The organism is Enterococcus sp. FR204 (genome assembly GCF_031143325.1).
Classification (GTDB): domain Bacteria; phylum Bacillota; class Bacilli; order Lactobacillales; family Enterococcaceae; genus Enterococcus_B; species Enterococcus_B faecium.
In genome coordinates this window covers 1-47,455 of the sequence record NZ_JAKZIW010000016.1, presented here as the reverse complement: position 1 = coordinate 47,455, position 47,455 = coordinate 1, and the positions used below count along the sequence as shown (strand labels likewise).

Annotated in this window: 44 protein-coding genes, 1 tRNA gene and 1 other annotated feature; of the genes, 8 read left to right on the top strand and 37 right to left on the bottom strand. The window is 38.6% G+C overall.

The genetic code is table 11. The features are described from left to right. Nucleotides 1-13 precede the first annotated feature (13 nt). The 7 genes from RG571_RS05895 to rpoN form a co-directional block, all read right to left on the bottom strand. Nucleotides 14-1,153: an ArgE/DapE family deacylase gene (locus RG571_RS05895; RefSeq protein ID WP_258430323.1), complete on the bottom strand. Its 1,140-nt coding sequence runs from the start codon at nt 1,151-1,153 to the stop codon at nt 14-16. 398 nt (nt 1,154-1,551) lie between these two features. Beyond that, nucleotides 1,552-2,850, bottom strand: a complete 1,299-nt coding sequence (gene eno / locus RG571_RS05890) for a phosphopyruvate hydratase (RefSeq protein WP_002292812.1) — start codon at nt 2,848-2,850, stop codon at nt 1,552-1,554. Nucleotides 2,851-2,965: 115 nt separating this feature from the next. Next, a complete protein-coding gene (gene tpiA / locus RG571_RS05885; RefSeq protein ID WP_002292815.1) occupies nt 2,966-3,721 on the bottom strand; it encodes a triose-phosphate isomerase in 756 nt (251 codons plus the stop codon). A 103-nt stretch (nt 3,722-3,824) separates the two neighbouring features. Next, complete coding sequence (locus tag RG571_RS05880; protein ID WP_002319589.1) at nt 3,825-5,015, bottom strand: phosphoglycerate kinase; 1,191 nt, start codon at nt 5,013-5,015, stop codon at nt 3,825-3,827. A gap of 109 nt (nt 5,016-5,124) precedes the next feature. Continuing rightward, on the bottom strand, nt 5,125-6,126 hold the full coding sequence (gene gap / locus RG571_RS05875) for a type I glyceraldehyde-3-phosphate dehydrogenase (RefSeq protein WP_002292818.1): 1,002 nt from the start codon (nt 6,124-6,126) through the stop codon (nt 5,125-5,127). A gap of 40 nt (nt 6,127-6,166) precedes the next feature. Continuing rightward, a complete protein-coding gene (locus RG571_RS05870) occupies nt 6,167-7,204 on the bottom strand; it encodes a sugar-binding transcriptional regulator (protein WP_002295134.1) in 1,038 nt (345 codons plus the stop codon). 202 nt (nt 7,205-7,406) lie between these two features. Continuing rightward, a complete protein-coding gene (rpoN, locus tag RG571_RS05865; protein WP_258430326.1) occupies nt 7,407-8,741 on the bottom strand; it encodes an RNA polymerase factor sigma-54 in 1,335 nt (444 codons plus the stop codon). A 59-nt stretch (nt 8,742-8,800) separates the two neighbouring features. Between rpoN and RG571_RS05860 the strand changes: the two genes are divergently transcribed. Beyond that, nucleotides 8,801-8,872 (top strand) — tRNA-Arg (locus tag RG571_RS05860). A 191-nt stretch (nt 8,873-9,063) separates the two neighbouring features. Here RG571_RS05860 and RG571_RS05855 read toward each other — a convergent pair. From RG571_RS05855 to RG571_RS05835, 5 genes are all read right to left on the bottom strand, one after another. Continuing rightward, entirely contained in the window at nt 9,064-9,948 is an 885-nt protein-coding gene (locus RG571_RS05855) for a polysaccharide deacetylase family protein (RefSeq protein ID WP_258430328.1), read from the bottom strand. 78 nt (nt 9,949-10,026) lie between these two features. Continuing rightward, on the bottom strand, nt 10,027-10,926 hold the full coding sequence (locus tag RG571_RS05850) for an RsiV family protein (RefSeq protein WP_002304565.1): 900 nt from the start codon (nt 10,924-10,926) through the stop codon (nt 10,027-10,029). Nucleotides 10,927-10,942: 16 nt separating this feature from the next. Next, nucleotides 10,943-11,449: an RNA polymerase sigma factor gene (locus tag RG571_RS05845; protein ID WP_002338997.1), complete on the bottom strand. Its 507-nt coding sequence runs from the start codon at nt 11,447-11,449 to the stop codon at nt 10,943-10,945. A 188-nt stretch (nt 11,450-11,637) separates the two neighbouring features. Beyond that, entirely contained in the window at nt 11,638-12,258 is a 621-nt protein-coding gene (rpoE, locus tag RG571_RS05840; RefSeq protein WP_002292825.1) for a DNA-directed RNA polymerase subunit delta, read from the bottom strand. Nucleotides 12,259-12,333: 75 nt separating this feature from the next. Then, on the bottom strand, nt 12,334-12,771 hold the full coding sequence (locus RG571_RS05835; RefSeq protein ID WP_002338998.1) for a DUF1934 domain-containing protein: 438 nt from the start codon (nt 12,769-12,771) through the stop codon (nt 12,334-12,336). Nucleotides 12,772-12,933: 162 nt separating this feature from the next. Between RG571_RS05835 and RG571_RS05830 the strand changes: the two genes are divergently transcribed. Genes RG571_RS05830 through yidA form a run of 3 tightly spaced genes read left to right on the top strand, consistent with a single transcriptional unit; the run spans nt 12,934 to nt 15,943 of the window. After that, nucleotides 12,934-13,764, top strand: a complete 831-nt coding sequence (locus RG571_RS05830) for a lipoate--protein ligase family protein (protein ID WP_308947536.1) — start codon at nt 12,934-12,936, stop codon at nt 13,762-13,764. Beyond that, entirely contained in the window at nt 13,748-15,115 is a 1,368-nt protein-coding gene (locus RG571_RS05825) for an HD domain-containing protein (RefSeq protein WP_002295121.1), read from the top strand. The genes RG571_RS05830 and RG571_RS05825 overlap by 17 nt, the downstream gene beginning before the upstream one ends. Nucleotides 15,116-15,133: 18 nt before the next feature. Next, a complete protein-coding gene (yidA, locus tag RG571_RS05820) occupies nt 15,134-15,943 on the top strand; it encodes a sugar-phosphatase (protein ID WP_002295119.1) in 810 nt (269 codons plus the stop codon). Between the two features lie 42 nt (nt 15,944-15,985). Here yidA and RG571_RS05815 read toward each other — a convergent pair whose 3' ends face one another. Further along, on the bottom strand, nt 15,986-16,429 hold the full coding sequence (locus RG571_RS05815) for an NUDIX domain-containing protein (RefSeq protein ID WP_002295117.1): 444 nt from the start codon (nt 16,427-16,429) through the stop codon (nt 15,986-15,988). 133 nt (nt 16,430-16,562) lie between these two features. On the opposite strand from RG571_RS05815, the gene RG571_RS05810 reads away from it, so the two are divergent. Continuing rightward, nucleotides 16,563-16,934: a VOC family protein gene (locus tag RG571_RS05810; protein WP_002295115.1), complete on the top strand. Its 372-nt coding sequence runs from the start codon at nt 16,563-16,565 to the stop codon at nt 16,932-16,934. Nucleotides 16,935-17,102: 168 nt separating this feature from the next. On the opposite strand, the gene RG571_RS05805 is transcribed toward RG571_RS05810, so the two are convergent. Both RG571_RS05805 and RG571_RS05800 read right to left on the bottom strand, forming a co-directional pair. Next, a complete protein-coding gene (locus tag RG571_RS05805; protein WP_258430329.1) occupies nt 17,103-17,885 on the bottom strand; it encodes a PhzF family phenazine biosynthesis protein in 783 nt (260 codons plus the stop codon). Then, entirely contained in the window at nt 17,882-18,853 is a 972-nt protein-coding gene (locus RG571_RS05800; protein WP_002338999.1) for an ornithine cyclodeaminase family protein, read from the bottom strand. The genes RG571_RS05805 and RG571_RS05800 overlap by 4 nt, the downstream gene beginning before the upstream one ends. A 91-nt stretch (nt 18,854-18,944) precedes the next feature. On the opposite strand from RG571_RS05800, the gene RG571_RS05795 reads away from it, so the two are divergent. Continuing rightward, the gene (locus tag RG571_RS05795; protein WP_002319821.1) at nt 18,945-20,339 is read left to right on the top strand and encodes a PLP-dependent aminotransferase family protein; all 1,395 of its coding nucleotides are present in this window, start codon (nt 18,945-18,947) and stop codon (nt 20,337-20,339) included. A gap of 191 nt (nt 20,340-20,530) precedes the next feature. Here the strand turns inward: RG571_RS05795 and RG571_RS05790 are convergent, their stop codons facing one another. From RG571_RS05790 to RG571_RS05745, 10 genes are read right to left on the bottom strand one after another with little or no spacing between them, the layout of a single operon-like run. Next, complete coding sequence (locus RG571_RS05790) at nt 20,531-21,886, bottom strand: TrkH family potassium uptake protein (protein WP_308947784.1); 1,356 nt, start codon at nt 21,884-21,886, stop codon at nt 20,531-20,533. Nucleotides 21,887-21,915: 29 nt separating this feature from the next. Next, nucleotides 21,916-22,551 (bottom strand): V-type ATP synthase subunit D, encoded by a 636-nt coding sequence (locus tag RG571_RS05785; protein ID WP_002339000.1) that lies wholly within the window; start codon nt 22,549-22,551, stop codon nt 21,916-21,918. A gap of 6 nt (nt 22,552-22,557) precedes the next feature. Continuing rightward, on the bottom strand, nt 22,558-23,934 hold the full coding sequence (locus RG571_RS05780; RefSeq protein WP_002292842.1) for a V-type ATP synthase subunit B: 1,377 nt from the start codon (nt 23,932-23,934) through the stop codon (nt 22,558-22,560). Continuing rightward, the gene (locus RG571_RS05775; protein WP_002339001.1) at nt 23,927-25,708 is read right to left on the bottom strand and encodes a V-type ATP synthase subunit A; all 1,782 of its coding nucleotides are present in this window, start codon (nt 25,706-25,708) and stop codon (nt 23,927-23,929) included. The genes RG571_RS05780 and RG571_RS05775 overlap by 8 nt, the downstream gene beginning before the upstream one ends. A 21-nt stretch (nt 25,709-25,729) precedes the next feature. Beyond that, complete coding sequence (locus RG571_RS05770; protein ID WP_002292844.1) at nt 25,730-26,041, bottom strand: V-type ATP synthase subunit F; 312 nt, start codon at nt 26,039-26,041, stop codon at nt 25,730-25,732. Beyond that, nucleotides 26,031-27,017, bottom strand: coding sequence for a V-type ATPase subunit (locus tag RG571_RS05765; RefSeq protein WP_002338502.1), 987 nt, complete (start codon nt 27,015-27,017; stop codon nt 26,031-26,033). Before RG571_RS05765 ends, RG571_RS05770 begins: the two co-directional genes overlap by 11 nt. Before the next feature lie 14 nt (nt 27,018-27,031). Then, nucleotides 27,032-27,616: a V-type proton ATPase subunit E gene (locus RG571_RS05760; RefSeq protein ID WP_258430330.1), complete on the bottom strand. Its 585-nt coding sequence runs from the start codon at nt 27,614-27,616 to the stop codon at nt 27,032-27,034. Nucleotides 27,617-27,636: 20 nt separating this feature from the next. Further along, nucleotides 27,637-28,107, bottom strand: a complete 471-nt coding sequence (locus RG571_RS05755; RefSeq protein ID WP_002292848.1) for a V-type ATP synthase subunit K — start codon at nt 28,105-28,107, stop codon at nt 27,637-27,639. 18 nt (nt 28,108-28,125) lie between these two features. Further along, the gene (locus RG571_RS05750; protein ID WP_002318568.1) at nt 28,126-30,129 is read right to left on the bottom strand and encodes a V-type ATP synthase subunit I; all 2,004 of its coding nucleotides are present in this window, start codon (nt 30,127-30,129) and stop codon (nt 28,126-28,128) included. Then, entirely contained in the window at nt 30,116-30,448 is a 333-nt protein-coding gene (locus RG571_RS05745) for a hypothetical protein (RefSeq protein ID WP_002349065.1), read from the bottom strand. Before RG571_RS05745 ends, RG571_RS05750 begins: the two co-directional genes overlap by 14 nt. Nucleotides 30,449-30,547: 99 nt before the next feature. Continuing rightward, nucleotides 30,548-30,595 (bottom strand) — a sequence feature (sodium ion sensor (DUF1646 type); this cis-regulatory element may regulate processes involved in with the transportation of sodium ions). 189 nt (nt 30,596-30,784) lie between these two features. Between RG571_RS05745 and RG571_RS05740 the strand changes: the two genes are divergently transcribed. Then, nucleotides 30,785-31,504 carry a gamma-glutamyl-gamma-aminobutyrate hydrolase family protein gene (locus RG571_RS05740; protein WP_002300438.1) on the top strand — a complete coding sequence of 240 codons (720 nt, stop codon included), beginning with the start codon at nt 30,785-30,787 and terminating at the stop codon, nt 31,502-31,504. A gap of 451 nt (nt 31,505-31,955) precedes the next feature. Here the strand turns inward: RG571_RS05740 and RG571_RS05735 are convergent, their stop codons facing one another. From RG571_RS05735 to zapA, 8 genes are all read right to left on the bottom strand, one after another. After that, nucleotides 31,956-33,854, bottom strand: a complete 1,899-nt coding sequence (locus RG571_RS05735) for a fructose-1,6-bisphosphatase (RefSeq protein WP_002327748.1) — start codon at nt 33,852-33,854, stop codon at nt 31,956-31,958. Between the two features lie 160 nt (nt 33,855-34,014). Beyond that, nucleotides 34,015-35,277, bottom strand: a complete 1,263-nt coding sequence (locus tag RG571_RS05730; protein ID WP_002339005.1) for an ABC transporter permease — start codon at nt 35,275-35,277, stop codon at nt 34,015-34,017. Beyond that, complete coding sequence (locus tag RG571_RS05725; RefSeq protein WP_002295091.1) at nt 35,270-36,169, bottom strand: ABC transporter ATP-binding protein; 900 nt, start codon at nt 36,167-36,169, stop codon at nt 35,270-35,272. Before RG571_RS05725 ends, RG571_RS05730 begins: the two co-directional genes overlap by 8 nt. 144 nt (nt 36,170-36,313) lie before the next feature. Beyond that, the gene (uvrC, locus tag RG571_RS05720) at nt 36,314-38,092 is read right to left on the bottom strand and encodes an excinuclease ABC subunit UvrC (RefSeq protein WP_002317903.1); all 1,779 of its coding nucleotides are present in this window, start codon (nt 38,090-38,092) and stop codon (nt 36,314-36,316) included. A 181-nt stretch (nt 38,093-38,273) separates the two neighbouring features. Further along, nucleotides 38,274-38,588: a thioredoxin gene (gene trxA, locus RG571_RS05715; RefSeq protein WP_002290803.1), complete on the bottom strand. Its 315-nt coding sequence runs from the start codon at nt 38,586-38,588 to the stop codon at nt 38,274-38,276. An 86-nt stretch (nt 38,589-38,674) separates the two neighbouring features. After that, nucleotides 38,675-41,035: an endonuclease MutS2 gene (locus tag RG571_RS05710; protein ID WP_308947535.1), complete on the bottom strand. Its 2,361-nt coding sequence runs from the start codon at nt 41,033-41,035 to the stop codon at nt 38,675-38,677. Nucleotides 41,036-41,149: 114 nt separating this feature from the next. After that, on the bottom strand, nt 41,150-41,698 hold the full coding sequence (locus RG571_RS05705; protein ID WP_002295088.1) for a CvpA family protein: 549 nt from the start codon (nt 41,696-41,698) through the stop codon (nt 41,150-41,152). Nucleotides 41,699-41,755: 57 nt separating this feature from the next. Continuing rightward, nucleotides 41,756-42,193, bottom strand: coding sequence for a cell division protein ZapA (zapA, locus tag RG571_RS05700; RefSeq protein WP_002295087.1), 438 nt, complete (start codon nt 42,191-42,193; stop codon nt 41,756-41,758). A 201-nt stretch (nt 42,194-42,394) separates the two neighbouring features. Here zapA and rnhC point away from each other — a divergent pair, with 201 nt between their 5' ends. Further along, nucleotides 42,395-43,312, top strand: a complete 918-nt coding sequence (rnhC, locus tag RG571_RS05695; protein ID WP_002317905.1) for a ribonuclease HIII — start codon at nt 42,395-42,397, stop codon at nt 43,310-43,312. 377 nt (nt 43,313-43,689) lie between these two features. Here rnhC and RG571_RS05690 read toward each other — a convergent pair whose 3' ends face one another. The 4 genes from RG571_RS05690 to RG571_RS05675 form a co-directional block, all read right to left on the bottom strand. After that, nucleotides 43,690-44,601, bottom strand: coding sequence for an N-acetylmuramoyl-L-alanine amidase (locus RG571_RS05690; RefSeq protein ID WP_002295084.1), 912 nt, complete (start codon nt 44,599-44,601; stop codon nt 43,690-43,692). A 401-nt stretch (nt 44,602-45,002) separates the two neighbouring features. After that, complete coding sequence (locus RG571_RS05685) at nt 45,003-45,581, bottom strand: TetR/AcrR family transcriptional regulator (protein WP_002306167.1); 579 nt, start codon at nt 45,579-45,581, stop codon at nt 45,003-45,005. Nucleotides 45,582-45,600: 19 nt separating this feature from the next. Next, nucleotides 45,601-46,269, bottom strand: coding sequence for an ABC transporter ATP-binding protein (locus RG571_RS05680; protein ID WP_258430332.1), 669 nt, complete (start codon nt 46,267-46,269; stop codon nt 45,601-45,603). Between the two features lie 14 nt (nt 46,270-46,283). Further along, nucleotides 46,284-47,354 (bottom strand): ABC transporter permease, encoded by a 1,071-nt coding sequence (locus RG571_RS05675; RefSeq protein WP_202765157.1) that lies wholly within the window; start codon nt 47,352-47,354, stop codon nt 46,284-46,286. Nucleotides 47,355-47,455: the final 101 nt, after the last annotated feature.

Sequence of the window (47,455 nt, the reverse complement as noted above, 5' to 3'; positions counted from 1 at the left end):
TATTAAAAAAATCTTACGCTAAGTAGGATAAAATAATTCCTTGATATTTTTCGATCATATCCAAATAATTATCGATTTCAACATACTCATCTACTTGATGAGGCAAAGTAACGACACCAGGCCCAAAGACGACAAAGTCGAAGGAATGGTTAGCTTTCGTAAATTCGGCTACATCCGTTGTTGCTGCCGCTCCAACTAAAGGTAATGGCTGGCTGAATTGTTGCTGAATGCAATGAATCAAAGGAGAATCTGGATCAGCTTTGACAGGTATTTTGTTGTAATCGATCATCAATTCCAAATGATAGTCTGTCTCTTGATTCAATTCATTGACGATTGATTGCAGCAATGCAATGATTTTATCATTTGGGTATTCTGGAATCGATCGAATGTTCCCTTGGAGCTGCGCATGGCTTGGGATGCTGTTGACTTGATTCCCGCCACTGATCAATGTAATATTATGGATTGTTTTTCCTAGGACAGGATTCTCGATTGTTTCAGCGAGGTGATTCATTTCAGCATTTGCTTTCGTAATGAATTCATTTAGGTGATTGATTGCATTATAACCTTGGTCTGGCATAGAGCTATGCGCTTCTTTTCCGTGCGAGGTGACTGTATAGTTGATTGATCCCATGTGCGTATACATCAAACTGTAATTGGTTGGCTCTCCGATGATCAAGGCATCTAAGTCATCTACATAGCCTGCTTTCGTGAGCTGTTCCCCACCTAGTTCACCCACTTCTTCTCCGACAGTGGCTAATAATTTGACTGTTCCGTTAAATGGTTTTCCTGACTCTTTCAATTCGATCATGGCAATCACCATTGCTGCCAAGCCACTCTTCATATCTGTAGCACCACGTCCGTACAAACGGTTCCCATGGATTTCTGCTGCAAAGGGTGCATAGGTCCAAGACGATTCATCACCAGCCGCCACGACATCCATATGCCCAGATAGGCCTAACACTTTTCCTGATTGGCCCTTTTGGTAACGAGCAATCAAATTATCTCTACCATCTCTGTAAGAAACAATCTCTCCTGTTATGTCATGCTTTGCCAAAAGCTTATTCAAATAGGCTGCTACTTCACCTTCGTTTCCATTCACTGATTTAATTCGGATGTTCTCTTGTAAAATCGCGATTTTTTCTTCTTTTTTCATCTAATCCTCTCCCTTGCCATTTCTTTTTATTGTATTTGAGTGTGCTCGAATTTTCAAATAGGAGCAACCAAAGTAAAAATGAAGAAAGAGAGCCACTTTATGAAAAATATGCTGCTACTTCCCTCCTATTTTATTTATACGAGAGGACTTGCTCATAGATTCCTATTCTACTGTTCTATCCTTAAAAGCTCTTATATGATGCTAGTTATTGTTAGCTTTCCTTTTTCAAGGATGATCTTTTCTTGTACCATTCTTTGTAAACATCATATACAGAAGCTAGTTGCAAAAAAACTCTCTACCTGCTGATATTTCAGCAAGTAGAGAGTTCGATTACTTAACTAAGTGATCATACTCGACTATCTTTCAATAGTCGATCATGTATCTTCATTAGAAAAGAATTATTTGTTTTTTAAGTTGTAGAAAGATTTCAAACCTTTGTATTCTGCAACTTCACCAAGTTGGTCTTCGATACGTAGTAATTGGTTGTATTTAGCAATACGGTCAGTACGTGATAGAGAACCAGTTTTGATTTGGCCAGCGTTTGTTGCAACAGCGATATCAGAGATTGTTGAATCTTCTGTTTCACCAGAACGGTGAGATACAACTGCTGTGTAGCCAGCTTCTTTAGCCATTTCGATAGCTTCGAAAGTTTCTGTTAATGTACCGATTTGGTTCACTTTGATAAGGATTGAGTTAGCAATTCCTTTTTCGATACCTTCAGATAATTTTTGAGTGTTTGTTACGAACAAGTCGTCACCAACTAATTGAACTTTGTCGCCTAATACGTCAGTTAATTTCTTGAATCCGTCCCAGTCGTTTTCGTCTAATCCGTCTTCGATTGAGATGATTGGATATTTAGAAACTAATTCTTCGTAGAATTTGATCATTTCGTCAGTTGTTTTTTCGCCTTCGCCTGAATCAGCTAGTACGTAAACACCTTTTTCTTTGTCGTAGAATTCTGAAGAAGCAGCATCCATAGCAAGAACAACGTCTTTACCAGGTACATAGCCAGCTTTTTCGATTGCTTCGATGATTACTTCAAAACCTTCTTCGTTTGAACCAAGGTTTGGAGCAAATCCACCTTCGTCACCAACAGAAGTTGCTAATCCGCGAGCTTTCAAGATTGAAGCTAATGCGTGGAATACTTCAGCACCCATACGTAGAGCTTCTTTGAATGTTGGAGCGCCAACAGGCATGATCATGAATTCTTGGAAGTCGATTGAGTTATCAGCATGTGATCCGCCGTTGATGATGTTCATCATTGGTGTTGGCAATACTTTTGTGTTGAATCCGCCTAGGTAGTGGTATAAAGGTACTTCTAGGTAGTCAGCAGCTGCACGTGCAACAGCGATAGAAACACCTAAAATAGCGTTCGCACCTAATTTACCTTTGTTAGGAGTTCCGTCTAAAGCGATCATAGCTTTGTCGATAGCCATTTGGTCACGAACATCGTAGCCAATGATTGCTTCAGCAATGATGTTGTTTACGTTGTCGACAGCTTTAGTTACACCTTTACCGCCATAACGAGCTTTGTCTCCGTCACGTAATTCAACTGCTTCGTATTCACCAGTTGAAGCACCTGAAGGAACCATTCCGCGGCCAAAAGCTCCGCTTTCTGTGTATACTTCTACTTCGATTGTTGGGTTACCACGTGAGTCTAAGATCTCGCGAGCGTAAACATCAGTAATAATTGACATGTTTTGTCTCTCCTTTGAGTTTGTTTTTTCCTAAGGGATTTCCCTCATATATGATTTTAGTTAATTTTGCTCATTAGTGCAAACATTTCTTGCATTTTTCGCAAATTTTCAACAATTATTTTACAGCGTCTAACAATGACAAGAATGAATCTGCTTGCAAGCTTGCGCCACCGACTAAAGCACCGTCAACATTTTCTTTTGCCATGTATTCAGCAATATTTTCTGGTTTTACAGAACCGCCGTATTGGATACGAACTGCTTCTGATACTTCTTTTCCATAAAGTTTTTCAACTGTTTGACGTACAACTCCACAAATTTCGTCAGCGATTTGTGCGTCAGCTGATTTACCAGTACCGATTGCCCAGATTGGTTCATAAGCAATAACCATGTTTGACACTTGTTCAGCTGAAAGATCAGCTAAACCAGCTGTAATTTGTCCTTCGATCCATTCAGCAGTTTTGCCTGCTTCATAGGTTTCTAAAGATTCGCCGCAGCATAGGATTGGTGTCATACCATTTGCAAAGATAGCTTTCGCTTTTTTATTGATGTCTTCGTCTGTTTCATGGAAATATTCACGACGTTCTGAATGTCCGATGATCACATAATGAACACCTAGATCAGCAAGAGCTGCTGGTGAAGTTTCACCAGTGAACGCACCTGAGTTTTCCCAGTAGCAGTTTTGTGCTGAGATTTTTAGTTCTGTACCTTCAGCTGATGTCATTAATTCTTGTAAGAATAATGCAGGAGATCCGATGACTGAATCAACTTTGTCATTTGAAGGGATTTTGTTTTTTACTGCTTCAGCAAATTCTTTTGCTTCTGATGCAGTTTTGTTCATTTTCCAGTTACCTGCGATAATAGGTTTACGCATTGAGGAACACACTCCTTAATTTATTGAAAAATGGCTAGGGAGTCATGAAAACTCCCTTCACCTTTTGATCGATTACTCGTCAGAATTGAGCAAACTTGGTCGTTTATTTATCGTTGATTGCTGCTAGTCCTGGTAATTCTTTACCTTCAAGCAATTCCAAGCTTGCGCCGCCACCTGTTGAGATGTGTGTGAATTTGTCAGCAAATCCTAATTGTTCTGCTGCTGCAGCTGAGTCTCCGCCACCGATGATTGTTGTTGCGCCTTCTAAGTTAGCGATTGCTTCACAAACACCGATTGTACCTTTAGCAAAGTTACTCATTTCAAATACACCCATAGGTCCGTTCCAAACAACTGTTTTTGCACCTTGTAATGTATCAGCAAATAATTTTACTGATGCTGGGCCGATGTCTAAAGCCATCAAACCATCAGGAATGTCTCCTTCGATTACTTGTGTTTCAACATCATTTGAAAATTCTGGTGCACAGACATTGTCGATTGGCAAGACAAGTTTGTCGCCTGCTTTTTCGATTAATTCTTTTGCTAGTTCTACTTTATCAGCTTCTACTAGAGAGTTACCGATCTTGATTCCTTTTGCTTCGTAGAATGTGTAAGTCATTCCGCCACCGATCAAGATTTTATCTGCTTTAGGAATCAAGTTTTCGATTACGCCGATTTTATCAGAAACTTTTGCGCCACCAAGGATTGCAATCATTGGGCGTTTTGGTTCTTCTACTGCTTCACCGATGAACTTGATTTCTTTTTCCATCAAGAATCCAGCAACTGTTGGGATACCAGTTGAAGCGATACCTACGTTAGAAGCATGCGCACGGTGAGCTGTACCGAAAGCATCGTTAACAAATACATCGCCTAATGAAGCCCAGTATTTACCTAGTTCTGCATCATTTTTGCTTTCTTTTTTACCGTCAATATCTTCAAAACGTGTATTTTCGAATACGACAACGTCGCCGTCATTCATGTTGCGGATTGCTTCTTCTAATTGTTCTCCGCGAGTTTCAGGTACGAATGTTACTTCTTTACCTAATAATTCGCCTAGACGTTTTGCAACTGGAGCTAAAGATTTTCCTTCTTTATCTTCTTCTGTTTTTACACGTCCAAGGTGAGAGAAAAGGATTGCTTTTCCGCCTTGTTCTAGAACGTAGTTGATTGTTGGCAATGCTGCTTTGATACGAGTGTCGTCAGTGATCACGCCATCTTTCAAAGGAACGTTGAAGTCAACACGGACAAGAACTTTTTTGTCTTTTAAATCGATATCTTTCACTGTTTTCTTAGCCATTTTATTTCCTCCTGAATAAACTTATTATCAAAAAAAGCGGAAGAAGCGCGATTGCTTCCCCGCTTTTAAATGTACATGTCTATAATTTACACTTGTACGTTTGTCTATCTTATAAGTTAGCGAAGTATTCTAAAGTACGTACTAATTGTGCAGTGTATGACATTTCGTTGTCGTACCAAGCAACAGTTTTAACTAATTGTTTGTCGCCAACTGTCATTACTTTAGTTTGTGTAGCATCAAATAATGAACCGTAAGTCATACCAACGATATCTGAAGAAACGATTTCGTCTGTGTTGTATCCGTAAGATTCGTTTGAAGCTTCTTTCATTGCTGCATTGATTTCGTCAACAGTTACTTCTTTTTCAAGAACTGTTACTAATTCTGTTAATGAACCTGTTGGTACAGGAACACGTTGAGCAGCTCCGTCTAATTTACCGTTCAATTCAGGAATTACTAAACCGATAGCTTTAGCAGCACCTGTTGAGTTAGGAACGATGTTTGCAGCAGCAGCGCGTGCACGGCGGAAGTCACCTTTAGGATGAGGTCCGTCTAGAGTCATTTGGTCACCTGTGTAAGCGTGGATAGTTGTCATTAATCCTTCAACAACACCAAATTTGTCGTTCAATGTTTTAGCCATAGGAGCTAAACAGTTAGTAGTACATGAAGCACCTGAGATAACTGTTTCTTTACCAGTTAATGTTTCGTGGTTTGTGTTATAAACGATTGTTGGAACATCGTTTCCGCCAGGAGCAGAGATAACAACGCGTTTAGCACCAGCTGTTAAATGTTTTTCAGCTGCTGATTTAGAAGTGAAGAAACCAGTACATTCTAGAACGATATCTACGCCTAGTTCGCCCCATGGTAATTCTTCTGGGTTGCGGTTAGCTAATACTTTAACTTCTTTTCCGTTTACGTTGAATGAACCTTCATGAACTTCAACTGTTCCGTTGAAACGTCCTTGAGTTGTGTCGTATTTTAACAAGTGTGCCAACATTTTAGCATCTGTCAAGTCGTTGATTGCTACTACTTCGATTCCATCTACATCTTGGATACGACGGAATGCTAGACGTCCAATACGTCCAAAACCATTAATACCTACTTTAACTGTCATTTAAGATTTCCTCCTTATGAAAATCAAAAAAATATTTATTTTAAAGGGTTACCCCTTTTAAAATCTCATTTGCAGCAGCTTCATCAGTGATGAGCCACGTTTGTTTTGGTGCATTTTTCATATAAGCTCGAATTGCTTTGGCTTTTGATTTTCCGCCCGCGATTGCCATGATGATCGGGACTTTTTCCAAATCTTGCAATTCTATGCCGATTCTAGGGACCTTATAAACGACTTCACCTTTTTCATTGAAAAAATAGCCAAAAGATTCCGCAACAGCATTTGCTTGTTTCAGCATGACTAATTCTTTTTCAGTCATCTTACGACGTGCTGCCATGTGTAATGCACGCCCAATACTATGAATAACACAATTCGCTTCACTAATCAAGTTTAAGACTTCTTGGATAGATGGCTCATTGAGTAAAGAATTGTAAGTTGCCAGACTTAATTGTTCCGGAACATAAAGTGCACGGTGGTTACCGTTTGCTTTAGCAGCCATTCTTGCACTGACAGAATTTGCCTGTACAGTTATCGCTTCACCAATCCCGCCTCTTGCAGGGACAAACAGGTTATGCCGTTTCTTATTTTCCAGATTAGACAATTGTTCGGCTACTACAGCCATAGTAGTTCCTCCCATCACAGCGATTATATTCTCGCCTTCTGGAAGTAGTCGGTCTAGGGCTTCGCTCAGCGCTTCGCCGAATGCATCAGCCACTTTGGTCTGCTCTTCGCTGTTTCCTGAAACAACGATACAGCGTTGGTTACCAAAATATTCTGCCAACTGTTGTTCGGTTTGATGCGTACCTAAAAGCTGATCCATGAAGTTTTCAAGGCTTTGATAAACTTCTTCGCCCTTAGTTGTCAGCGTCATACCGCTTTTTGAGGTGTCGATCAAATTCAGATTTTTCAAAAGGTCTGTTTCTGTTCGTAATACTCGTTCTGTGATCCCCATACTTTCCGATAAACTTCGACGTCCAATCGGCTGCATCCAATAGATATTTCGTAAAATTTTATAGCGTTCTTGTAACACTTCGATAATATCTGGTGCAACAGATTCAATCATTTTTATTTCATCCAGCATAGCGATCTCCTTAGTTGGACACTTTACGTCCAATGTAGACTTAAAACGACCCGTATACGATAAAAAAAGAAATTAACTATTCAAATTTCACATCAATAAAGGGAAATCTCAACCTCACGACTGTAAGTCTAACAGTTTTTCTCTCGTTTTTCAACTAAAAAGACTAGAAAAAGTGAAATACTTTTTCTAGTCTTTTGACTGATTAGTTATCATAACGTTTTCTTTTTGATGAACTCGGGATTCCTAATAAATCACGATATTTTGCTACTGTTCTTCTTGAGATTACTATCTCGTCTTTTTTCAGCAATTCAACCAATTTCTGGTCAGACAACGGCTTGTTTTTGTCTTCTTGATTGACTAATTCCTGCAACTTTTTCTTCGCTGTATCTGCTGAAAGGTCTTCTGTCTGTTCTGTACTATTCGTAGGAATTCGTGTAGTGAAAAATTTTTTTAATTCAAATACACCGAAATCTGTTTCCAAATATTTCCCGTTGACTGCACGACTGACCGTGGATTCATGCACATCTATCTCAGTTGCAACTTCCTTTAACGTAAGAGGCTTGATTGGACGTTCCTTGTCGATAAAGAAAGCTTTTTGCCGGGAAACAATGACTTGAGCAACCCGCAAAATTGTATCCCCACGTTGTAGGATCGTTTTCTTCAACCATTCGAATTCCTGTTTCCGTTCTTTTAAATAATTTTCAGTTTCTTTATCTGCTTGTTGTGACATTTGTTTGAAGTAACTCTCTTGAAAGCGTATATTTGGCTGATTTTTTCGGTTTGAGATAACTTGTACATTTTTATCGTCGTCCACTAATACCCGGACATCAGGAATAATGTACAATTCGCTGCTACGGTCGAAAATCCGGCCAGGGCTTGGACTCAACGTTTGTAAATAGTCGAATATCTGCTGAACAGCATGTAGATCAACAGAAAAACGTTGTGCGATTTCTTTCCATTTTCGCTCCACCAGTTCCTCAAAACATTCTTCCAACACGATATAAGCTAATTCCGGCGCATAATCATCTCGTTCTGTTTGAAGCATGAGACATTCTTGCAAACTACGTGCACCTACTCCAGCTGGTTCTAATTGCTGAATCAGAGTCAACGCATCGAGCATTTGGATAGGCGTAGCTCCAATCTCTTTTCCGGCTTCTTCTAAACTAATCGTCAAAAATCCGTTCAAATCGATGTATTCTACAAGATAAAGAACGATTTTCCTCAAAAAAGTATCTCGGTAATTCAAATGGACTTGTTCGATCAATGAATCAAATAAAGACCCTTTTGTATCAGGAATCTGATTTAGGTAATTTGTCTCTTCTCCTTCATAAGAAGATGAAGAAGCTTTTATGTAATCTGGCTGCCATTCCGGCTCAACAACTTCCACCAATGGATTTTCCATTGCTTGATTCTCAACGAATGCCAACAGCTCCTCAATGTTATATTGTAAAACTTGGATGGACTGTTGCAACTGTTGCGTCATGGCTAGTTTCTGTGTCTGCTGCTGTTTTTGTGAAAAATTTTGATCAAATTTCATTTTTTTGTCCAATCCCCTTGTAATTTTTTATCTGTTTAGTTACAATTATCCCAGTGCTTGCGTCCTTAGTGTAGTGGATATCACGTAAGATTCCGGTTCTTGAGACGGGGGTTCGATTCCCTCAGGACGCGTTCTACTGCTATTTTAGCATAATTTACGAATAGTTGCTTCTTTATTTTTAAGTGAAAACTGTCCGCCAAAGAAAATTGGTGGACAGTTTTTTGTTGTATCTGTATAGATATTGTTAAGCCTTTGCAAGTAAGGTAGTTATGTGTTCAACTACTTATTAAAATGTGTTATTTATTAAAGATACTTGTCTCACTTACTGAACTGGCCGATGATCGTTTCTGCCATAATAGTTCTCGACAGCCGTTGGATGCCCTAATAAATCGCCAACTGTCGTGATGCGATAGCCTTGCTCTTTCAGATAATCGATCACTTGAGGAACGGAACGAATCGTTTCAGGATAGATATCATGGAATAAAATAATTGCCCCATCGTATACTGTCGCTTGGATCTTCTGCAAAATCAAATCAGGATTTCTTGTCTTCCAATCTTCTGAATCAACAGACCATTCGATGATCGGTCGCTGGATGATCGTTGCCCCTACATTCGTGACAGAACCATAGGGCGAACGAACAAAAGCGGGGGTTTTGCCAGTGACTTTTTTGATCTCAGTGTCTGCTTTCGTCACTTCCTCCGTCATCGACTGGGCAGAAAGAGTGGCCAGATTCTGATGATCGTATGTGTGATTGCCAATCTCGTGCCCTGCTTCAGCTGTCTGCTTCACGATTTCAGGATGCTGCGCCGTATTTTCTCCTAAGACGAAAAAAGTGACATGCACGTTTTTTTCTTTTAAGATTCGCAGAAGCTGCGGCATTGTGGTCGCTCCTGGTCCATCATCAAAGCTGATTGCGACGCTTTTGACAGTCGGGTCTTGGATTGCTTCTGTACTGTCTTGTGTTGATTGTGATGACTGACTTTGTACCTTTTCCGCTGATTCTTGAATGGCTTCTTTGACGTTAGCTGTTTCAGTTGATTGGCTTTTAATGGTTGATTGTTCTGATTGTTTGAAAGATTGTGACGAATGCTCCGAAGAGTGTGTTTGTCCTTTTACTTCGGTGATCAAGGAGGCCACCGAAGTAATTTCGAAAAACAAAAGCACGGATAAAGCAATAATACTGATAACTAAATAATTTCTTTTCACTATATCTCTTCTTTCTCTTCTTATTATTTACTTGTACTTACTTGAAAATTGAAACTGCTAGTCGCAACTACTTCTCGTCTAATGATCCAAATAATCTTCCGATGCCAAAATCGTTTTTGTCACGGACTTAGGAATGACAAATTCTGGTGTACCCATATAACCAGGAGCAATTTCGTATTGAGAAAAAGTCAAAACTAATTGATGCTCTTTGTTCAAATAAAAACTTCGTGTAGGCGTAACAAGTGTTGGTTTTTCTATCGTCCCTTCTTGAATATCTTGCTCAGTCCAATAGTACTTAGATGGATCTTCCTTGACTTGTTCGGCCATCTGCCGTTTGACTTCTTTTGTCAAAACAGATAGATAGGTGTCATCTTTGAATAAAAGTGGAAGTGAGAGCTGGACACTGTTTTTCTTGTCGATTGTGTCGTATCTTTTTTCAACATGGCTATCTGCTGCTGTTTGGGTGATCTGCCTTTCAATCACGAGAAACCGGTTATCGTCTACGATTTTCTGATAATCTCCCAAAACTTGGTAATGATCCGTTTCAAAATTTCCATATTCTTTTTCAGCTTTTTCAAAATCTGCTTGTCCTTCGCGAAAGTATTTTTGATTTAATCCATGAATCGTTTTATTTTCTTTCTCATTTTGTGTATTGATCTTCGGTACCTGAATATCGATTTTTTCAGATCGATCAGTAAAGCGTTCGCCTAAGATCAATTCAATGACTGATCCTAAGATGGGTAAATCTTCTGCAAAGCTTCGAACTTGACTATTAAAAAGAAGGCTACTTGTTGTAATCATTACGATAGCCAAAGATACTCCGAACCCTTGGAGACGTCTCTTTCTCCGCCTTGCTTTTATAAATGATTGCTCTTCGATAATAAAACGCTGGCGGATCTCCTCTTTAAGCCCTTTGGGAATTGCTTGTTCTTTATAAGTTTTCTTTAGTTTTTTTAAATTTTCTTTTTGGGAATACATGGCACTCTTCTCTCCTTCATTCTAGGATTTGACGTAAAGCATTCAATGAGCGGTACATTTTCGTTTTAACTGTGTTTTCATTCATATCCAAGATAGTTGCAATTTCTTTCAAACGAAATCCTTCAAAAAAGTAGAGGATCAGAATCTCTTTTTCCGGACTGTCTATTTTATCTAAAATCATATGGAGCTCTGCAACGGAAATTTCTAAAGGTAACTGTTGGGGGATATCTTGAATTTCAAATAAGTCCACAGGCGTCCTTTTTTGTCTGCGCCAACTATCTAATGCCGTGCGGATCAATATCCGATAAAACCATGCACTAAAATGCTCGATCTCTTTTTCTTTTTCAAAATAGTTCAGGGCTTTATGAAAACTATCTTGCATCACATCTAAGGCCTCTTCTTTATCATGTACGTAATTCATCGTGATACGGAACATTTTTTGATAATCAGTTTCGATGAGTCCATTCAGCAGGTGACGGTATTTTTCGATCTGCCGTTTTTTCTTATATCCAGTAAAAATCATTCTCCACTCCTTTCTGCCTCACTTAATATGACGTACAAGGTGCGCTAAAAGTTTCAATTTTTTTATTTTTTATGTATTTACTTGGGATTTTTATATACAAAAAAGAAGGTGTGACAAAAATAGTGTCACACCTCCTTATTCTGATAGGCTGATCGTCTCTGTCACAACCGCTCGTAAGAAAATAATGTTTATTCTTTTTCAGAGTCAGAAAATTCTTCCTCTTCATAATCTTCATCATCATCGTCTTCGTCTATGATACTTAAATCTTCTTCGATATTTCCTGGCAAGTCTTCTTCATCATCTGTCGGGTCATCTGCTCCGATTTCTTGCAAGTCAGAATTATAAGCAGCGATTTCTTCATCTTCATCATCATCGTCATCAAACAGATCATCGTCATCTTCTTCTGTCAGATCTGTATCTTCTGGGTCATCGTCATTGTAATCGATCGCGTCTTCATCATCATTGATAAAGGCGTTGACTTTCTTGCGTTTACGGCGACGTGGAGTATCTTCATCCTCTTCGTCCATTCCATGGTTTACTTCTTCATCGATCGAATCGATAGCATACCATGAACGCAAGCCCCAACGATTATCCCCTAATGAGATAAAGCTGCCGTCAATATTCAAGTCAGTATAAAATTGTGCGAGTGAATCACGAATTTCACTGTCTGATTTCCCAAGATAGTTTTGGATCTGGTTAGCTAAATCAGAAAAATCCATGACATCGCCACGTTGTTCTAAGATCGCGTGTGCTACTTCGATCATTGATAATTCGCTTTTGTTTGCACCTTCAAATACACTAATTTCCAATCAGGACACGTCCTTTCACAGTCTACTCCTTATCATACAAAATCAGACACAAAAAATCAAACTTTTCTTTTATATTTACGCTGTAAAATCCAAGTTCAAATAATATTCGCCGATTTTTTCCGGTCCCATGAACAGATCATAATCGATTCGAACCTTCCCTGCTGTGGGACGGTCTTTCAAACTAACATGCAGTTCTTTCGTAAAAATAGCAATCTGGATCATACCGTATGGTGTTCGATAGGATGTTTCTAACCGTTCTTTATAGCCAAATTTCAAACGCATCCGCATTTCTCCTGCACGGATCAGCTGTACATGACCATCTGGAACTAATTTGATCGTTACAGGAATCTCATCGCCCGTCTCCTCCTGAATCTCTTTATAACGTATGTACAGCGTATCGCCAATTGTCACCATTTGCCCTTTCAAATCAAAATAAAAATCTTGCACTTCCCCTTGCTGTTTTACTTTTGTACGCAATTTGATTGAAATCGGTGTTCCTTGTGATAATTCCATTATTCATTCTCCTTTACTTCTCATAGCTACATTGTTCCTAGTTTCTTTTGTTTTGTCAACCAACTTGTCCATTTTTACAGAAAACCTTTTTTCCAAAACAACTCTTTGATTTTAGAGTATAATATTGTAGAAAATATGAATTTATACAAAGGAGCCGGTTGAATGAACCCTGCGATTCGACTAGATCAGCACATTTATCAAAAAAACGACTTTTCCCCTTTTGCATTAACAGATATATTAACGGAATATTCTAAAGAACACCAGCAAATCTTTTTACATTTCTGGCAATATGACTGCACAGTCATCTTAGGTATGAAGGATGTTCGAACTCCTTTTCTAAGTGACGGGATCCAAACACTGAAAGATGCAGGTTACGCTCCAGTGATCAGAAATTCAGGTGGATTAGGGATCGTATCAGATGAAGGAATTTTGAATATTTCTTTGATTTTCCCCCAAAGTGACACAAAAAAAATAACCATAGATGACGCTTACGAGCAAATGCTCCTATTGACTAAATACGCTTTTCCAAAGGCACCGATACAAGCATTCGAAATCACCCATTCTTATTGTCCTGGAACTTATGATTTAAGCATCCATGGCAAAAAATTTGCCGGTATCGCTCAGCGTCGGATCAAAAATGGGATTTCTGTTATGATGTACTTAAGTGTCAACGGTAATCAGGAAAAACGCGGGCAAGTCATGAATCGATTTTATCAATCTGCTTTAAAAGAAGACTTTGGTACAAATGGCTATCCTGCAGTGGATCCTGCTACAATGGCAACACTTGAAGAACTGCTTGACCAACCCCTTTTTGTAAAAGAAGTCAAAGAAGCATTTGCAAAAGCTTTTGAAAAGCTATATTCTGCAAGTGATTTACAGGATTCTACCGACTGGCTAAAAAAAGAAATCCAGCTGGAGCAATGGAACAACCAAATCCAGAGAATGGAACAACGTAATAACATAAAGGAGCTACATTATGACAACCCCTTATAAATATCAAATGCTGCCTATGGAAAAAGTTTTTCGTGATCCAGTCCATAACTATATCCATGTCCAGCATCAAGTAATCTTAGATTTGATCAATTCGAAAGAAGTCCAACGTCTACGACGCATTAAACAATTAGGCACTTCTTCTTTCACTTTTCACGGAGCAGAACATAGCCGTTTTACTCATTCATTAGGCGTTTATGAGATTTCAAGACGAATCTGCGATATCTTTTCTCGAAATTTTTCAAAAGAAAAAATAGGCAACGGAGGCTGGGATGATCAGGAACGGCTGGTGACTTTATGTGCGGCACTGTTGCATGATGTCGGTCATGGTCCTTACTCTCATACATTTGAACATATCTTCCATACGAATCATGAAGCCATCACTGTAGAGATCATCACTTCTCCAGAAACAGAAGTGTATCAGATTCTTAACCGAGTAGAAGAAGGTTTTCCTGAAAAGGTAGCTAGTGTGATCCAAAAAACTTACCCCAACCCACAAGTTGTCCAAATGATTTCTAGTCAGATCGATGCGGATCGAATGGACTATTTGCTTCGGGATGCTTATTTCACTGGAACAGAATATGGAACATTTGATCTTACCCGAATATTACGTGTGATTCGTCCTTATGAAGGCGGGATCGCTTTTTCCATGAGTGGCATGCATGCAGTGGAAGATTATATCGTTAGCCGATATCAAATGTATGTGCAAGTGTACTTCCATCCTGTTTCCCGCGGTATGGAAGTGATTTTGGAGCATCTGCTTCATCGCGCACACGAGTTGTATCAAGAAGATGCCAGCAGTTTTGAACTCCATTCTCAATTACTTCTGCCATTTCTTGACGGAAGCTTTACTTTAGAAGAATACCTCAAACTTGATGATGGGGTCTTGGGCACTTACTTTACTCAATGGTCTGAATCTGCTGATCCTATTTTAAATGATTTAGCTAAACGTTTTTTGAATCGTAAACCACTGAAATCTGCTACTTTTTCTGGCAACCGGGATTCAAAATTAGTCCAAGAACTCACTTTGTTAGTAGAAAAGGTCGGATATAATCCTGTTTATTACACTGCTGTGAATTCTAGCTACGATCTACCTTATGATTTTTATCGCCCAGAACAAGGCAGACATCGCACACAAATCGAGATTTTGCGAAATGACGGAACTTTGATAGAATTATCACAGGTTAGTCAGCTTGTTGCTGCATTAGCGGGACAAGAACAAGGAGATGAGCGATTTTTCTTTCCAAAAGAAATGGTTGATCCGTCCTTGCGTGATCATTATGATTTATTTGACGAAACTTATCAAGAATTTGCCAGCCATATCCGTAATGGCGCATTGATTGAAATAAATTAAAATATATTGGAGGAAATTATGTCTATCAAACTAGTCGCTATCGACATCGATGGTACTTTATTAAATGAGAAAAGAGAAGTAACAAAAGAAGTAAAAGAAGCGATTGCCGCTGCTGTTGCAAAAGGTGTTTCGATCGTTTTATGCACTGGCCGTCCCTTACCAGGTGTCCAGGAACAGTTAAACGAGTTGAACCTTTTTCAAGATAATGATTACGTTATTACTTATAACGGGGCACTCGTACAACAAACGAAATCAGGTAAAATCATCGCCCGTCACGGACTGACTCATGAAGATTTCCTAGAGATCGAAGTGATGGCACGCCGTGTCGGCAGTCATCTCCATTCGATCGATGACAAAGCGATCTACACGCCTAATCGAGATATCAGCGCTTATACGATCCACGAAGCAAGTTTAGTCAAGATGCCGCTAAAATATCGAACACCTGAAGAAATGACACCAGACATGAACATCGTCAAAATGATGATGATCGACGAACCAGAAATTTTAGATGCAGCAATTGCGCGTTTACCGCAAACTTTCCGTGATAAATACACAACGGTCAAAAGTGCGCCCTATTACTTCGAAGTACTAAATAAAGAAGCAAGTAAAGGTGCGGCAGTTGCGAATCTCGCACAGCACCTTGGTATTGATCAAGATGAAATCATGGCTATCGGAGATAACGAGAACGACTTATCCATGATTGAATATGCTGGTCTAGGAGTAGCAATGGGAAATGCCGTTTCTCTTGTCAAAGAAGCAGCAAATGTCATCACTTCATCAAACGACGAGCACGGTGTAGCTGAAGCAATCAAAAAATATGTACTGTAATAAATAAAAAAACTGAGAGAAAGCTGATCTACTCGCTTTCTTTCAGTTTTTATTTTTTTCGATCCATCTCTCGACTGCCCATCGGTGGCTACCACGTTTCAATTTCACAAGCGCTTCTTGAGGGCTCACCCACCAAATTTTATTGGTCTTTTCAGTTGGTTCTCCTATACGCTTCCAAGAATCAGCAACAAAGAAATATCCTGGATTATAATAATAAGTTGCACGATAATTTGAGTAAAAATACTCATCAGCTTCTCCCAGATAAGAAGAAATTTCTGCCACAATTCCCATTTCTTCTATCAGCTCACGGACAATCGCTTCTTCTTTCGTCTCTTCTCCTTCAATTTCCCCTCCAGGAAGAAAAAAAGCACCATTTGGAGCCTCGATTACTGCAATCTGCTGATCTCTTTCTATGACAATATATGCTGCATAACGGGTTTGATAATCAGCAAATTGCTTTTTTTCACCAAAAATTGGTTTATCCATGAATAGTTTCCACCTTAACAGTTTTATTTTCTATCCATTTTACATGAGAAATTTCTCATGAACAAGCACAAATCAACTATTTCCTTACTTCTTTTTGTTATGATTGAGTAAAAGGAAAAGGAGAGATGAATCTATGAAAATGGCTCACACATGTGTTCGAGTGAAAGATCTTGAAGCATCAATCGAATTTTATCAAAAGGCATTTGGTTTTGAAGAAAGCCGCCGCCGTGATTTTCCAGAAAACAAATTTACACTTGTTTATTTGACACTTCCTGGGGATGACTATGAATTAGAGTTGACTTACAACTATGATCATGGTGCGTATGATCTAGGAGACGGCTATGGTCATATCGCTATTGCAGCTGATGATCTAGAAAAATTACACGAGCAACATAAAGCTGCTGGTCTTGAGATTACTGACTTAAAAGGATTACCTGGCACTGCGCCTTCTTACTACTTTGTCATTGACCCTGATGGTTATAAAATCGAAGTCATCCGAGGATAGTTAGTATGGGGCATTTTACTCTTAATTGAATAAAAAACAAACACCAATAATTAAAATGAGACGCAAACTTTTCATTAAATTGAAAAAGTTTGCGTCTTTTTTTAACAACCATTGTAGCTATAAGGCTGCCACTCTCCACCAATTTATTTTTAATTCATTTGAAAGAAATCAAATAAACGAGGTACCTTTAGAAAACAAAACTGCTTTTCCTCCTATTATCACACGATCTTCTTTTAATTCACATTCTAGATCCCCGCCCCTTGATGACATTTGATAAGCTGACAATTTTGTTTTATTCATTCTTTCTGCCCAATAAGGAATAAGATTAGAATGTGCTGATCCACATACTGGATCTTCATTGATTGTTAATTTTGGAAAGAAGGTTCTAGAAACAAAGTCTTTTTGCACACTTTCTGCTGTCACGATGACTCCTATTCCTAATTCAAAATTTTTGATAGCTGTAAAATCTGGCTGCAATTTAGCCACCGTTTTTTCATCTTCTAATACGAAAAATAAATCACGTGCTAAGTAGGCTTCTTTAATCTTAGCCGCAATTGCTTCTTCATATTCAGTCAATATCGGCACTTTTTTCGGCATAATACTAGGAAAATCCATGTAATAATAATCTTTAATTCTTGTCACAAATAGATTACCGCTTTGAGTAGAAAATTTAATCGTTTCATCAGGTATTTTGTAATAGTTAAATAAAACAAATGCTGTTGCTAATGTAGCGTGACCGCAAAGATCGATTTCTCGATCTGGCGTAAACCATCTAAGCTCAAATCCTTGATTTTTCTTCACTGTAAATGCTGTTTCAGATAAATTGTTTTCAATGGCAATTTTTTGCATCGTACCTTCTGGCAGCCATTCTTCTAGCACATAAACCGCTACTGGATTTCCTTTGAACACCTCATCTGCAAATGCATCAACTACGTAATAATCTAAGTTCATTTTAAAGCCCCTTTCTCTAATTTGTTATAAATATATTCTGCACAACAAAGATCTTCAATAGCTAGACCAACTGCGTCGAAAATCGTCGGCCTCGATTCTCCTTTATAAAATGTTTTTTTCTCAGAAACTAATTCGCCTAATGTACCAACAATACAAGATTCCTCTAAATCTCCTTCTGCCATGGCTATAAGCAGGTCCCCGCTTTCTGTTAAGGCAGCTGAGTAATCATCTACATAGATTTGAGAAGTTTCCATCAACGATGTACTTATCTCTCTTGTATCAGGAGTAAATGTGCCCACAGCATTGATATGTGCGTCTTCCCTTACCCACTCTTTTTGAAGAAATGCCTCTTTACTAGAGGTCAACGTACAAATGATTTCCGCTGGACGTACTGCATCTTCTACTGATATTGCATTTATAAACGTTATTTTAGGATACTGTTTTTTAGCTTTAGCGATAAAAGTATTTCGTCTTTCTTCTAAAATATCGTAAACAAACACTGTAGTGATGGGACGAATGGTAGAAATCGCAGTCAAATGCGACAATGCTTGTTGACCAGCTCCAATTAAAGCAAGTGTTTCTGCATGCGGATTTGCTAAGTAATCTGTTGCCAGCGCAGATACAGCAGCTGTTCGAATCCAGGTGACTGCATTTGCGTTTATCAATGCTTTGGGTAGTCCGTTTTGAGCATCAAACAAGAAAATCTCTCCTAAATGAGAAGGTAAATGATACTGATGATTATCCGGAAAAGCGGTAATAACTTTTGTTCCAAAATATCTGTTCTCCCCCAAATAAGCAGGCATCATCGCAAACATATTTTTGTCTTTTCCGTCAGGTAAAATTTCCATCAATCGAGGATTTTGGCTGATTTTACCACTTTCATAATCAAAAAAACATTTTTTCATTACTTGAATCGCTTCTTCAAAACTAAAAGAAGCTACTACTTCATCAAAATTAATAATTTTCATAGACAATTCCCTCCTCACAAAAGATTAACTTCTAAAATCAATACAATCAATGGTAAAATTGTATGGTATACAATTTTAAGGAGTGGAGAAAATGCCTATTAATTCTTATGACAATTACCCGTTAACTTGGCGACCAGACAAACAAAAATTGAAGCGTCCTTATTATCGATCGTTGATTCAACAATTAGAACAAGATATTTTAAAGAATAAATTACAGAAAAACACTCAGTTACCCTCCCAAAGAGAGCTAGCTGATTATTTAGATTTAAATTTTACTACCGTTGGCAAGGCTTATAAATATGGAATTGAGAAAGGTTTGCTGTATACGAATATTGGAAGTGGCACATTTATTTCTCCCAATGTCTTTGAGTCCATCACCATCTCTAGCAATGAAGTAACCGAACATATCATTGATTTTGGTCTGGTTAGTTCTTTTGAAGAATGTAATAAATTCGTTGTCCCGTTTATTCAATCAACTAGTAATAACCCAAATCTTGTTGGTTTGCTTAATTACCAAGATCCCAAAGGCACAAATTTTCAATTGACTACTGCAGCAAATTGGTTAAAAACTCAAGGAGTCATTCCGTCCTTAGAATCTCTATCTATTGTTTCCGGTGTTCAAAATGGATTGGCTATCACACTTTCTGCACTTTTCTCTCCAGGTGATAGAATAGCAACAGACCGATATACATACGCTAATTTCATTGAATTGGCTCAGTTATATCATTTAGAGATCGTTCCAATTGATTTTGACGAGCAAGGAATGCGACCTGATATATTGATTCAGGAATGTAGAAAAAAGAAGATTCATGGTGTCTTTCTTATGCCTTCTTGTAATAATCCTATAGGGTTTCAAATCTCTCACAAAAGACGAGAGCAATTAGCCGAAGTGATTGAAAAAGAAGGTCTATGGGTTATTGAAGATGATATACATTCATTTTTAACAACTTACTATCAACATACGATCATTCCTCCTTTCCAAAAATTATTACCTAACCAAACAATCTACTTAGCTGGAATGACAAAATTTATTTGTTCTGGATTGCGAGTTGCTTATCTTGTAGTTCCAGTACATGTCCAAAGCAAGATAGAACAAGCAATTTTTAATATAAATGTGAAAACTTCTGGATTAGATGTGGAAGTCATCACTCAAATCCTCCATTCAAATGAAGCAAATAGGATCTTAGAAACTAAATTAAGTCTTACGAAAAGAGCCAATCAGCTTTTTGATTCTCTTTTCAAAGTAGAAAAACCAACGAATCGTGTCCCTTACTATCGAATTCTTCCAGTTGATCCTGAGATTGACCCTAAGATAATTGAGAATGACTTTCTTGCTAACGGTATCCGACTTTATCATTCCAGACGCTTTACTACACGTGCGCAACCAGATGCATTCGTTCGAATTTCCCTATCCTCTAATAACCTTGAAATTTTAGCTTCTGGACTAAGTATCGTAAAAGAAAAAATAAAAAAATATGAATTATAACCTATTGATAAATAAAGGAATCAAATCTTATTGATTCCTTTCAATAAAAAAAAGGCACTACCCGAGGTTCAACAACGGGTAGTTCCTCAAAAAATAAACGAACATTTTGCACTTAAAGTATCCAAGAAGCAAGAAAAATTATTTTATTTTCTTATTTTACTAAATCACTAGATTTCTGTCAGAAGATGAAATTATCCAATCATGACACTTTCTTCTGGATATTTGTATTTTGATTGTGTTCTTTGTGCTTTTGTCATCAGAGAGAAGACCACAGTCAATACACCAACTCGTCCAATGTACATAAGCGCTATAATGATCAATTTCCCTATTGCAGTCAAGTCTGGCGTCAATCCCATCGTAAGACCTACTGTACCAAATGCAGAGAAGACCCCAAAAGCAATATATTCGATGCCAGAAGTTTTAGGTATCGTTTCAGTCACCGATAAAATCATGATGGCGACTACACACAACGTCAACGTAACAAAAAATAAAGTAAGTGCCCGCAACACTGCGCCTTGTCGGATGGTACGGCCAAATGCTTCCGCTCTCGTACGTCCTTTAAGCATCGAACGCATCTGGATCAGCAACACACCTAACGTAGTTGTTTTCAATCCGCCGGCCGTCGACCCAGATGTTCCGCCGATGTACATCAAAAACATCGTTAAAATCAGACCTGCATGGCTCATATGGAGGTAATCAACTGAATAATATCCAGCCGTTCTAGGTGTCACACTCATAAAAAAGGTGTTTGCCAATCGTTGAAACATATTCCCTTCCACTAGCGTTGCCCCATTGCGCTCTGTGAAAAAGAACACAACGAATCCGCCTAATAAAAGGGTACCTGTAACGGTTAATGCGATTTTTGAATGAATCGTCATCTTCTTTTTCTGATGATATTCCAGTAAATCACGCCATACGATGAAGCCTAACCCACCAGAAATGATCAAAGCAGATACCACCATGATCAAATAAACATTTTGCTGGTGATTGGCTAAACTGTCTCCTAACAAATCAAACCCTGCATTACAAAAACTAGAGATTGCATGGAACAAACTGTACCAGATACCTTTCAACCAGCCAAATTCAGGCACAAATACAAAAGATAAAGCAACCGTACCAATCAATTGGATCACAAAGGCCAATTTTAGGATGTAAAGCATGAGCTTCATCACACCTGATACTTCTTCTAGATTCAGCGCTTCTTTTAATATAATACGTGTGCTGAGACTGACTTTCTTCTTTATCAATGCAAAGCATAGAATCGGAACCATCATAAAACCAAGACCGCCGATCTCAATCAAAAGCATGATCAAAAATTGACCAGCACTGTTCCAATGCTCTGCTGTATTCAATGTTGTCAATCCCGTTACACAGACAGCAGAAGTTGCAGTGAAAAGCGCATCGATAAAATTTGTCCCATGCCCACTATTACTAAAAAATGGTAGGGTAAGTAGGCCGCCGCCAACTAAAATCAGGAGAAAAAATCCTAATGCGAGAAGCTGAACAGCCGGCAAGCGTTTCTTTATTTGTTTGCTTTGTTTAATCATCGTTTTCCTCTTTTAAAAAAGGATACCACTTAGTCAGTGGTACCCATATTTTTTACTTTGATCAACCTTGTTACTTCTGCGCGCTCGTTTTCTTCCAGCTTCATACGAATATAATAGATCGTTTCTTCTAATTGAGGGATCGTCATATATTCTAATGCATTGACTCGCCGACGTGTCTTTTCGATTTCACTCGCCATCAGTTGACAAGTTTTTTCGATTTCTGTCAGTTCCAAAAGTTTTGGAAGCAGGGTAGTAAACCGATCGATTGACCGATCCAGTTCGGCACTGGAATTCAAATACCCGTATTCCAAAGGTGTGTCTGTCAGCTGTTCATCATATTCAAAATTCATCACAGGTACTTTTACACTCATGATATTTTTGTCTACGATAGACAAATCAACCTTTTCCGCCGGCAAAACAAATAATTCTTCGATGAAAGGCTCCGTGATCGAAGCATTTGCCAATACAAAATCAGACATTGCTTCTGTCATAGACTCTTCCATTTCTTGACGCAGCTGGTTGTTCTTTCGAATCAACAGGATGAATTGACGCATCAGTTCATCTTGCTTATCTTTTAATAATTTATGCCCTCTTGTGGCAGTTGTCAACTGTTTTTTCAATCGAGTTAATTCCATGCGGGTCGGATTCACATTCAATCGTGCCATCAGAACTCACTTCCCTTCTGGCAGATATTTGTCCAGCATGTCGTCTTTGATTCGTTTTAATTCGGTTCTTGGCAACATCGATAGCAGTTCCCACCCTAGATCAAGTGTTTCAGTAATCGAACGGTTCGTGTAGAATCCTTGATTGACATATTCTTTTTCAAACCGCTCAGCAAACTTCGCATAGATCTTGTCTACATCAGATAAAGCAGATTCACCTAAAACTACGGCTAATTCTTTTGCCTGTTTTCCTTGTGCATAGGCTGCAAAAAGCTGATTCATCGTAGCTGCATGGTCTTCTCTTGTCTTTCCGGGTCCAGTTCCCTTATCTTTTAACCGCGAAAGAGACGGGAGTACATCAATTGGTGGCTGAATCCCACTCTTGTAAAGCTCTCTAGTCAAGATGATCTGTCCTTCTGTAATATAACCAGTCAAGTCAGGGATTGGATGAGTTTTATCGTCTTCTGGCATTGTTAGAATCGGAATTTGAGTAACCGATCCTTTTAGTCCGCGGATTCTTCCTGCTCGTTCGAATAAAGTAGCTAAGTTCGTGTAAAGATACCCAGGATATCCTCTTCTTCCTGGAACTTCTCGCCGTGCTGCAGAAATCTCTCGCAATGCCTCTGCATAGTTGGTCATGTCTGTCATGATAACCAAAACATGCATTCCCTTTTCATAAGCAAGATATTCTGCAGCAGTCAAAGCCATACGAGGAGTAGCGATACGTTCGATTGCAGGGTCGTTTGCTAAATTCATAAACATGACAGAACGGTCGATTGCGCCCGTTTGACGAAAATCTTCCATGAAAAATTCAGCTTCTTCAAAAGTGATTCCAATAGCAGCAAAGACTACGGCGAAATCATCTGATGAATCGAGTACCGTTGCTTGTCGCGCGATCTGAGCAGCTAATTCTTTATGAGGAAGACCAGAGCCAGAAAATACTGGTAATTTTTGCCCACGAACTAATGTATTCAAATGATCGATTGCAGAGATACCTGTTTGGATAAACTCATCTGGATAATCCCGAGCTACTGGATTGATTACTTCTCCGTTAATATCCAAATGCTTTTCAGGCAGGATCTCTGGTCCGTTATCTTTCGGTCGTCCCAAACCATCGAATACTCGACCGATCATGTCTTCCGATACACCTAGTTCTAAAGGATGGCCTAAAAATCGTACAGAAGAGTCACGTAAATTGATACCACTTGTTCCTTCGAATATTTGGACCATTGCTTTATCTTCTTGGACTTCCAATACTTGTCCACGACGAATCTCGCCATTTTGCATACGGACTTCGATTAATTCTTCATATTTGACACCAGCAACTTTTTCAACCGCCATCAATGGACCGACGACTTCACCGATCGTACGATATTCTTTAATCATTGCTCATGCCTCCTTCTGAAACGATCGTTTGCATCGTTTGCTTGATTTCACCAATAATTTGATCTAGTTTTTCTAATTCTGTTTCCGGGATATATTTGCTTCGTCCGATCCTTTCACGAATCGATACGGTACCGTCCATGATCTCACTTAAATAAGCACCTAACGACAACGCACGGCGTCCTTCTTCACCAAAGGTCAAGATCATCTTCAACATTTTGAACTGTTTCTCTCTTGAGGTGAATGTATCGACATCATCGAAAGCATTTTGCTGCAAATAATCTTCACGAATGGATTTTGCCACTTCTAATGTCAGACGGTCATTATCTGAAAGGGAATCAATCCCTACCAAACGCACGATTTCATTAAGCTGCTGTTCTTCCTGCAAAATACGCATGCCCTCGGTGACCATGGTTGCCCAGTCAGCTTGAAGGATATGATCCATATACTTCCCTACTTCTGTTGAATAAAGAGAATAGCTTTGTATCCAATCGATCGAAGGAAAATGTCTTTTTTGGGCTAAACTGGAATCAAGACCCCAGAATACTTTTACGACCCGCAATGTATTTTGTGTGACTGGTTCCGAAATATCCCCTCCAGACGGCGATACAGCACTGATTGCGGTTATACTTCCTTCGCGACCTTCTGATCCTAATGCAATGACTCTTCCAGATCGTTCATAGTATTCCGCAAGCCGTGAACCAAGATAAGCTGGATAACCTTCATCACCAGGCATTTCTTCCAAACGTCCGCTCATCTCACGAAGTGCTTCTGCCCATCGTGAAGTGGAGTCTGCCATGATAGCAACGTCATAACCCATGTCACGGAAATATTCCGCAATTGTGATTCCCGTATAGATAGAAGCTTCTCGAGCTGCTACTGGCATGTTTGATGTATTAGCAATCAATACCGTACGTTCCATCAACGATTCTCCTGTATTAGGGTCAATCAATTCAGGGAATTCATTTAAAACATCCGTCATCTCATTTCCACGCTCGCCACATCCCACATAGACAACCATGTCCACATCGGCCCATTTTGCAATTTGATGCTGAACGACTGTTTTCCCTGCACCAAAAGGACCAGGTACAGCTGCTGCTCCTCCCTTTGTCACTGGGAAGAATGTATCAATCACTCGCTGTCCAGTGATCATGGGTGCATCCGGGTTTAATTTTTCTTTGATTGGCCGACTACGTCTTACTGGCCATTTTTGAAGCATCGTCAAATTTTTGTCACCATTTTCGGTTTCAATGACACATACTGTTTCATCAATAGTGAATGAACCTTTTTCGATTGTTTTGATCGTACCTTTTATCCCATTTTGCACCATGATTTTATGTTTTATAACTTTTGTTTCTTCTACGATCCCGATAACATCTCCAGCACTCACCGTTTCTCCGGCTTCTACTGTTGGTTCGAACCACCATTTTTTCTCATGGTCCAATGCGGGCAATTGAACTCCGCGCCCTAAGAAATTACTTTGTGTGATTTCCATAAAGGTATCTAATGGCCGTTGGATTCCGTCAAACATTTGTGAAATGATCCCTGGTCCTAATTCAACAGATAAAGCTTCACCAGTAGAGCGAACCGGTTCGCCTGGACCAATTCCAGAAGTCTCTTCATATACTTGAATAGACGCCACATCGCCACGCATCTCGATGATTTCTCCGATAACTCCTAGATCTCCCACTAGACACATGTCTTGGATACTGGCATCAGACATGTTCTCAGCCATTACAAGAGGTCCGGAGACTTTTATGATTTTTCCAATTTGCAAAATTTCTATCTCCTTTTCATACTATAAGATATTTTGACCTACTGCTTTTTCTACGTTTTTTTGAATTTCTTCCAGCCCTATTCCTAATGATCCTTGATGATTGGGAATCAATACGATAGCAGGTATCATTTGTTCCTTGTAACGTTCGATCGTTTCTGGGCTCAATGCTGCACATTGCTCTGTGACATAAATCACGCCATACTCATTCTTTGCCATTTCTTCAATTGCCTGACGAACGGTTTGCTTGGTTGTACCATAACGAACATCAAAGCCAAACAATTTGAATGGCAAAACAGAATCTTTGTCGCCAACTACACCAATCTTATGCGTCATAGACTTGTCTCACCCGCTTTCTGATTGTTTCTGATTCGAAATGGCTTCTTTTGCCGATAACCAGTAAACGAAGGTTTTTGCTTTCTACCTCTTTTGCGTTCAAAAAGGCTAGTAGTGGCAGTGGTCCGAAAGCCTGGGTTTGTGCTTCTTGATACAATGAACTTAGATAATCATCTTTCAACTGTTCAAGCTTTACGAGATCAATATTTCCCTCACGGATGACAGGGCGCAGAAAATCAGCATAATCTGTCTCTAATAGAAAATTCGTGTAATCTTCCATATCTTTATCTACAAAGTTCAAAAATACTTCTTTTTCGATACTTCCCGAGCTGGAAAGTACCGTCGTCATGAACCCATATGTTCTTTTCTGCAATATTCCTCGAGCCATCGTTGTGATATTGGTCAAGTCAATAAAAGCAATGACTTCTGTCAGCAATTCTTGATATCCTAGCTTATCGGCAAGCCGTCGCTGCTCTGTCAAAAACTGTCGATCATAAATCACGTCAATTCCCTGAAGAATGGTAGACTCTTCAAAATAATCACGTACTTCTCGTATACTGTCCATAATGCTTTCAGGAAGTTCATTTGAAACTTGCGTATGAATGGCATCCTTCAAGGTTTCTAATGAATAAAATCCATCGTCGATATACAAATGGTCCAGATTTTGATTTGTCATCTCAGCTTTTGTCAAAACCTTCAGATTATGGAAAGTATAACGCATCGTATAGATCCAAACGATTTCAGGCTCCGGTGCTGATTCCTTTAACCAGCGAAATAGACGGCTCTGCTCCTTTAAAAGATTCTGTTCGAAGTCATATTCATATCCGTCATAAATATATGGATTGTAAATCGTGGATTTCAATATTTCACCAAGTGCTTCGACAGAATTTGTTTGAATCATCCGTTCAAATGTCTCATTGGACAAAAGTTCAAGCTCTCTTCCGCGAATCAAGGGATTTAGTTCGTGGTATTCCATACACTGATCCCTCCTTATTCGAATAATTGATTGGCAATCTCAAAACTCATCGTTCCTTGGATATCTTGTACAAGGCTGCTGAAAAGAAAATTATACTGAACTCCTTGATCGTTTATCAGAAAACCCGCTTGATCAGCAACAGTTTCATCACTTAAAACCATCATAAAGGGAAGTTCATTGTTCCATTCATCCAACAACGTCTGAGAAAGATAGGCTGCTGATTTTTCTCCAGCAAAGAATGCTACTTTTCCTGTCAAAGGTAATGAATACAATGCATTTTTGATAAACTGGATTTGTTCATATTCATCCCAATTTTCCATTTCAGTTACCGCATCTGCAAACAATCGTCTTAAAAATTCCTGCTTCGCATTCAAATTTTCTTGTCGTACTTCTACTTGCTGGCGATTCCTTAGCTGACGGTATTTTTTTTCGAGTAATTCGATTTGTTTTTCTTTTTGTTTTTGATGTTCTGTTTCAACTTGCGTACGTTTTTGTTCAAAGTTTTGATCGATCTTCATTCGCTCTTCTTGTTCTAACGCCGCTCTTTCCTGCTCTGCTGCTTCGTTCATCTGAGAGATGATTTTTTCAATGGCGTTCATCTGCTTTTCCTCCTTTATGCTTAGGCATTCAACACTAATAGGAAGGAAATAACGAAACCTAAAATCGCGTATGTTTCAACCATCGCAGCAAAAATGATTCCTTTTGTAGCATGTTCAGGTTTTTTCGCTAAAATTTGAATACCTGCTGCTGCGACTTTTCCTTGGGCAATACCTGAAAACAAGCCTGTAAAAGCAATCGGCAGAGAAGCGCCTAGAAAGTTCAGTCCTTGTACAACTGACATATCATTTCCTAAGTTGATAAAAATCAAAAAGGCAATAACGAATCCATACAAACCTTGCGTACCTGGAAGCAATTGCAGAATCAGAGCCTGCCCGAATTTTTCGGGTTGACTTGTTGTCAATGCTGCTGCTGCCTCACCTGTCATTCCAACACCTTTAGCTGAACCGATCCCTGAAAAAATCGTCGCTGTTGCCATCGCTAATACCGCAAATACCATTCCACCATTTTGACTAATTAAGTAATCCATCATTATATAAAAATCCTCCAATTATTTATTGTTTTTTTTCTTGTGATTGATGTTGACGTATTTTTCCGCCGTTTTCAGCGGATCAAAGGCACGTCCGCCTCCTGTATAAAACTTCCCAAAAAATTCGACATACTGCAATCGTGCGCCATGGACATAGGCACTTAGCAGTGTCAAAAACATATTCAGTGCGTGTAAAGCGATGATCAAAAGGATCCCTACACTGAATCGAGCAGCTGGCGGCATGAAAGCAACTAGCATATTGAATGCCGCTCCAATACTTCCGCCTGAAATACCCAATGCCATCAAACGTGTATAACTGACTAAATCACCGATATAGCCGGTCAGTCCGTAAAGATTATACGCACCTTTGGCAGCACCTTTGACTTTAGACGGCGTTTGGATAATCGGAACGATCAAGATACATAAGGCAGCAATGATCGATAGCCCAGCGCCAAGGTAAACAAATGCTGTATTTTTTATCAACATGGCACCAACCAACGCAATAACGATCCCAATTAGGATCCCTTGCCAGGCAAATCCATCACTGACAGCACTCAAGTAATCTTTTCTCCTGATATTTTCCTTTGCTGCCACAAATAATCCAACCAAAATCTGTATCAGACCGAAAATCACGGATAAAATCAAAATCGTATTGACGTCATCCGTCGTAGATAGGATTGGGAAAGGCAAGCGGATGCCAAACAGTTCTTTTGGTAATGCCTGTCCGAAAAATGAACTGTAGATCAATCCCCAGATGATCGATGGTATCGAGAGAATCTCAAAGAATTTTACGAAACGTTTCATCCCGCGTGGTAGAACAAGTAGTTTTTGAGCTAGTATTGTCCCAATGAGCATCAGCAATCCGTAACCAACATCTGCGACCATCATCCCGAAGAAGACAAGATAAAATGGTGTCATCCAAGGTGTTGGATCTACTTCTTCATATTTTGGCAGACTGTACATTTCAGTCAGCAATTCAAAAGGTTCGACAAGCGGATGGTTTTTCAATTTAGTAGGGACTTCCTGCTGAATCTCTTCTGAGTTTGGTGTTTCGAAACTGACGTATATATCTTCTTCTGATACGGTTTCGTTTAACACATGCAGCAAATTCTGTTTTTCTTCTGCATCTACCCAACCTTGCAAAACGATCAGATAAGTCGCATGGATAAACCGTTCTTTTATTTTTTCTCGTTCTGCAACGGCAAGTGTGACTTCTTCTACCCATTCAAATTCTTGGATATAGCCACTGCACTGACCTAACGCTGTCGTTATCTTCTTTTGCTGCTCGTGAACAATGGATAATTGCTGCTTGGTCTCTTGCAGTTTTTCTTTAGGATTTTGTTCATAAGGATACGTTTCTTTATTGAACCCGTATTTCCCAGCAATTTCTTCTATAACAGCAACTGATTTTTTTAAAGCAACATACGAAAGATAAACTTGTTTTGGCGTATAATCTATTTCTTCCATATAAACGTCATCAAGCTTACTCAGTTCTTCCTTGAAACTTTCAAAATTTGCTGCACTCACAGTCCCCATCTCAAAAATGGTCGTCTTACTTGCATACATACTTGGAGCAATATCCAGCTGTTGCCAATGAAGAAGCCATTCTTCCTCTTCTTCTAAACGATCACGTTCTTCAGTTAGTTGTTCCCACTTTTCTTTTAAATCAAGGACTTCTTTCAATTTATTTATGAAATTTTCTTCGGAATAATTGGCTTCCAAATCTTGTAAGGAAAGTTCTTGACGTTTCAAATGGAGTTTCTTTTGACGGCTATCGCCGTGGTGTTGTATGAATTGGATAGCTTCTTGGATGTCTTTCAACCGATTACCTAAAGCGCTTAATTTTGCTTCTTTATCAATAATCGTGGTATCTGGAAAATACTTCTCCACCCACTGGTTGTTTGTTCTATTTTGATACAGATCCCGGATTTCAACGTTTTGGATTCCTTGTACTGCTTGTAAAATCCTCTCCTGATTTCTTTTATCTGAAATGAGGGTCACTTTTTCCATCTTAGTGACGGCCATAAGTTTCTTTCACCCTTTCAATGATCGCACCGATCGCTTGACTCTGATGCTTTTGATATTGATCTTTCAAAGTTGCTTGCACCTTGTCTGCTTCTGCTTTCAATTTCATTTTTTCTTTTTCTAATTCTTGTATTTCGAATTGTTCTTTTTCTTCCACCAACTGTTTTAGTTGTTGTCGATAGTTTGTTTGGATCGTTTCCAATTCCTGCTCTTTTTCTGTTGCATAGATCTTCAGCTGCTGCCGCAGTGTTTGAGCACGCTTTTCATTTTCTTCTTCTGCTTTTCGGATTTGTTCCAAAGCTTCTAACACTTGCTTCACTTCCTTTCGATTTAAAAAAGAGGTACATGCTTTCTTTTTTCATTGAAAGTATGTACCTCTAAAGATAACTTAGTATAGGCAGGCCCCTTCAATAAAATGTCCTTCTCACCCCTTGAAGAACTAGATCCTTGAAGCTTACGCCCAACCTTTTTATTTCTGCTTACTTTTTATTATAACAAATTAAGCAATATTTTCAACTATCGTCATGAATTTCACACGAAATTTCTCTTTACAGATAGTAACACAGCAAGAACAGATAAGTATAGGGGCAAGTCTTACATAGTTTAATTTTTTTTAAATCCTTGTTACAATAAGTCTACTTTAGGGGGAATACAAATGAAACCAATCATCGGCATTGCCGGAAATCAACTGATTCGAGCAACAGATACTTTCCAAGGAAATCAAGTGAGCTATACACCGCAAGGATTCGTGGATGCAGTTTTAGATGCTCAAGGATTGCCTCTTATTCTGCCAGTCATGTCTCCAGATTCAGCTCCTCAACTGATTGGACAAATCGACAAACTTATTCTTGCAGGTGGTCAAGATGTCAGTCCACAACTTTACATGGAAGATCCTCATCCAAAGCTAACGGAAACAAATATTCAACGAGACCAATTTGAACAGGCACTGATCTTGGAAGCATTGAAACAAAGAAAACCAATTTTTGCAGTCTGCCGGGGACTCCAACTATTGAATGTCGTTTTGGAAGGTACACTTTATCAAGATCTTTCATTATATCCAAAGTGGTCAGTAAAACATGAACAACAGCCCACTGCCCCGCAATTTACGACTCACGAAGTCAAGATTGTTTCAGACAGTTTATTAAGCAACCTTCTCCCCGATCCATATTTTGTGAATTCTTACCATCATCAGGCAGTCAAAGATCTTTCACCTTTATTAAAAGCCATCGCTTTTTCTAACGATGGACTCGTTGAAGCGGTTCAAAGCAAAGATGATATGCATAAAATCCTCGGTGTTCAATGGCATCCGGAACTTACCCACCGTGTACATCCATCTGAACAGCGCTTATTCGATTTCTTTGTGAATGAATTTTAATAGACTTTCTGAGGGGTTGTGAAAAAGCTGTTTAGTTTCGAGTATTAAGAAAAATTTTGTGAAAATGGCTTTTCACATTTTTGCATAAACTTGGCTTAATACCGAGAAACTGGCTTTTGAACACCGTTTAAGGAAGAGGTTGTGAAATCAGTGCCTTGACCTAAGTATTAGAGAAACAAAACGGAAAAATAGCTTCTCATATTTTACCGTTTTTTGAGCTAATATCGAGGGTCAGCTGATTGAACACCGTTTATACCAAGAGGTCGTGAGCCTGCCGTTCAACTCTGAGTCACAAGGAGCAATTTCAAAAAACAGCTTCTCATGTTTGTTTGATATTATGACTTGTGACCGAGGAGTTGGCAGAAGAACACCGTTTATCTGGAAAAAGAGACTGCAACACGACTTTTGTCTCAGTCTCCAGTCTATGGAACAATGTTCACTGGAATTCTTCTCAATCGTCCTTTCGATAGTCCAACAGCCTTTTGAGCTGGGTAATCTGCTGTTGCAGTTCCATACCTTTTGTTGTATCACGATTGAGTTTGCGTGGTAGTTGCTGTTCGATTACTTTTTTCACATTTGTTTGGTCGGATTTTTTTGCAAATTGTTGTTCAATAGGCAAAAACGGATAATGTGTCACGATTTGGAAACCATAAGAATTGCATAATAGTGAATAACCGGCAATTCCTGTCGTTTTTTGATAAGCTTTGGATAAACCTCCGTCAATGACAAATACTTTTCCATTTGCTTTGATCGGTGACTCCCCTTTTTTTACTTTTACTGGCGTGTGCCCATTAATGATTGCTGACCCTTCTTCTTTTGTGTCGAATTCTGCTAAAATTTTTTCACTGAACCACTCTTCATCTCGCAAGTGATAATAAGGATTGCTTTTCTCGATGTGCGTATGAGGCTCTGTGAGAAAATAACGTTCAAAAGTCGCCATTTTACTCTTACCGAATAAAGGCGAAAATGGCCCACTCCACGCATACCAAATCAAATCGGTTGCTAAATCTTCTTTTGCAGTCAGATCTTTTGCGCTTTCAGTTATCTGTTTTTCAAAAAAGCCCAGCAGTTCTTTTCCGCGATAAGATTCGTCTAATTCAAATGCTAAGAGCTGTCCCTTCTCGTCTACAGGTATACAGCCATGAAACAGCACATGCTGATTGTTCGTGAGATACATTCCCCCTTTTTCGATCAAAAACGTCATATGTTTTTGCATTCTCAAAGAGTGCTGGAATGAATACATCAAACTATCAATCACTTTTTGTTCCTCTTCCAAGAATTTTTTTGGATCATCTGGCTGGATCGTTTGAAAACAAGTTCCTTTCAACTCATAGAGCTGACCTTCTAAATCAACCGTTGATGCTTCATAGTCGATTTTTTCCAGCAATTTACGATCGTCCATTTTAAATTCAGGTCGACGATCCAATAACTGATGTTCTGATTTGAATTGAAGGATAGAAAGTGCCTGATGGATCTTTTCTAATTCTTCTTGCTCTCTTTCGGATAGATCTTTACTGTTTTTAGGCGCAAATACTGGATTCTTCTGATAAGTTTGATGAGCAAAAGAAAACAATGGACGTAAATTCAACCCATATTCTTTCTCTAATTCAAATAAATAATTATAGCGTGCTGCAATCCGTAAAAGTGTCAGTAAACATGCCTCAGAGCCGCAATACGCACCAATCCACAAAATATCATGATTTCCCCATTGGATATCTACAGAAGAAAAATCCATGATTCGATCCATCACTTTTGCTGCTTGAGTTCCTCGGTCAAAAATATCTCCAACGATATGCAAATGATCGATGACAGATTTTTGGATCGTCTGTGCAAGTTTCGTTAAAAATTTTTCTTCTTCCTTCATCAAAACAAGTTGTTCAATGATTTTTTTTACATAGTCTTTTTTTCCATTGATACGGTCATCGATATACAAGAGTTCCTCAATGATATAGCTATATTCTTTCGGCAATCCTTTTCGAACTTTTGACCGGGTATATTTGACTGTCGTAAACCGTAAAAGATCGATCAAATGATGGATCAGCTGCGATTTATCTTGTTCTTTGTACCAATCAGTCGTTAATGCATATTCTGGATAAGCCGTAAAAATAGTGAATTGGCTGATATCCGTTTCCGTCATTTGTTCAGAAAAAAGGTCTTTGATCTTTTCTTTAAGATTTCCTGAACCGATACGCAGAATATGATCAAAAGCAGGAAATTCGCCATGTATATCACTCAAAAATAACTCTGTTCCTTTTGGAAGCTGCAAAATTGCTTCGAGATTGATGATTTCCGTGATGACATCTTCCGTTGAGGGGAATTTTTCTGAAAGTAAATCTAAATAACGGTCCATTAAAACGCCTCCAAAAATTGGTATACTCAATATTATAAAGTTGTTATACACTATTTTCAATGAATATATATCCAATATAGTAAAATAAATAAAATAGGTCTATACAAAAAGAAGCTGGGAACAATAGATGTCCAGCTTCCTTCTGTATTTTAGGATTGTTTTATGCTTTTTTTCGTTCATTCCTCATAATTGAAATCGATTGTTTTAATGAACTCCATAATCCGCCTTCGCTATAAACGAGTACATTCGATTTGTACATGTTTGCAGACAAGATCATCAATAAGAATGTTACGGCTACAAGTACCAACAAGGAAATCAATGCTCCACCCATACCGACTGTCTCATTTGCTAAGCGAACCGGCATAATATATGAAGATAAGAATGGAATATACGAAGTGATCCGAATAACGATATTGTTTGGATCTGAAGCTCCTAGTATCAATCCAAGCATATATCCGCCTAGAGATAGATAAGTCACTGGCAAAATTGCTTTTGCTGTATCTTCTGCTTTGTTGACCAAAGAGCCACATAAAGCTGCTAAAACAGAAAAAATCAAAATGCCAAAGATCATGAATAGAAGAGAATACCACAAGAATGGTCCAATCAAGTTATCCAATGAGATACCGTCTAATATATTTTTGACCATTTCCATATCTTTGAATTGACTGTATCCTATACCAAAAATAATACCGTATAATGCCATTTGCGTTAATGCAACAAGTAAAACACCTGTTAGTTTTCCGTAAAAATGCTTTTGTGCAGTCGTACTGGACAGGATCACTTCCATGATCCGCGTGCCTTTTTCAGAAGCGATCTCTTGTGCAATGATCTGCGCATACGTCAAAATAATAATGAACAAGACAATCGTTGCTACATAACTTACGACATATTGGACTGTCGAGTTATCTTCTCCGACTGTCATTTTTCCTTTTGAATCAAAATTGACTTTTTGTCGAGTCAAACTTGCTTGTTGGCTCAAGCTAGCTACTTCTTCTGGTGAAATGCCTAATTGACTTGCTCGAAGCATCGATTGCAAGCCAGTCAGTTGTTGTTGTATCAGTAGTTGTGTACTTTGTCCTAATGAATTTTCGCTATAAAGCATCCCATTTATCTTATCATTCTCAGTTGAGACTACTAAATACGCATCGATTTTTTCTTCCGAAAGCTCTTTTTGTGCTTTTTCTTCAGAATCAACTGCTTTGAACTCAAAATCATCTGTTTTGACTTGGCTCATTTGCTGACTGATTTGCTCACTATCAGCCAATACGCCGATTTTATTGACATCACTATTTTGTTGAGCAAAGTTTCCTGCTACATAAATGATACCCAGCATGATAAAAGGGACTAATATCATGATCAAGAAAGAAATCGACTTAACATTTTTTAAATAGACATCTTTGGTAATAATCCAAAACTTACGCATCGATTTCACCTGCTTTCAATTTGAAAATCTCTTCCAAAGTTGGCGGTTGCTGGTTAAACATAGGAATGTAGCCGAACTGAGTCGCACGAGTAAAGATTTCTTTCCCAGCTTCAGGATCTTCTAAGGTAATCTCTAACGTATTGTCTTCATGAAGGATCACTTTTTTCACGCCTTCGATTTCTTCTACTTCCTGTTGGCTTAAACCAGATTCCAAGAATAACTTCGTACGGCCAAATGATTCACGAATCTCATGTACTTTTCCATTCAAAACCATTTTTCCGTTTCGCAACATGATCAAATGATCGCAGATTTTTTCTACATTATCCATATTGTGGCTAGAAAAAATGACACATGAACCATGTTTTTTCAATTCCAATATTCCATCTTTTAGCAATTCAGCATTTACCGGATCTAACCCGCTGAATGGCTCATCCAAAATGATCAATTTAGGTTCATGGATTAACGTGGCGATCAGCTGGACTTTTTGCTGATTTCCTTTAGACAAAGATTTTACTTTATCCGTCTTTTTCCCTTTTACCTGAAATTTTTCCATCCAAAAATCGATTTTTGGTTCAATCTCTTTTCTTGATTTCCCTCTAAGTTCTGCAAAATAAAGCAGTTGGTCTTGAATCGTTACTTTCGGATAAAGTCCCCGTTCCTCCGGAAGATAACCGATGACATCATAATCTTTCTCCCCAAGATGATGGCCATTCCATAACACTTCTCCTTGGTCTTGTGTCAAAAAATCCAAGATCAAACGAAAAGTCGTTGTCTTCCCAGCCCCGTTTTGGCCAATTAGCCCCATGATTTTTCCATCGGGGATTTGGAAAGAGACATGATCGACAGCTGTGTAGTTCCCAAAAGTTTTAACAAGATCCTTTACTTCTAACATTTCTTCACTCCTTCTTCAAGAAATCACATATATCCTTAGACACCAGACGTAAGCGATTTATTATTTACCAACAAAACGTAAACGCTCTTTTTGTTGTACATAAAATGATAGGACACTTTACTTTCTTTGTAAAGTGCCCTTTCCTCATTCCTGATGTAATTTATCAAATACGTTTTGTGCGACATTTTTCGGCAGTCCGATTTCTTGTAATTCTTCTGTCGTGGCTGCTGTGATATTTTTCAACGATTTGAACTCTTTAAGCAGCATTTTTTTTCGTTTTGGTCCTAACCCTTCAATTTCATCTAATCGGGAAGCAAAACTGTTTTTACTGCGTAGCTGCCGATGGAAAGTGATTGCGAATCGATGGACTTCATCTTGGATTCGCTGGAGTAAGAAAAACTCTGGTGAATTTCGCTCAAGCGGTACTACAGCCAAATCTGTACCGAATAGCAACTCATTTGTTTTATGTTTATCGTTTTTTGCCATGCCAGCAATAGGAATATCGATTCCTAATTGATTTTCTAAGACATCTTTTGCCACATCTACTTGTCCTTTTCCTCCATCGATCAAGATCAAATCAGGTAAAGGCAACCCTTCGCGAATCACTCGTGAATATCTGCGATAGATGACTTCTCTCATTGATGCATAATCATCCGGTCCGTTGACTGTTTTTATTTTATATTTCCGATATTCTTTTCTTGCCGGTTTTCCATCAATGAATACGACCATCGCAGCCACAGGATTCGTCCCCATGATATTAGAGTTATCAAAAGACTCGATACGTATTGGGGTCGGGATATTCATCGCGTTTCCTAAACGTTCAACTGCTCCGATCGTCCGTTCCTGTTTTCTGGCAATCAGATCAAACCGTTCATTCAAAGCAACTGAGGCATTCTTATTCGCCAATTCAACTAATTTTTTCTTTTCTCCTCGTTTTGGTTGCAGCACTTTCGTAGCTAACAAAGCTTCTACACTGGGCTTGTCGATCGTATCAGGAATCAAGACTTCTTTAGGAATGAAATGCTCATTTTCCTGATAAAACTGACCGAGGTAAGTCAAGAAATCTTCTTCTGCTTCGTTATAGAAAGGAAACATTGAAACATCTCGTTCAATTAGCTTTCCTTGTCTTACGAAAAACACTTGGACACACATCCATCCTTTGTCAATCGCATAACCAAATACATCTCGATCCAGTAAATCAGTATTTGTCATTTTTTGGCGAGTCATGATTGTCTCAATGGCACGGATCTGGTCTCGGTATTCTGCAGCTTTTTCAAACTCCATGTTTTCAGCAGCTTTTTCCATTTTCTGATGGATCTCTGACTCGATTTTTTCGTGTCCTCCGTTTAAAAAGTTTTTCACTTCATCAACGATTTTCGCATAGACTTTCGGATCTACGTCGAAATAATAAGGACACAGACATTGTCCCAAATGATAGTAAAGACAAGGCTCCTTCGTCTGACTAGGTTTGCATTTTCTCAGAGGAAATAATCGATCGAGGATCTTCTTTGTCTCATTCGCCGCACCGACATCGGGATATGGTCCAAAATACAGTGCTTTGTCTTTTAGTACCTTACGAGTAATCACCAAACGGGGATATTTTTCATTCGTTATCTTAAGGAAAGGATAGGTTTTATCATCCTTTAACATAATGTTGTATTTAGGATCATTTTTCTTTATCAGATTGATCTCTAAGAGCAATGCTTCGATATTCGATTCTGTAACGATGTATTCAAAGTCTTCGATTTCACTAACAAGCCGTTCCGTTTTCGTATTATGGCTGCCAGTAAAATATGAGCGGACACGATTTTTTAATATTTTGGCTTTGCCGACATAAATGATCGTTCCATTTTTATCTTTCATCAAGTAACAGCCGGGCTGATCAGGAAGTAAAGCTAATTTGTTTTTGATTCGTTCGTTCATCTGGTACTCCCCTTCATATTCAATTAAAGTTATTATAGCATGTCTGTCAAAAAAACAATCCAGCCTGACAACGTAATTATACTCAAAAAATATTAATTTGAATAACCTTAACTCAACCGCAAAAAAACCGAGGACGGAACTGGATTCAGTCCCACCCTCAGCTTATTTTTGCTGTAAGTTTTTATAAATATTGATCGATCATTTGACGTAGTTGTTCTTTTGAATGAACACCAACAGCTTTTTCTACTACTTGACCATCTTTTTTCAACATTAATGTTGGAATGCTCATGATACCGAATTGTTGAGGAGTTTCTGGATTTTCATCCACATCCATTTTAGCAATTCTGAATTCTTCTTCATCATATTCTTGTTCCAACTGATCCAAAATCGGTGCTTGCATACGACACGGACCACACCAAGTTGCCCAAAAATCAATCAATACAAGTCCTTTATCTGTTTCTTCATTAAATGTCTTATCTGTAATTACTTGTGACATATCAAAGACCTCCATTTTTAAAATCTATGACTAGTATAGCATTTCTATACTTGGATAGCGAACCATCTGCTTACCTTTAGTAAGCTTTACTTAAATTTAACAATTGTCGCACCATTTCCGCCTTGGTTTGCCGGTGCAAACTCAAAGCTTTTGACGCTCCGATGGTTTTTAAGATAATCAGTAATTCCCTTGCGAAGTGCGCCTGTTCCTTTTCCGTGGACAATAGTCACTTGAGGATAACCAGCTAGAATGGCAGAATCCAAATATTGATCTACCTCACTTAGCGCTTCTTCGTATCGTTTTCCTCGAAGGTCCAATTGATTCGGCACGTGACTACTAGATTCAGATCGTACAGCATGGATAACTCGTTGTGTCGGCTCTTTTTGAGGAGCAACAGGCGTCAGCTCGTCTTCGGACACATTCATTTTTAATATACCGATTTCTACTTGCCACTGATTCCCGTTTTTACGTAAAAGCGTCCCTCTTTGGCCGTAAGTCGTAACCAACACTTCGTCTCCCGGTTTCAACGTTTTTTGTTCTTTCGCCTTCTTCAATACTTTATTTTTCTTCAAAGTTTCTTCTTGATGTAGATTTGCTAATTGGGTCTTTGCATCGATCAACTGATGCTCTTTCACATTTCCTTGCCCAATCTGCTGTTGCATTTTACGAATATCAGCAATGATTTTTTCTGCTTTTTCTTCCGCCTCTGACACGACTTCGTTTGCTTTTTTCTTTGCTTTTTCCATTTCTTTTTCACGTTCTTCAAAGAAATAGCTGTAAGCTTCTTTCAAATCATCGTGAAGTTCTTGTGCCTCAGAAACAAAATGACGCATTTCCAGATATTCGGTCTCTGCCATTTTCCGGCGATTCTCTAAATCTGTGATCATTTCGTTTAAATCTTGGCTCTCATCATTCATCAACTGCTTCGCTTCATCAATAACTTCTGTATCAAGACCTAATCGGCTAGAGATTTCAAACGCATTGCTTCGTCCAGGAACGCCAATCAGCAAACGATACGTTGGACTTAATGTATCCACATCAAACTCCATGCTGGCATTAATCGTATTTGAACGATTGTATCCATAAACTTTCAATTCAGGATAATGCGTTGTTGCCATCACATAGGCAGACTTTTTACCAAGATCATCTAAGATTGCGATTGCTAGAGCAGTACCTTCTTGCGGATCTGTTCCTGCACCGAGCTCGTCAAACAATACCAGACTTTTTTCATTGACTTTTGATAAAATATCTACAGTGTTCGTCATATGAGAAGAAAAGGTCGATAGACTTTGCTCAATCGACTGTTCGTCTCCTATATCTGCAAATACTTCCTCAAAAATACCGATTTGACTTTCTTCACCTGCAGGAATCGGTAATCCTGCTTGCCCCATCAGTTGTAACAGACCTAAAGTCTTCAACGTGATCGTTTTCCCACCTGTGTTAGGTCCTGTAATGACGATGGCTTGATAGTCTTTTCCGATTGTGATGTCATTAGAAACTACTTTTTCCTGATCGATCAGTGGATGTCTTGCTTGTTTCAAGACGACATGATTGTCTTCACTGATTCCCGGCACGATGGCTTTTACTTCTTTACCAAATCGTGCTTTTGCATTCATCAGATCCATTTTACCAATCACATAAGCATTGTGGATGATTTCTTGACGATGGGGAACAAGTTCAGCAGAAAGTTCACTTAAAATACGTTGAATCTCATTTCGTTCAGCGATTTGGTATTGACGCAAACGATTATTCAAATCCACCACTTGTTTTGGTTCAATAAATAAAGTCTGTCCTGAAGCACTTTGATCGTGGACTACACCGCCAAATACACCGCGGTATTCTTGTTTGACTGGGATAACGTAGCGGTCATTTCGCATGGTGATGATCGCATCACTTAAATACTTTGCATTTTTCCCACGGACGATCCCATCTAACTGTTCACGAACAGCTTGTTCACTTCGCCGAATGTTCTGTCTTATGCTCTTTAACTCAGGAGAAGCGTCATCAGTCACGCGTCCGTCTTCATCGATTGCTTCCTTTAAACGGCGGCTCAAAACAGGGATCGTGACTAACTGATCTGCCCACATATACAAACGTGCAAATTCGATTTCACTGTCAGAAAGATCATTAATGAAACGATTCAATTCGCTTGTCGTAGACAATACTCTGGAAACTTGTGCAAGCTCCACTCCATTCAAGTCTGCTCCGATCTCAATCCGTTTCATATGGGGACGGATATTTTCAAGTTTAGGTATAGGGATCCCGCCTCGCAGACGTTGCACTTTCAATCCATCCTCAGTTTCTTGAAGCCAGTTTGTGATCGTTTGTTTCTCACTCACTGGTACCAATTCTGCCAGTTCTTCTTTTCCTTGTGCAGTCACTACAAATTGTCTGACCATCTGTTTGACTTTTTCAAATTCCAATGTTTCAAGGATTCGGTTATTCATTTTATCACCTTATCTTTCACTATGAAAAAAGAGCTGTGCCGGACATACGCTACGCAGCCTTCTTAAATAAACTACTCTGTACAAAAAACGAAATATTTTCCAGCACTATTTTCCTTAATTCAAAATATTCGTTACCCAAAGCTCATACATCTTGTTGGTAAGAAATGGCGTTCTCTCAACGATAAAACGAGCGAAACTATGCTCGCCGAATTGATTTTGGACCACATCTAATGGAACAAAGGCAAGTAACTGCAAAATCAAAAATATAGTAACGTAAGCCATGATTAGTGACAGGATGCCTCCTGCAATCCAGTCTACCTGTCTCAAGATCGGCACATACGTCAATCCATGGACAAAAACCCCCACAAATCGGGTAAGCAGCCAGCCAATTAGCAAAATAATCAGAAAAGCAGTTCCTGCATAAAAAGCTTCATCTAGATGAAAGGCAAATACCTGATCAAAAAATGCTAACTTTGATGTTGGGGTGACAGCTGGGTATGGAATGTATAATTCCAAATGACTTGCTAATGGTTTGTAAAAATGCTGGGCAGCAATAAATGACAATACATATCCAATCGCGAATATGATTTGCAAAGCAAACCCGCGACGTGCTCCAGAAAAAAACGCAATTAGCAATAAAAATAAAATCAGCAAACTCAGCATGCTACGTTCCTTTCTCTTCTAACTTTTTTAAATTTTTCTTATTTTGATAAAAGGATCTTAATTAGAAGATTTTTGTTTAATTTGTCCTTTTCGTTTCTCGTTTAAAATCTGTTGTGCTTCCACATGATTTTTAATGGTATGATCTGCTTGACCATTTTCTTTCAATACTTCCCGAGCTTCGTTCTCGATTGCTTCAATGCGTTTCACACGATTTTCAAGCTCTGTAAATTTGATCATTTTTTTCTTTAATTCTGCTGTTTCTTCTTCCAGCTCCAAGATTCTTTCTTGTTTCTTCAATTGATCCGAAAGCGCATTGACAGCCATCAAGATTGCTGCTTGTTCATTATCCATTTGTGGTGATAATTGTTTCAATTCTGCTAACTGTTCATTGATCAGCTTCGTTACGATATCCATATGATGCTTGGTTTCCCGTCCGATAATAGTATATGTTTGGTTGGCAATCACTGCTTTGTAGCGTGTTTTTTCGTGCGCCATACGAATCATTTCCTCCTATTTGATGAAAGTTTTATTTAGTGTACCATGAAGTTGGTTCTTTCACCGTTCTCCACAAATATTTTTCACATACTTAACTATTATATGATAAACTTTAAAAAAATGCTATGTCTCGCAATCTCTTAGAAAACGAAAAGTCGTGAGTTGCGGTATAGTTTTATGTATAAAAACGAGGAGAATTTTATGAGCAACGTCATTATCAAAGCAACAAACGACCAACTTAGTCAAATGAAAGCATACTATCGCTCTTATTTGTTAAATAAACAGATTCCTTATACTAGCTTTGCTGCAAAAAAAGACGGGACGACCATTACCGCTTATACATCCGGAAAAGTGATGTTTCAAGGTGCGAATGCAGCAATAGAAGCTGATAAATGGGGGGGGGCACAGGATAAACAAGCCAAGCCAGCAAAAACAGCCTCTTCTTTGCCAAAAAATATCAGTCAATTATCCGTTTTAGGTAGTGATGAGGTCGGAAATGGCAGCTATTTCGGTCCGCTAACAGTATGTGCTGCTTATGTGAAACGTGATCAGCTTGCAGAATTACGTAAACTTGGTGTTAGAGATTCAAAAGAGTTAAAAGATAGCCAAATCATCCAGCTTGCTGACATCTTAAAAAAAACCATCCCCTATAAACTGCTTGTCTTATCTCCAGAAAAATACAATGAGATCCAGCCAAAATACAATGCCGTTCGGATGAAAGTCGCTTTGCACAATCAAGCGATCCATCTATTGTTAAAAAAAATCGCACCAGAAAAACCAGAAGCGATTTTGATCGATCAGTTTACGCCAGAAGCAAATTTTAAAAAATATGCGCGTTTAGAAAAAAATCAATTACAAGAAAAACTGTACTTCGTTACTAAAGGAGAACAATATCATTTAGCTGTTGCTGCTGCTTCTATCATCAGTCGTGCCAGCTTTTTGGAAGAGTTAGACAAAGCATCAGCTGAATCTGGAATCACCCTTCCGTCAGGAGCTGGAACGAAATCTGACCAAGTAGCGGCAAAACTATTGGAGAAAGGCGGCATGCCTATGCTTGAAAAATATGCCAAACTTCATTTTGCCAATACAGAAAAAGCTTTGAAGCTACTAAAAAAATAATGGAACTGTGACAAAAGTCATGTCACAGTCCCTTGTTCCGAATAAACGGTGTTCAATCATCTGATCCTCGGTATTAGCTCAAAAAACGGCAAAATATGAGGAACTATTTTTCCGTTTGTTTCTCTAATACTCAGAACAAAACGTTGATTTCACAACCTTTTTCTTAAACGGTGTTCTCATGCCAACTCCTCGGTCACAAGTCACAATAGTCATCAAACATGAGAAGCTGTTTTTTGAAATTGCTCCTTGTGACGCGGAGTTAAACGGCAGGCTCACAACCTCTTCCTTAAACGGTGTTCAAAAGCTTGCATCTGCGATAATAAGCCCGGCCAAACGAAAAATATGAAGAGCTATTTTTGTTTGGCTGGGCTTATTTATTACTGAAAATAAGTGGTCAATGCTTGTGTCAAACTTGCAGCAATCTGCTGCTGATAACTGTCTGTTACTAATTCCTTTAAATCACTATCATTATTCATATAACCCATCTCGATTAAAATAGAAGGTTGAAGATTTTCTCGAAGAACTTGATAGTTCCCAGTGGAGATTCCTCTTGAATCCAGAGGCAGATCAGTGAAGGAGTCAGCAATTGTCTGTGCTAATGTTTCCTCTTGTCCATAGTAATAATATGTCGTGATTCCAGTTGCTTCATTCGCATATTCCGTAGAGTCTGCGTGTAAACTGATAAAGACATCTGCCTTTTTTTCTTCACTGTAGTCGCATATATCTCCAAGCTGTACTAATTCATCTGTAGTATGGGTCAAATAAACCGTTGCTCCAGCATCCTCTAGCGCCTTTTTTACTTTTATGGCTGTACTTAATGTTATATCTTTTTCTTCTGTTTGTTCATCATTGCTTAATGCCCCAGTATCATTTCCGCCATGCCCAGGATCTAATACAATCACTGCATCAGATAGCTCTTCCGGTTTTGTTTGTATATTCTTTGTGACTTTGGTTCCATCTTCGAGGGCTAAATATCCAGTATAGCCATCATTTGTCTTGATCTGATAAGCATTTTTTGTTTCAGAAAGAAACTCCGCCAGCTCTCCGCCGTTTATAGTTGCAAGTGGGGTAGTTAGCGAGTCATCTGTATATAGTGTACGGTCATTTTTTCCGATTTTGATTAATGTCTCTTGTTCTGTGTCATCAAATGATTCCTTTGTCTTTGTAACCGTACTGTTCGTACTGCTGACCGTTTGTCCAACTATCTTTTTTTGACCAAAAACATCTATTTGAAAACAGATAATAATGATAATGATTGCAAATACAAAAGCTCCAATTATTTTTTTCATTCTTGACTCTCACCTCGTAGATCCAGACTAAGGGTCAAAACTTAAAATCAGCTTAAGTACGCAAAAAAGGGGCTGTAAAAGATATAACCGTAGAAAATAATATTACTGCTAAAATGATTTTTTTCATTTTTGGCATATCCTGAAATCTCCTTTGACTATTCGTGGTGATTCATCTACCCAATAAATAGTTTCCTTCATTCTACAAACAATTAATTTCTTCGTTATTAAATTAAAACACTTCCTGGAACACCGACATAATAAATAAAAATATACCCTGATAATCATGAGAGAATAACAAATTTGTATTTATGAAAAACTACCTATGTAAAAGAAACAAGATATAACGATCTTCGTCATATCTTGCTTCTTCATCTAACTATTTTTCTCCCTATATAACAGCTTTACGCTTCTCCTAATACACCATTCAAATATAAATCGATCAATTGCGCCACATTTAGCGGTTCTTCCACAGGTCTTTTCGACCGAGTGATGTAAGGTGCTAACACTAAGAAAAAATGCCTTGCTGCGATTTCTTTTGAAATCCCATTTCTTAGCACAGATTGGTTTGCTGAAAAGATTTCTTCAAAAGGTTCACGATAATTTTTCTTCCATAGAAAGAAAAGATGATCTCTTGTTTCCTTTGAAAGATTGCTTTCAAGATCGTGAAGCATCAGAAACAAATCGACCAGATGTGTCTCAATCAAAAACTGCGCCATTTTTGTCAAGGTCACTTGAAATCCCGTTTCGCTTGTTTGAACGATTTCTCTCAAAGCTTTTCCAACATCTTTTAAGTGGTTTTCTAAAACTGCCGTATATAGTTTTTCTTTATCACCGAAATAATGATAGAGATTGGGCTGGGTGATCCCAACTTTTTGTGCGATCTCTCTTGTTGAAGTGCCGAGATATCCCTTGGACATAAACAAGTCAGTCGCTTCTTTCAAAATTTTTTGCTGTGTATCTTTGTTGTATCGATGGATCATTTTTCCACCTGCTTTTTGGTTATTCTTTTTCTTTCAATACACCATCTTCCATCATAAATATTCTATCGCATTTGTCAATCAGCCGTGTATCGTGAGTAACCATGATCGTTGCTTTATTTTTGTCTTTTGATTCTTTTGTCAAGATATCGACTACTTCTCGTGCCTTTTCTGAATCCAAACTAGCAGTTGGTTCATCTGCTAGAATAATGGACGGATCATTGTACAATGCACGAGCGATTGCGACCCTTTGCCGTTCTCCACCAGATAGTTCTTCTGGATACTTGTTGATCAACTTATCCACGCCAAGCTGCTCAAATAATTCGTTTGCTTCTTTTTGACGATGTTCATGTTTGATCTTATCTACTAATAATAACTGCTTTTTTACTGTCAGAAAAGGAACCAGATTGGAAGCTTGCAAAATAAAGCCAATTTCTTTAAAACGTAGTTTAACGCGTTCACTTTCTTTTTGATTACTGAATTCTTGATCATTGATAAATACAGAGCCACTGCTAGGCGTCTGCAATCCGCCTGCCAAAGTCAAAAAAGTACTTTTACCTGAACCAGAAGGACCGATGATTGCAACAAATTCCCCTTTATCGATACTCATGGTTGTTTCTTTCAATGCTTTAACTACTTGGTCGCCATCTTGGAAACTTTTTTCTACTTCTTTAAATTCTATTGCTTTCATGCTCTTCCTCCTTCTTATCCAATTGCCTTCAACGGATCGATTTTTACGATTGTCCGAACAGAAAATAGTGCGCCTAACACAGCTACTACTAACATCAACAAGCTAATGACGCCAAAAAACAGCCAATTGCTTTGGAATGGAACCGCATCAGGTAGAACAAGGGATGTTCCCACTGTTCCTAATAGACCAAGAAGAATACCAACAAATGATAAAATGAATGTTTGTGCCACTACAGAACGCGCAATAAATCCTCCTGTGATCCCTTGTGCTTTCATTACACCAAAGATATTAATCTTTTGCATCGTCAGTACATAAATGAAAATCCCGATCACAATAGCCGCAATAACGATCATAAATCCGATCATAAATCCAAAAGTCAATACTTGCGCATTATATCCAGGTAATTCATTGATGAATTTAGAAATTTTGATCTGTTCTAAATCTTCAGGTAAATTACTGATTTTACCTCTGACAACTATTGCGTTAATCCGTGCATTTTCACTTGTATCTTCTTTTTCGAAGCGGATCTCTTGGTAAGCATTGATGGTTGTATAGAGAACTGGTGAGACATTGAATTTGGCATGATCCGTAAAGCCAGTTAGTTTAAACGTCTTGTCACTACCAGATAACTTAACTGTATCTCCTACGGCTAGACCATATTCTTCTTTCAAACTAATATCGCCTACTGCCTCATCATCGTTATCAAAAGCTTTTCCTTCAACAAGATTGGGCATGATGAATTGATTTTTATCGATACCGAAGAAGCTAACATTGATTTTTCCTTCTTCTGTACTGTCTTTACTAGTCACGACTCCAGGTGTCTGGGCAAGATACGCCACTTTCCCACCTTCGACTTCTTCTGCTATCTTCTTAGTAATCATGGACATCCCTAGATTTGAATTTGCATCTTTCGAAAGCACAATCGAATCTGCCTCCCACTTGTCGACTGCTGTTCGATTATCTTGAGCTAAGCCATAAGCTAACCCAGTCAAAAAAAATACCAGGTAGGCGATCAAAAACATCACCCCTGCAACTAACGCATAACGTAACTTTGAATGCATAATTTCATTTAATGCTAAAAACATTTAACTCCTCCTCCTGAAATAATCATTTTATACAACAATTTTATCACTTGATAAATTTTTGGCGAATATTATGCTCAAAAAATTCTTCCGCTATTTCATTA

Excerpts from the sequence above, each read along its gene's own strand:
- RG571_RS05795 (WP_002319821.1), top strand. The coding sequence starts at position 18,945 with ATGCCTATTAATTCTTATGACAATTACCCGTTAACTTGGCGACCAGAC.
- gap (WP_002292818.1), bottom strand. The coding sequence starts at position 6,126 with ATGACAGTTAAAGTAGGTATTAATGGTTTTGGACGTATTGGACGTCTA.
- RG571_RS05675 (WP_202765157.1), bottom strand. The coding sequence starts at position 47,354 with ATGTTTTTAGCATTAAATGAAATTATGCATTCAAAGTTACGTTATGCG.
- RG571_RS05690 (WP_002295084.1), bottom strand. The coding sequence starts at position 44,601 with ATGAAAAAAATAATTGGAGCTTTTGTATTTGCAATCATTATCATTATT.
- zapA (WP_002295087.1), bottom strand. The coding sequence starts at position 42,193 with ATGGCGCACGAAAAAACACGCTACAAAGCAGTGATTGCCAACCAAACA.
- RG571_RS05825 (WP_002295121.1), top strand. The coding sequence starts at position 13,748 with ATGACAACCCCTTATAAATATCAAATGCTGCCTATGGAAAAAGTTTTT.
- RG571_RS05770 (WP_002292844.1), bottom strand. The coding sequence starts at position 26,041 with ATGACGCATAAGATTGGTGTAGTTGGCGACAAAGATTCTGTTTTGCCA.
- RG571_RS05785 (WP_002339000.1), bottom strand. The coding sequence starts at position 22,551 with ATGGCACGATTGAATGTGAATCCGACCCGCATGGAATTAACTCGATTG.
- yidA (WP_002295119.1), top strand. The coding sequence starts at position 15,134 with ATGTCTATCAAACTAGTCGCTATCGACATCGATGGTACTTTATTAAAT.
- RG571_RS05800 (WP_002338999.1), bottom strand. The coding sequence starts at position 18,853 with ATGAAAATTATTAATTTTGATGAAGTAGTAGCTTCTTTTAGTTTTGAA.
- rpoN (WP_258430326.1), bottom strand. The coding sequence starts at position 8,741 with ATGAAATTTGATCAAAATTTTTCACAAAAACAGCAGCAGACACAGAAA.
- rnhC (WP_002317905.1), top strand. The coding sequence starts at position 42,395 with ATGAGCAACGTCATTATCAAAGCAACAAACGACCAACTTAGTCAAATG.
- RG571_RS05835 (WP_002338998.1), bottom strand. The coding sequence starts at position 12,771 with ATGGAATTATCACAAGGAACACCGATTTCAATCAAATTGCGTACAAAA.
- tpiA (WP_002292815.1), bottom strand. The coding sequence starts at position 3,721 with ATGCGTAAACCTATTATCGCAGGTAACTGGAAAATGAACAAAACTGCA.
- RG571_RS05710 (WP_308947535.1), bottom strand. The coding sequence starts at position 41,035 with ATGAATAACCGAATCCTTGAAACATTGGAATTTGAAAAAGTCAAACAG.
- RG571_RS05810 (WP_002295115.1), top strand. The coding sequence starts at position 16,563 with ATGAAAATGGCTCACACATGTGTTCGAGTGAAAGATCTTGAAGCATCA.
- RG571_RS05750 (WP_002318568.1), bottom strand. The coding sequence starts at position 30,129 with ATGGCCGTCACTAAGATGGAAAAAGTGACCCTCATTTCAGATAAAAGA.
- RG571_RS05765 (WP_002338502.1), bottom strand. The coding sequence starts at position 27,017 with ATGGAATACCACGAACTAAATCCCTTGATTCGCGGAAGAGAGCTTGAA.
- RG571_RS05880 (WP_002319589.1), bottom strand. The coding sequence starts at position 5,015 with ATGGCTAAGAAAACAGTGAAAGATATCGATTTAAAAGACAAAAAAGTT.
- RG571_RS05845 (WP_002338997.1), bottom strand. The coding sequence starts at position 11,449 with ATGATTTTTACTGGATATAAGAAAAAACGGCAGATCGAAAAATACCGT.
- RG571_RS05725 (WP_002295091.1), bottom strand. The coding sequence starts at position 36,169 with ATGTTAGAAGTAAAGGATCTTGTTAAAACTTTTGGGAACTACACAGCT.
- RG571_RS05680 (WP_258430332.1), bottom strand. The coding sequence starts at position 46,269 with ATGAAAGCAATAGAATTTAAAGAAGTAGAAAAAAGTTTCCAAGATGGC.
- RG571_RS05850 (WP_002304565.1), bottom strand. The coding sequence starts at position 10,926 with ATGTATTCCCAAAAAGAAAATTTAAAAAAACTAAAGAAAACTTATAAA.
- RG571_RS05685 (WP_002306167.1), bottom strand. The coding sequence starts at position 45,581 with ATGATCCATCGATACAACAAAGATACACAGCAAAAAATTTTGAAAGAA.
- RG571_RS05870 (WP_002295134.1), bottom strand. The coding sequence starts at position 7,204 with ATGCTGGATGAAATAAAAATGATTGAATCTGTTGCACCAGATATTATC.
- uvrC (WP_002317903.1), bottom strand. The coding sequence starts at position 38,092 with ATGAACGAACGAATCAAAAACAAATTAGCTTTACTTCCTGATCAGCCC.
- RG571_RS05740 (WP_002300438.1), top strand. The coding sequence starts at position 30,785 with ATGAAACCAATCATCGGCATTGCCGGAAATCAACTGATTCGAGCAACA.
- trxA (WP_002290803.1), bottom strand. The coding sequence starts at position 38,588 with ATGTCACAAGTAATTACAGATAAGACATTTAATGAAGAAACAGATAAA.
- RG571_RS05780 (WP_002292842.1), bottom strand. The coding sequence starts at position 23,934 with ATGATTAAAGAATATCGTACGATCGGTGAAGTCGTCGGTCCATTGATG.
- RG571_RS05760 (WP_258430330.1), bottom strand. The coding sequence starts at position 27,616 with ATGAACGCCATTGAAAAAATCATCTCTCAGATGAACGAAGCAGCAGAG.
- RG571_RS05815 (WP_002295117.1), bottom strand. The coding sequence starts at position 16,429 with ATGGATAAACCAATTTTTGGTGAAAAAAAGCAATTTGCTGATTATCAA.
- RG571_RS05730 (WP_002339005.1), bottom strand. The coding sequence starts at position 35,277 with ATGCGTAAGTTTTGGATTATTACCAAAGATGTCTATTTAAAAAATGTT.
- RG571_RS05735 (WP_002327748.1), bottom strand. The coding sequence starts at position 33,854 with ATGGACCGTTATTTAGATTTACTTTCAGAAAAATTCCCCTCAACGGAA.
- RG571_RS05830 (WP_308947536.1), top strand. The coding sequence starts at position 12,934 with ATGAACCCTGCGATTCGACTAGATCAGCACATTTATCAAAAAAACGAC.
- RG571_RS05895 (WP_258430323.1), bottom strand. The coding sequence starts at position 1,153 with ATGAAAAAAGAAGAAAAAATCGCGATTTTACAAGAGAACATCCGAATT.
- RG571_RS05705 (WP_002295088.1), bottom strand. The coding sequence starts at position 41,698 with ATGCTGAGTTTGCTGATTTTATTTTTATTGCTAATTGCGTTTTTTTCT.
- RG571_RS05755 (WP_002292848.1), bottom strand. The coding sequence starts at position 28,107 with ATGATGGATTACTTAATTAGTCAAAATGGTGGAATGGTATTTGCGGTA.
- eno (WP_002292812.1), bottom strand. The coding sequence starts at position 2,850 with ATGTCAATTATTACTGATGTTTACGCTCGCGAGATCTTAGACTCACGT.
- RG571_RS05805 (WP_258430329.1), bottom strand. The coding sequence starts at position 17,885 with ATGAACTTAGATTATTACGTAGTTGATGCATTTGCAGATGAGGTGTTC.
- RG571_RS05790 (WP_308947784.1), bottom strand. The coding sequence starts at position 21,886 with ATGATTAAACAAAGCAAACAAATAAAGAAACGCTTGCCGGCTGTTCAG.